The following is a 57,671-nucleotide window of genomic DNA, read 5'->3' as shown; positions in this document are numbered from 1 at the left end:
TCTCACGAAAACTTCGGCCACAAAAACTATCTGCCGACAAAAACCCGCAGCCTATCTTGCAGCATATAAAAACGTAAGCCCATTAAAAATTTCAGCATTTTACCGATAGCAGCATTTTACCCTCCATAACCGTATGGCTCTCTCTGCACCTAAACCTGTATACCTTCTGGCGTCCCATAAGATGGCACCCTACAAGATCAGTTTGCACCCATTCAAAAAGACACCCCCTCTCCCATGCTCTTTCCGCACACATGCAGTATTTCGCATAAGACACAAAAAGAATGCTCTTTTGAACAGATCAGCCATACAGCAATATAAAAAAAGACATCTTAAAATAGCTAAACAGCCATCAATCTTCCTTTTTTAAGTTATCATTCGCTTTTCTTTGCAATGAACGACTATATAAGATTTTTTGAACCTTTTCAAGAGTTTCTTAGCCAATCAGTTCGATACGTCTTCAATCGCATATTCACGCGCTTGTTTTAAATAAACATCTCTTAAGTGCACCCAAGCCTATTTCGCGCCGCGGCCCATGAATGGTATAATGATAAATCTTCCATGACATGTATAAAATCCATTGAGCACTTTCCATCTTTACGCTTAATAAAAGAAGCAAGCCAGCACCATCACATATTGTTCTAACCCCTTATGTTCTGATACCCTTGGCACTTGAGATGGTTCATAAAAGCGTGGCCTTTCTTGTACAATTTCTCTGCGCATGGGAGCTCCCTGCTTGTAACTGCAAAAGACATTGTTTTGATTAATTCACCACGAAACAAATTTGGAATGAAAAAAATTCCAGTATTCAGGGCTCTAATTCAAGTTGAGTAACGATAGATTATCATTATAAATCAAAATATTATCCAATGCATAATGCTTAATGCTCCCCCACATTGATATTTTCAGAATTTCCACAGTATCTTCCTATAGATTATTTCGCTCCATAAAACAGTTTGCTCTTAATATCGCGGCTTTACATGCGCTACTAGTATAAAAACAGAGAAACAATCATTTTATAATCAAGGTACAATTTTTGTTACGAACTTTCTCTCGTTTTTAACCTTTTAAATGCGGCTCTTCTCTTTCATAATCATCACATTTCAAATCTATTCCATGTTGAATAAATTAACATCACTTGCTTGCACATCACAAACAACGCCCTGATGTGTTGATAAAATACGCTGAAAGAAAAATGCCTCTTATGAACCTTAGCAAATGCCAAGAACTATAATAAATATTGGAAGCAAGCGTACGATGATTGTGACTTGCTCTTTCATAAGTATAAAGATGATAGCATTCTACAGATTTTTATATTATTCAAAGTTTATATTATTTCACGAGAGCTTTACTGTTATACTAGTCACATTTACCGTTATACCATTTACGAGTGTCATCGTAAAATGTCTGTCGTGTGCGTTGAGAGATGTTTCTTTAAAACAAGTACATAAATATGCAATACTAATATACAACATAAGTATATTTCGTTTGGAACGTTCTTTACTTTTGTGCAAAACATGCCCCATTAGAACAGCATTAACCAATCTTGCTATGAGATAAACGATCAAAAAACATTTTTGTCTTCCTCCGCTCACCTTAAAGAACCAAGATCTTAACTCCATCTGCTCTGTACGCAGTCCGAATTTTTGTCAAACGATCTTCTCTTGACTTCCACTCTTGTGATTCACTTAAACGAAAGGCTCAACAAATAAACCTACGAATATTCATCGCACACTAAAAAATACTTAAACATTCCAAGAAAACTTATATGCCTTATATTACCGTTATAAATGACAGTGCTTTATAGCATAACAGGAAAAAAAAGTTTCCAGCAACACAAAACTTACAAAAGCAATCAATAGTCCTTTTAAAGCTTTCTTTTTTAGGATTCACAATACTCCCACTCCTTAAGCTTTTATAAAAAAGGAACGATTTTAAGCTTGCCGAATATATTGTAGCAGCATATATTACAGATATGTAACATATTGTTATTCATAAAATCACCTCAAAAAGAACAGAAAGAGGTTTTTATGGCTGATCTCGTAAAAGCCGCTATGCTTTACTCAACCTTAATTATCACCATCAATGCTTTTGTTGTTATTTTAGTTCTCGTAATAGAAATATACTAAGCATACTCTCTTGGCTTATTGTAGTTTGCGCAAATAAGCATCTTAATTTCACATAAGATCAAAGAAAAATTTTAATTCTACAGATAAACCACACACCCAATTTCAAACATCACTTGCAACTATTTGAGTGTAAACTCTGCTTTTTGTATGCATTTTTAACCATCAGTGTCCGTCTTTTCACGCTATCTTGAATCTCAACTTCATTCCCACCTTAAAAAACGAAATTTTCTACCAGATCCGATCTGTAAATACTTTGTCTCCATTATTGAGTAAGCTCCTCTTGCTTCCCCCCTTCAGGGCATATCACAATTTTAAAGGATAATATTTCATGAAGCTTATAATAAATCTATTGAAAACCATCTTTACCCTTATGAGAAAATAAACCAGCAGCATCACACACTTTTCCAGCCCCAAATGTTGCAACAATCTTTAGCACTTGAGATCGTTCATAAGAGGCATTTTTACTTCTTTCTTCAACAGTTTTTATCCACACGGTTCTCCATGCTTGTAACGTGCAAGCAGATGGTTTTAATTGATTCAACCTAGAACAGATTTGGAATAAGAGAATCTTACTATATTCGAGATCCTTATTCAGTATAAAATAATTAAATTATTTTTATAAATAAAAGTGTTATTCAAAAAAATATTCATCACACACTCGAGAACAAAAAACACCTCATACGTAAATTTTTATATGAGCTCCACCGCTCAACATGATAATATTACGACACAATCAAGATAAAAAAATAACAAGGGAAACCCTTGCAAACTCAGAAAAGAGAGGGGAAAAATAAAAAGGTGTGGAAGGCGCTCAATTCCTCACAAATCCGGCAAAACCGTCCTAGCAAAACTGCATCACATCTTAACTAATGTTATAATATTCTCAAATCAAAAGCAATTTTTTAAAATAGTTTGAGAAAAACATTTGAGTATGAAACGATAATAATTACATTCAGAATGTTTTTCTCTTTATTAAAACAGAGAAAAGTAATTCCCAAACAAATGTTTCCTCCCAATTTTTCCGAAATTAGCCGCAACGCTTAAAGACGATCTTAGTGTGATGAAACATTTATTTGTGATAAAGGCAAAAAAACACCCCAAAGATAAATTTAATCTCATATTTTAAATACATGTAACCAAAACATTAAAAAATTAGCAGTAACACGTAACAACTCATTGGGAGGAAATACTATCTACAATTGAAAGCACTTTTGGGCTGAACAAATGACAGTATAACATCCGTTTACACAAAGAGTACAGATCGTAAACGACTAATTCTTGAAGCCATAAAAAGACTCTCTAAAAGTTAGAGAGAGCCTAAAAAACGCAATAGAATCAAGAACTAAATAATTCCTTACTTATTGAACTGTATGTTTTTAATGAATGCCAAACATAAGTTCCATATATGCTTGTCTGGCATGTTGGCAATTTTTAGATTTCTCCATAGAAGATTGATCCAGCTTTTCACATTTTTTTGCCCACTCTTCGAGTAATGTTTTATCTTTCTTAAATTCCGCTACGCTGTAAGTTTTTTCGCAACCAGCAACGACAAGTCCAGTACAAACCAGCAATGCTATAATAATGGCTTTATTCATGATTTAATTCCCTTCCTTTTTCTCTTCAGTGTTTTTCTCGTCATCATGTACAAAGCTCGAACCAGGCCAATCTCGGGCATGAACTTCACGATACGCTTTATCTGCGTTTTTACAATTTTGAGAATCTAAATCCCCTGATATCATGCATTTCATTGCCCATTGCTCGAGTAATTTTGGATCTTTCTTAAACTCTGCTACGCTATAAGTTTTTTCACAACCAGCAACGACAAGTCCAGTACAAAGCAGCAATGCTGTAATAATGGCTTTATTCATCAATAAAATTCCCCTTTTTTTCAAATTTACAAAGTTTAGGACATAATTTAGGGCCTTAAAAAAAGTTCTACATATGCTTGTCGAAGGTTTTTACAATTTTGAGAGGATTTGAGCGGTGAATCATCCTTCTCACATTTTTTTGCCCATTCCTCGTATAATTTTTCATTTGTTTTAAATTCTTCTACGCTGTAAGTTTTTTCACAACCAGCAACAACAAGTCCAGTACAAAGCAGCAATGCTATAATAATGGCTTTATTCATCAATAAATTCCCCTTTTTCAAATTTACAAAGTTTAGGACACAATTTAGCACCCGATTAAAATTGTACATTCGGTTCATTGTGCATTTTCAAAAATTTTAAAATCCACTTCTGTGCGCGATTTTTCCCAATCTATGATGATAATCGCGTACAAAGAAAAATACCGCTATCAATATATTTTTATGATTTAATTATTGTCCTGCTGTTTTTCAGTTTCATTCCCCTTTTTGCTACTTTCACGAAGTTCCTTTGCAAGATTTCTATAATGCTCTTGAAAAAGTTCCATATCGGCTTGCATGACATTTTGACAATTCTTGGTTGCAAAAGCAGAGGGGCCCATTTTATCGCATTTCTTTCCCCATTCTTGCATCAATTTTTTATCTTTCTTAAATTCTGCTACGCTATAAGTTTTTTCACAACCAGAAACGACAAGTCCCACGCAAAGCAGTAGCGCTGTTATAATGATCTTGTTCATGATTTAACCCCTCTCTTTGTTTTATATTTTATTAACAATATCTTTGGATTCACATCCCCTCCTATATTGTAACCTTGCGTCTAATTTTCCTTTGCAAATACGTACACTTCCAACGCAAACATGTTAAATCATGAAAACTGCCTTTCATTTATCAGACTTGTATTTGTAACATTATCTGCACGGCAGCTCTTTGTATTTGAAGTGTTAAAACTTCAGCAAAAATTCTGATATCTTGACATTCTCAAAAAGCTTTTTAATCATTTCTTTTCCTTCAAGAACCTCTTGGTAACGAGAAGCAGCACGATATCTTACCCAAAATTCGTCATGCCTATATCCATTGCAAATTCCCTGCAAACGAAAAAATACACCTTTTAATCAACAGATTGCGCTCTTATCATTTCTAAACCACCGGAAAAGAAAGAAAGCTTTAAGTCCCCCCCTGTACTTTTTAAAAGCCAATAGAAATGCTAAAAAAGCGATCTTATACATTCCAATTGAAGAAAAAAGCCTATTGCCTTGCGTACCATTACGACTGGCATTAACTATTTAAGACTATAAAATCATATAAATGTAAGAAATATTGTCTATAATATGCTCAATGACTTCTTTTGTTTATTAGGAAAACTTATAGCGCGTCAATATCAGTAAATTTTACTTATTTTTAGCCCCCCCTTTATAAACAATGAATATAATTTAATAAAACGGATTGCTGCATAACAGAAAAAAATAATCAACGCTACTCTTAATTACATTATTTACGCATGTATTAAGTACAATAAACAAAAAAATAACCTGATGTTTAAAATCATTATCAAGATAATTTTTATGGAAGAATAAACTTATCTACTCATCTAGCGGATAAGATCACAAGTAGTATGATGATTATCACATTTATAGGGAAAAGTTTGAAACGGAGAATTTTTCGCAAACTCATAGCTCTTTCATGCGATGATACAGAACCTTATGAAAAACAACTTGAATGAAGCAACCATCGTGAAAAAAGAAGAGCACTTTTATTATTAACTTCGTATAAAAACAATCGATATCATCTCTAGAAAAAGCACTCAAACCAACGAAATTATCGTATCATTTTTTACACTTTTCCGTATTTTTGTGAAAGCAATTCGCGGACCTCATCAGCTATTTTAGTTCCACGACTTGCACAACTGACCTTAATCAACCGATGCAAACTTTCTGGTATATCAATCGTGAGGCGCTTCATACCTCCACTCATGCTCCCTTTGTGGCTTCCTACCCATGCATCCGCTGTTAAAGGAATTGATTTATTCGTTGGTTTTGTGCCAATTTTAATTTTTTTATTCATCGCGCTAACTCCTTGATTTCGGCTGCAACCGCTTCAATCTCTGCTGCTGCTGGTCCTTGCTTATCAACTTCATAAACCGCCTTCCCCTGTGCTGCTGCTTCTGCAAAAATCACGCGCTGCGCAACGCTAGAAGAAAGAACATGCACAGGGTATATGCCAAGAGCTTCGTTCACATCACGCCCTATCGCTGTATTGACTATTTTACGATTAATAACAAAAGCAGATTTGAGATTTTCTTTATAAACACGTGCTTCGTCAATCAGCTTTACAATTCCATCCGCTGCCCAAATATCATAGGGACTAGGCAAAACAGGTATAAGCACCAAATCCGAAGCCATAAGAGCACTACGAGCAAGATCAGTTACACGCGGAGGACCATCGATAATAATATGATCATAACCATGACCAATCTGTGTAATCTCTTTGTGAACCGTTGCACGCGGTAAACCAATAACCGAAAACAAAGGTGCACCTTCACGCGCAGCAGCCCAATCCAATGCGCTTCCCTGTGGATCAACATCAATAAGCAATACCCGTGAACCGGTACGGGCAAAACTGGCCGCAAGATTAACACTCAACGTCGTTTTTCCGACACCTCCCTTTTGATTCAAAAGTCCAATAATCATTTATTACGCCTTTCAGCATTATCGTTTTTACGATTATACAGAAAGTAATAAAAGAAACAAGCATCCAATACGTGCAAAATAACCATTTCTCCTATTTTTAGGATAAATAACAATAGCCCGCAATTTTTTTATAATATTCTTTTAGCATGAGCAAAAACATTATGAAGATGATATTCTTGAAAAGAACAAAATAAATTTAAAAGAGGCATGCTCTTCTTCCCCCTCCCTAAAACGAAGATTCTTAAATCCATGTCGATCTGTAAACAATGCGCTGTAAATGATCCAGCTTCTTATTTTGCGCCGGCCTTTTGGGCTTCTCCCTTCATGCTATCCACTTAATACAACTCTACAAGCAAGCTCCACTCTGAATATACAACAAACTATAAGGAGAATTCATTGTTTTGCACGTTGAATGAGAGAGCCGAAATCAGGAAGATTCTCTCATTTCATGCCTCTTATATTAAATTAATCAAAATCATATCTCTTGTACGTACAAGCAGGGCTGGCGTGTGGGCAAGAACTGTACAAAAAAGGATTTAAAATGCTTCTTATGCAGAATCTCCAGTACCAAGAACTATTACAATATTGGGGGCTGGCAAATATAATAGGTGCCGACTTCCTTCTTCATAAGCGTAAAAAGGGTGGTGATCCATGAATTTTATACTCTTTGACGCTCGACAGAGTAAAATGGGCTTAAGAGAAATAAGGGTGCCTCTAGCAAGCACGTAAACAAGCAACACAATGAAATGTCTATGTTTAGTAAACACTATAGATTATCCACAAAGACCAAACATCCGTCTTTCATAAATCGCATAACGAACATGTTGCGGAGTGAGATATTTTGCATCTTATAGCTCATTTTTCCCAAATAGATTTTCTCGACAAAAAGAATATTTTTGTTAAGATGCCACTGAAAAACTTACCTTCATTATGTTCTTTCTATATACCAGACCAGAGGGTATCGTGAAGATCATGCAATTGGGAATAAACAAAAATGAATTTACAACAAATTGAACCTGATATTTTTATCAGCGCCCAACTTAGCATAGAAAATATCAAAACATTGGCACAAGCTGGTTTTAAAACAATTATCTGTAACCGCCCCGATCACGAAGAGCTCCATCAACCTGACTTTTCTAGCATTAAAACGATCGCAAATGAATATGGCATAAAAGCCTATCACATTCCCATTTCTCCTCCAACTATAGAAAAGTCAGCTGTTGAAGCCATGCAAACAATTTTAAAAACAGCCTCTCTGCCTCTTCTTGCCTATTGTCATCACGGATCACGCTCGCTGCATCTTTATCGCTTAGCGCGTCTTTAAACAGAGGGTTCGCACACTTCCTCCTCGCCTTAAAAGACGAAAATTCTTAAATACACATCGATTTGTAAAAAACAATCTGTCAATAATCTTTGTCTTGCGCCTTTCCCTTGGCTTGCCACTTCATAAAACTCTACAAGCAAGCTTTGCTCCTCAATATACAACAAGCATGCACACCCGACGCCATAAAAATGCGTGAAAATTCATATGATGATCAAAGAAAATTATTTTCACCTCACTTTTTATCACTGCTCCACCTTCTTTTTCTCTTCCTTTACCAATACGAGCTCATTCGTACGCCACAGACACCTAAAACGACAGTAAAACCACTAAGAAAGCCCCATATTCCGAATAAAAGGCGTGCAGAGTATTTTATAAAAAAAGCCGTAAGCCATAATCTATGATTAACTACAACATATTGATTTATAACAATTAATTATTTTGCACGTTGAATGATAAATCCTAATACCGTAAGATTCTCTCAAACCTATTTATAGTGAAGCAATCAAAAGCGTGTTTCTTGCATGTCACAAGCAGGAAGTATTCGTGTGAAATAAAACGAGTTAAGAACAAACTCTCATAAACGCTCTCAAATAGCCAAGACTGTACAAAACTGAAGGCTTGTCAATATAACGGATGGTGTCGGATTGCTCTTTTATTAGGCATAAAGATGATAGCGCTCAACGAAGCTTGCACGATACCATTCATGAGTGCCATCATGAAAATGAATATGGGAAGCGTTGAGAGATATTTCTTCAAAAGAAGCGCATAAATTAGCAAAACAAGGATATTCCAGCATTTTATTTTACCTGTGGGGCGTGATATCCTATTCAAAGAACAACAAAAGCCTGAAGCTGTTATTTTCATGATTTAAGAGATATTGCTCTGGACCCTTTTGAAAGTAGCAAAGCCGAATTTAAAAAAGACTGTCATCTGGACTGATTTTCCCCTTTATAACTTCATATTTTTTCCCAATAAGGCTGTAAACCGGTTTCAGAGATTACGCAAATGGATAATGCAATAGGGCTCTCCTCATCTAGCATACAAAAGCTGTAACAGTAGAGAGAGCATTAAAGCGCCTTAATCCTTATCTCAAACATACTGCTCGCGTTGAGGAACACTAAAGAAAAAGTTTTATAAGAAAAACAACACCATAAAGTCACGAATAGACCGAACATAGATTGGAAAGATGTTCTAACTTTTATCCAATATTTCTATCAAAAAACAACAAAACATTATTGGCTTTGTGTTTTCATATCCTTACAAGACTGTCTTTCCTTTTCATTATAGGCGTTACATTTGTGAAAGACAAAGGAAATATATGGATAGTTTTTAACTTGAAAATCTGAAAGATTGACGTGTTACGACAACAAAATTGTGCCTTTATCCATCAAAAGCATTAGAAATTTTGAAACAAATACACCTGCTTTCTCGCAATGATTTCTTTTATCTACAATCAATCGCAGTCTCCTTAATATGCATTCCCCATCACAATATACAAGAGAAACGAAACTTAAAGCATTTTCCAGCAGCTTCATTCTCGTTTACGTGATTGGTTAGCACGAAAACTGCTGCTGAGCACTAAATCTTCTTCACAAGACTCGACAAACAAAACTTTTGTAAAAATATTCATTACATAATACAAAATATCACATGCGTAAGGTTACACGAACCAACTCTCATCATAAACGATGATACGGCATAAATGACATAATAAGCCAAATTAGAAAAAAGAAACAATAAACTTTTAAAATAAAAAAAGTCATCAATTAAATTTTATCAAACTATAAGCTTAAAATCGCAAGAAGTTTTAAAAACAGCCTTTCTCCTTCTTCACGTCTATTATTGCTAAATAGGCTGGTTGCTTATTCTTTACTGCATCTTTTATGATGAGTTTTAACGTATCAGAAAGAAACAAGCAGTAAAGTTTTGAATGACAACAAAAACCATAAAGTTAACTTTGAAAAAAATGATGCCAAAATCAGATCTTCAGATATTCGATTCTCCCTCTCAACAACGGAAAAAACATATATTCCACGATGTTTTGGAATATATGTTTGTGATTATAATCACTTTAAGTGCTATTTTTACAGCTCTTCTCTCTTTTTCAGATCAGTTTAGGACATATTTTTAAAAGTAAGCAGCCTATCCAACGTTGATAATGGTTGTACTGTCTTTAAAATTTCTTTTGCTTTTTTTTCATCACGATGCATTTGCGCAATCAAAGGTTCAAGCCCATCAAATTTTTCTTGTCCTCGCAAAAACTGGAAAAAAGAAACGGTACAGCTTTCCCCATAAAGGTCGTCGTTAAAGTCAAACAAATAGGTTTCCAAAAGGGGAGCACCATCTTTAACAACCGTTGGACGACAACCAAAGCTTGCAACACCATCATACAAAACACCGTTCGCACGACGCAAACGTACCGCATAAACACCATGAGCCAAACGAACTTGGGGAGGTAACATTTGATTAGCGGTAGGAAATCCCAAAAGACGTCCAAGTTTTTCACCTTGAATAATATTGGAGCGTATCCGATAGTGATACCCTAATAAATGGGCTGCTTTGTCCACTTCCCCTTGTGAGAGAAGTTGCCGAATAAAACTAGAAGAAATGATCAAAGGTTGTGAATCTTGAGAACGAGAAACGCAAGAAACTTGCACAACCTCAAATCCATATTTCTCTCCCCTTTGGCAAAGAAGATGTACATTTCCGCTTTTCTGATGACCAAATTGAAAATTTTCGCCTGTCACCACAACTGAAACATCAAAAACTTCCTTTAAAAACGACTTGATAAATTCGTCCGCTGAAAGAGCGGCAAACTGTGCATCAAACGGCTGTTCAATCACGCAGTCAAAGCCAAGGGTTTTAAAAATTTCAGCTTTTTCAGCTGCCTCTGTCAAACGATAGACAGGAGCTGAATGTTGAAAAAAACTTCTTGGATGGGGTTCAAAGGTTAAAACAACTGCTGGTTTCTTTTTTATACGGGCGAAATCAAGCGCTTTTTGCAACACCACCTGATGTCCGCAATGAACACCATCAAAATTTCCAAGTGCCAACACTGCTCCCCGCCAAGCCGAGGGAAACATATGAATTCCCTGAAGACGCAAAAAATTAGTCATTACTGAAGTGCCCACATGATTGCTTGTGGTTTATAACCATGACGTTCAAGAAAAGAATGCAAAGCTTGCTTATCAACCACACCATTTTGCGTATAATCATAATGATGAATCCCCCCCATAATATAAAGGGCATCAAGACCAAAATGAGCCGCCCCCTTAATATCCGTTAAAAGACCATCACCAATAGCTAAAACTTGACTTTTTTCTACTGTTCCCCGTACTTTTTGAAGTTTTTCAAAGGCACATTCATAAATAGGCGCGTGAGGTTTTCCAGCAATGCGCACCTCCCCCCCTAATTGTTGATAAAGACGAGCCAATGCACCAGCGCACCAAAATTCTTTATTTCCATAATGGACAATCACATCTGGGTTCGCACAAATAAAAGGTAAATTCCGCGACCGCATGCGACGAAACATCTCCTCATAAGCAGAGGGTTCTTCGTCAAAATCTTCAAGAAAACCGCTACAGACGACAACAGAAGCCTCCCATTCTTCAACAAATTCACACTCTAACCCTTCAAACAGCACCAAATCATGCTGTGGACCAATGAAAAAAACTTTACGCGGAGCAGTCAGAATAAGATCGCGCGTTACATCCCCTGAAGTGATAATGGCATCATAATAGTCGCTATGAACATTCATACTTTGTAATTGAGCAGCAACATCTTCCCGTAGCCGAGGAGAATTGGTCAATAAAATGACAGTTTTTCCCATTTGTCGGATTTTATACAACGCCTTCAACGCTGGTTCAAATGCATGTACACCGTTATGCACAACACCCCACACATCACAAAAAACAGCATCATAATGCGCTATAATAGTCTCAATATGGGTAACTTCATTCATGGTGCACCTATCTCTATTTGTCATTTAAAGCTGTCTTTTACTTCAAAATTACTTACCGAAAGATAATACTTGTGTCATCTGCTTTCTCAAACCATATCCCAACTTTTTATCGTCTATAGAGATCATAAGAAATGATAAAATAACTAAGTTATTATTAAGTTGTGCAAAATTCTAAAATGCTTGATAGCAAAAGCTTATCATTCCCCAATGCTCATTTTTCTCATAAAAATTTTAATTCTAACAACAACGACGTTGGTAGAGTTTTTTATCTAAAATACTCAAATTCTTCACTGAGAAAATAAACGTATCCCCCTCTTAAAAACATGCATCATGAGAAAGCCCAATATATTTTCTCATTTCAAATCCGTTTATATTGAATCAATCAAAACTATTGACTTACACATTATAAACGGAGAGCGTACAGATAAAAACACGTGAAGAAAGAAAAAATAGCTCTTATGCTCCCTTTCAAAGGCAAAAACTGTCGTAATATTTTGAACTGGCCGAGAGTATATGCCGTCCGAGCATCTTTTTTTCAATATAGCTTTTATCCCATTCATAGAGGCTTTTACACTACACACTTTACGAAGCACCATTGTAAAATAGGCGCTAACATTGAGAAATATCTTCTTAAAAAAATGTGTGAATATACAACAATCAGATCTATAATGTTTTGAGTTTATTTTGCATGAGGGCTCTTTACTCATAAAAGCTTTCCCCTATCATCATGATATCTCAGACGCATCAAAACAAGCCATTTTGGTTATTGGTTAAGAGCAACACCGTAAGCGGTGCCTTGAGCTTAAAAACCAAGGTTTACCTTCGTAAAATGCATATCTGATGTCATGCGTTTAGTAAGCAAACCTTAAAAGTTTGAAAGGCAAACAACCTCTCATTTGGAAAAATCTTGTCCGTCTCAAGAAAAACTATTTTTATTGCCAATCTCCTAAAATTACTTTATGAGTCAGAAAGTGTCTTGGTCGCATACGCAACGACCAATAGGGATTAAAAGCCTGAAAACTCAAACATGAATTGACCTCGCTTTGCGGGTATCTCGGAATTCCGGGAGATTTTGCTATGTCCAAGTTCTTCTCAGCACTAAAAGCAAAATGCTGATTTGAGTTCAGTACTTTTAACTCCCGGAATACTCATGCGAGGGCGCTCGCAACCGGTGGGGGAAAAATGCAAGCTCCAAATCTTAATATTGATCTTTTTGTAGGCAAAAAGATTCGCTTTAGGCGAAACATGCTAAAAATGTCTCAAAAAACATTAGGGCATTATTTAGGTGTCACTTTCCAACAAATCCAGAAATATGAAAAAGGCTTAAATCGCGTGAGCGCAGGGCGTTTAAAGGAAATTTCCAATATTTTGAATGTTCCACTTGCCTTTTTTTTACACTGATATCATCAAAAAAGACAACACCCCGTACCATTATGATGAAATCGCCTCGAGCAAAGAGGAATATTTGCTTTTAAAAAGTTTTAGAGTCCTCACATCTGTCAAACAGAAAGCGATTTTAAACTTAATTTGTGATTAAAATTAAAACGCTTTAAAAGCATAGCTATAGGGTGCTACACGCCCTATTTTTGGCTTTCTCCCCACACCTTCAAAGGATGCCCCCCTCCTTAAACCGGTTGATGAATAATCCGCCTTCTCAAAAACAGCTCCTTCTCAGATTCCCATTTCATATGGTTCCTTTCACAAAATTATACAAGCAAGCCCTCCCTTGAATATTCATCACACTCTCTCATCAAAACACCCCATGTATAAAGTCTTATGTCTTATATCACCACAGCCGCAAACAATAGCGTTTTACAGCACAACAGAATAAGCATTTATCCGTATTTAAAGGAGCTACCTTTTCGCTATGGACGCTCTCTTTATTTTAGATGATGTGCATTAATATACCTGCTATAAAGACTTAGTATCTGTTATAAAGTTTTAAAGGCATATTTTTCCTCTAAAATCTCAATGCTACAGCAACTCTATCATAAGGCAACATGTTGATTTATAATGAGTATTCATTATTGTACATGTTAAATGAGAATCCAGAATATCGTAAGATTCTTTCATTTCAAATCTGTTCCATGTTGAATCAACCAAAACTATATCTCTTGCAGGTTACAAGTGGGAAGAGGCGTATGGATAAAAACTATTAAGTAAGAATTAAAAATGCCTCTAATGAACCGTCTCAAGTACCAAGAGCTGTAAGCGACACCCACGAGCTGGCAAACTATGTGATGGTGCAAGGCTTACTCCGTTATGAAGCGTAAAGATGGGGGGCTCAATGGCTTTACCGTTATACCCTTTACGAACAGCGTCGCAAAATAGGCTTGGATACCTTGAGAGATATTTCTATAAGACAATGTATCTAGTTCTCTCATGATCATAATCCTCAATCTGATAAAGTTGAAACAAACAATAGGATTGCGAATATGATTTAGGGAGCTCATCTGAAAGATGAAAAATGATAAAAAATTCCGCTATAACAATTGAAGAAGCGAGCATTCGTTGAGCCGTAACTTCTTTATTTTAGAATTTTTATATCACACTTTACTGTTGAGATGCATGACCACTGTCTGTAACATCAAGCTTTGGCGAGAAAAACATTTCAGTATCTGCTTGTAAGACATTTTGACAGTTTTTAGATTCCTTAACAGCTTGTCCTGAAAGAAAACACCTCGTTCCCCATTCTTCTTTTAATTTTGCATCTTTTTTAAAATCTTCTACGCTATAGTTTTTTTCACACCCCACGACGAATAATAGAGCCGTGCATAATAAAATAATTTTTTTTCATTTTATCCCTCTTTAAATATCTTATCTGTTAATATCATCCCCCAAATGAGGGTTGAATTTTCACACTGTATGAGAATACAGCCTCACTATCACTGACTTGCTTTCAAAGTGAACACTCTGAGTAAAATAACGCAAAGAAGAGCTCACAATAGCTATCATATGAGTTTGTCATAAAATACAATGAGAAGGGAAAGGGCCAAAACTGAACACAAATGACGAAATCAGAAGACGCATTAATGCTTTTGTTCAACTGATTTCAAATAGTTACATTGCAATAGGCATCGCCCCTAGCCCTATAGAAAGCCTATGAGCATTATAATACTTAAGTCTCACGATCATTGAACCACAAAGCCATAACAAAAAAGTATGAGCTCTTTTTACCTATTTGTATGTTGATTATTGTTCCCCCATCGAATGCTTAAATAGAAACGTTTTATGGTACATAGAAAACAATCAACAAGGCAAATCATTTTTACGAAGATTTCTTCGTGTAGAGTCTACTTGAAATCCATCCATCTTTTAGAAATCTGAATTTAGAAGCAGATAATTATGAAAGCTTTTCAAGGAATGCAACAGATTGATCACTTTTAAAGAAGTAAAAAACGTGATCCAATCCTGAAGATAAAATTCTGATGAAGAAAACTTTTGCTAGGAATTCTTTTAAGGCATTGTAAAATATTCTATCAGTTATATCAAACGTTATCCCATTTTGGGGGCTGTTCATTTTTCACTTTTTCAACTTCGCTCTAGAAATCCGTTTCTTGAGCGTTTTTTATCGTCTCACTTTCTCCTTCAAACACAAATACTCAAAAATGCTTTGCCACCAACAATGAAGTTTTCCTGCTTGTATAAAACACATAAGTAAAAATAGAAGAGCGATTTTGAGAGCAAACCTCCCTGAAAAAGCAAGTATCATCCATTTACTTCATAAACGAAAATAATCTCACGGTTTATTCAAATTTGCTCTATGGTTTGGTACAATTTTATTGATAAAGCTTTCTCTATAAAGATTTAAGTAAATATGTTCGTTAAAACCAATCACGGACTTGCAAAGGGGTTGTAAGATCCATTATCTCTCCGCCATTTTAAAGGTTCAGTGAAATCACTTGACCAAAGACCAATCTTGTTGCCACGTGCTTTTTCTTCCGCATGATGATACTGGGCTGGAATAGGATTTTTTCCCTCTTTTGAGAGTACCAACATACCTTCTGTAAGACCTGCCTCAGCTAAATCAACCCCTTGAACAAAACATTGCGCATAATAAACACCATTGTGCATCAAAGCCTGTTTACAGGATAAATCCTGCCCAAGTGTTTTGGTGACAAGCCAAGCCATTGTAACCACACCACAGGGCCATTCTTGATCATTTAATCTTGCTTTTTGACGGGGTGCACATGTGTCTACACCATAAAGATGAATATCACGGATGATATGTGATCGCCAAGATTGTGCAGAAGGCGTCAGTAATTTAAATGTAACCCCACTTGTAACAGAGGCCTTACCATGAAAAACAACAGCATTATTTGCAACATCGTTTAATGAAACACTCTTCTGCAAATCGAGATCTGATTCATTTTTTTCTAATTGCTGTTTGGTGATAGATTTACCCAACTTTTTTTCTTCTCGATAGAGATCGACAATATCTTGTATATCTTGCGTCTCAAATGTTTTAAGAATGCTGAAATCCATTTTATCTTTATATTGGCTTAATCCCCACACTATGGAACCCATAATGTAAACAATAACAATCAATTTAAATAGCATTTCTTAACACGCTCGCTCAAAAAATTCATTGTTTTTCTATCCTTTCACATTATTTATCAGCAATCCCCTTGTTTTTAAAGAAAAAATTCAAATATCTGTGTTGCATATTAACTACACTTTGTAAAGAATAATATTCCTTCTTGCATTGTTTTAATATTGTTGTTTTTACAAACGAGTACAACTTAAAATTGCCATTTTCATGTAGCACAATCTCAATTTGAAAAGACTTCTGTCTCTTTAAGAAGAAGAGCTTGAGAGTGAACAGATCCACGATCAAGGCTTTTAAAACAAACAAATGAGGAGAATTAAACTGTCATCAAATGACAACACTCTCCAGTTTGTTAGAGGCAATGGAATGTCGACATATGAACAAATATTATTTGTTAAAGAGAGGTAAAATGACAGATAATAGATTCCAAAACATCATTTTTATCGTGACCATGCTGCTTTTTACAGCATTGCTTGTATCAGATCCTTCTTATGCAGCTGCTGATGGAGGTGGTTTCGGGAAGCTCGATGGTGTTTTAGGCAACATTGTTGCGATGATGACGGGTCCAACGGCAAAGCTCATTGCTATTATATGTGTTGCTGCTGTGGGGATTGGTTGGATGTACGGCTTTATTGATTTACGCAAAGCAGCTTACTGTGTTCTGGGAATTGCTATTGTTTTTGGTGCCCCCGCTCTCGTCGGTAAATTAGCGAGCACAGCATAAATGAACGAAGATACTCTTTTCCTTGCCTGTACGCGCCCAGCCATGTTTGCTGGTGTTACAATGGAAGCGATGGCGCTCAATGTCATGGCGACATCCATTCTTTTCATTTTGACCAGTGATTTTACCATGTTTGGTCTTGGGATTGGGATGCACTTTATTTTGCGAGAAGTGACAAAGTATGATCACAACCAATTTCGCGTATTATTTGCATGGCTCAATACCCGAGGAAAACAAAAAAACCTCAACAGATGGGGAGGAGGTTCGACCTCCCCTTTACGCCTTATCCGCACTTATAAGGAACTAAGCTGAAGGAACGAAGCCGGTGAAACAGATGTCAATAATGAAACGGGAAACTTTGCCTGAAGAATATATTCCCTATATACGCTACATCAACCAACATGTCGTTGCTTTAAATTCACGTTGTTTAATGGTTGTGTTGGCTGTTGAGGGTATAAATTTTGACACTGCGGATATTGATCAATTAAATTCTTTACACAACCAATTAAACACCCTTTTAAAAAATATCGCAGACGAACGGCTTGCTTTATATTCTCACATCATCCGCCGCCGTGAAACGATATACCCAGAAGGTCATTTTCTTTCATCTTTTGCAACAACATTAGATGAAAAATATAAAAAGAAAATGGTTTCACAAGAACTGTATAGAAATGATTTGTTTATTTCACTGCTTTGGAATCCGGCAGCGGATAAAACAGAAAAGCTGGTTTCATTTTTTCAGCGCTTGAGCAAAGCGAAGAAAACACAATCTGAACCCGATGAGGAAGCTATTCGTAAACTCGAAGAGTTAAGTCAAGATCTTATGCAAGGTTTGGAAGAATATGAAGTCCGTCTGCTATCAATCTATGAACATGAAGGACTTTTATTTTCCGAACAAAGTGAATTTCTCCACCAGCTGGTAGGGGGAAGACGTGAGCGTATTCCTCTCACATTTGGAACTATTGCTTCAACAATTTACTCAGATCGTGTTATTTTTGGGAAAGAAATTATCGAAATTCGCCATGAAAGCAATGAACGCTTTGTGGGCATGTTTGGATGGAAAGAGTATCCTTCTAAAACACGCCCAGGTATGACTGATGGTCTGCTTACGGTGCCATTTGAATTCATTTTAACACAATCCTTTGTCTTTAAAAGTAAGGCAGCCGCCAGTGCGATTATGAGCCGCAAACAAAATCAAATGATCAATGCAGCTGATCGTGCTAGCTCACAAATCGATGCACTAGATGAAGCGCTAGATGATTTAGAATCAAACCGTTTTGTTTTGGGAGAACACCACATTTCTTTAGCTGTTTTTGCTGATCATCCCAAAATATTGTCTGAAAACTTATCAAAAGCACGTTCCCATTTAACCAATGGAGGAGCGGTGATTGCCAGAGAAGATTTAGGATTGGAAGCAGCATGGTGGGCACAGCTTCCTGGAAACTTTAGCTATCGGGCGCGTTCAGGCGCCATTACTAGCAGAAACTTTGCCGCTTTATCGCCTTTCCATTCTTTTCCCGTTGGCAAACTGAAAGATAATGTTTGGGGAGCTGCTGTCGCATTGCTAAAAACACAGGCTGGTTCACCTTACTATTTTAATTTTCATTATGGCGATCTTGGAAACACGTTTGTTTGTGGTCCATCGGGATCCGGTAAAACAGTGATTGTTAATTTTCTTCTTGCACAATTACAAAAACACAATCCAACAATGGTTTTTTTTGATAAAGATCAAGGAGCAGAGATTTTTGTACGGGCTGGAGGAGGGAAATACAAACCTTTAAAAAACGGGCAGCCCACGGGTATTGCTCCCTTAAAGGGCATGGAATACACCGAAAAAAATAAAATCTTTCTTCGTAATTGGATCTTAAAGCTGGTAAGCGCTGAAGGGCAAATCGTAACAGAAGAAGAGCGACAAGATATCGCCAAAGCTATTGATTCCTTAGAAAACTTACCCCCAACCCAGCGCTCTCTTGGTGCACTTCAACTGTTTTTTGACAACACATCCAAAGAAGGGATTGCCATACGGCTGCAACGCTGGATTAGAGGCAATGATTTAGGATGGGTTTTTGATAATGATCAAGATGATCTCAATTTAAATGCGCAATTCATTGGATATGACATGACCGATTTCTTAGACAATGAAGAAATTCGGCGTCCCTTAATGATGTATCTCTTTCACCGCATTCTTGATTTGATTGATGGGCGGCGCATCATTATTGTCGTTGATGAATTCTGGAAAGCTTTGGAAGATGATTCATTCAAAGCTTTTGCTCAAGATCGGCTAAAAACAATCCGTAAACAAAATGGCATGATGCTCTTTGCAACACAAAGCCCTAAAGACGCTTTGAACTCAACAATCGCGCACACAATTATTGAGCAGTGCCCCACTCAAATATTTTTTCCAAATCAAAAAGCAAATTATAATGATTATGTCGAAGCTTTCAAACTTACTGAGCGTGAATTTGAACTGATACAGTCAGAATTAAGCAGAGAATCCCGTCGTTTTCTCGTCAAACAGGGGCAAAGTTCCGTTGTTGCAGAACTTAACTTACGTGGAATGAATGATGAGATCGCCGTTTTAAGCGGCACAACAAAAAACATTGAACTCATGAATGAAATTATCAACGAATATGGAGCTGACCCTGACAAATGGCTGCCCATATTTTATCAAAGGAGAAAAAATCAATGAAAAAATATGGCTTAGTTACACTGTTATCTTTTTCTTTTATTTCTCATGCAATATCACAAACGACACCCGATGCGGAGGAATATTATAAACAAGCACTCGAGAACACACAAAAATTAAATACTGCAAAATCAGAAACAGCTGAAACCATTTATAAGACTGCAACAGATACTGCAAAAAAAATTAAAGAAATAAGTAATCAACTTGAAAATATTAAATCAAAACCAGACACAAAACCCGAAGAATTGCAAACCCTTCGACAAGAGATTCAAGTAAAGCTTTCTCTTCTTCAAGCAGATCTTCAAGTAAGTTCTTTAAAACTTCAGTCTCTCGATATGATTCAAGCAAGAGATACGAAAACAAAAGATGAATTACGTGAAGAAAAGGAACAACAAAAGCATAAACATCTTGAGGCACAATTAAAAGAAAAAGAAAAACAATTAAAAGAAAAACTTGAAAGTACGAATACAAATGTCAGACTTTAGTTTTTCTCCCTTTGAAAGCGTTTCTGGGTATATTTTAAAACCCTTAGATAATGTGATGGACACAACGGTGAGTGGGCTATCTTCTGCTATTTCAGCGCCCTTAAATCTCGCTGCAATCATTTTTATCTTTCTTTATGGCTATAATGTTATGACAGGTCGCGTTGCGCTTTCCATGCATAGTCTTCTCAATAATGTTGTTAAAATCGTTGTTGTTACAACAATGGCAACGAATGCGGATACATTTAATACTTACGTCAAGGATATTTTCTTCAAAGATTTATCCAACGCTATTGGGAATGCGCTTAACAGCAATCCTGCAAGCTCCAATGTTTTTGATTATATTTTGTTAAAGGCAAGTTCGCGCTATCAAGAAGTCTTATACAATGCTTGGTTTTTTGAAAAGATCATTGTGGGTCTTCTTGGTTCTATCATGCTTCTCGCGGTTATTCTTTTTTGTATAGGTGGTTTTATTGTGCAAATGTTTGCACAAGTTGCACTCGTCATGATTATAGGTCTTGGTCCTCTATTCATTAGTTTGTATTTGTTCAATGCAACGCGAAAATACTCCGATGCATGGATTACAACTTTGATCAATTTTACCATTTTACAAGTTCTCGTGATCATGCTTGGAACCATTATATGTCAAGTTATCCTCCAGGTTCTCAAAGTTTCATATGAATCAATCTATGTTCTTTTCCCCCCTGTCATCGTCATTTCGATCATAGGGGTTATTATCTTCCGTGCGCTTCCCGGTATTGCAACAGCGCTGGCCTCTGGCGGACCATACTTTAACACTGCTGTCTCTTCAGGAGGACAGGTTTTCACAATGCTTGCCAATAGTGCAAGAGCGAGTGGGAATGCAATAAAAAGTGCCACTTTACAAATCTCAGGAGCTGCCGGTAAAGGTGCGGCAGGTGCGGCGGCAAAAGCAGGAAGATCCGGAGGTGGACGTGGTCGATTTTAAGATAAAGCACCTCTTTAAAAGAATAAGCATTTTTGTTTTTGCCTTGCGTGCGCCCTTTGGCGCACGCACCATGATCTTTTTCCATGAAAGATCTAGCATCTTGGGTCTTACAACAAAACCAATCAAAATCTTGCATCATATAAATTTGTAAAAATGTTCAGAATAAAGGCTCTCATGCATTGTATTCCAAGATATTTGTGAGTTCAAAAAATGAAACGAAAAATAACTTTTGTTATGGTCCTAACAATCGCTCTTACTGGTTGTGCCTCTTTGAGTGGCCCTAAAAAACCACCACGCTGTAATGGCAAACATACACGTGCTTTAAATAAAGATAAGTGGAATTGGGACAATAAAAACGTTGTCCACTCAGAAAAGAGCGTAAAGCCTGTTACCACTCCCATCATTCTCAATACTTTGGAAAGTGAAAAGGTAACAGCCAATTTGGCACTCAATTCAGCTTTATTAAAGCCGGTTATTCATGAAGCACGATCTGATAAAAAAGTGGAGGTTATGCGTGAAAAGTGATGCCCTTGAAGAATATATAAAAGAAGCGCGCTCATTTGACATTGATCGCATGCATAGCATGCGCGTGCGGATGAAAATTTCCATGGCTTTAACAGTGCTTTTGGGATTGATGACGATTGCGCTGGCTTTAGCTGTCGCAGCTTTGACGCCTTTGAAAACAGTAGAGCCTTTTGTTATCCGCGTTGATAACTCAACAGGCATTATTGATACTGTAAGCGCCCTAAAAGAATCCCCTAACGACTATGATGAAGCGATAACGCGTTATTTTGCCAGCCAATATGTTCGTGCTCGTGAAGGTTTTCAAGCATCCGAAGCAGAAAACAATTTTCGCTTAGTTTCTCTTTTATCTTCTCCAAAAGAACAAAACCGTTTTGCAAAATGGTACGCGGGCAATAATCCAGAAAGTCCGCAAAATATTTATCATAACATGATTGCTACGGTCACAATCAAATCAATCTCTTTTATAAGCAAAGATCTTATCCAAGTTCGTTACTATAAAACGATCAGAGACTTTAATGAAAAAGAAAATATTTCCCATTGGATTTCAATCTTAAATTTTTCCTACGTGAACGCACACATTTCAACGTCTGATCGTCTTATCAACCCTCTTGGTTTTCAAGTATCGGAATATAGATCTGATCCAGAGGTGATAAAATGATCAGACTTTTACAAACAATCTCTTTAATTTTTACGATCACTTTCAGCTTTCACACAGTTCTCTCACTTGCAGAAACAGCGCCTGTCAGTGCACGTAAAGATAACCGCATCAGATTTGTCAATTATGACCCCTACAACGTCGTACAAATCATTGGCTCCATTCGCTCTTCGGTTCAACTAGAATTTGCCGTTGATGAAGAAGTAACCTATGTAGGAATTGGAAATTCGGTTGCTTGGCAAGTTGCTCCGGCTGGACACTTTGTTTTTCTCAAACCACGCGAAGTCCAACCTGTGACCAATTTACAAATTGTCACAAGCCGCCAAGATGGAACACAACGCTCTTATCAATTCGAGCTACAAGTCCGTGAAGGTGATGTTTCAGCCGGCAATGAGACGTATTTCTTGGTAAAGTTTCGTTACCCAGAAGATGAAGCATTACGTAAGAAATTAGCCGAAGCAGAAAAAGAAAAACAACGTGAAGAAAACTTTGTCAATGATATTTTAAATATCCATGAAGATTTTGGACCACGCAATTGGGCTTATGAAGCCCAAGGCTCTTCCCTTATTGAACCCGCTTCTGTCTATGATAATGGGAAAACAACAACCTTTATCTTTTTAGGCAACATTGAAATCCCTGCCATTTACATTGTATCGCCTGATGGGCAAGAAGCGCTTATTCCCAAATCGATTAAAGGCAACAAAGTTATTGTTCATGCAACAGGTGCACAATTCACGTTACGACGTGGGAATGAAGTATTGTGCATCTTTAATAAAAGGTTCGTACCAGAAGGAATTAATCCTGAAACAGGTACGACATCACCATCTGTACAACGTAAAATGAACCTAGGAAGCAGCCATGAATAACACCGTGGATGAAAAAAGCATTAATGATCGCGATACAATAAAAAATGCTCAAGGGAAAAGTCAACAGAACAATGTGGGGAAAGCTATTGCTCTTATTATTCTTTTCAGTGTCTGTCTTTATTTAGCCTATTCAACACTTGTTACAGACAAAAAACAACCAATTGAATCTTCAAAAGAAGGAAACGTTATAAAACAAACAGAGCTTTTTCGCCCTGCAAAGCCTACCCCTCCCCCCTTTGAACAGCCTCAACGAAATAACGCTCTATTACCAAAAGTCGAGCTACCAACACCAAACATCAATCAATTAAATTCTGATAACTCACTGCTGGAAGCAGCGCAACGTGCTCCTGTATTAGCTTATGCAAGTACACAACAAGGCAAAATAAATTCACAAACAAATAATGGTGTTTTGCCTCACCAACTTGAAAGCAAACCTGATGAAATAACACAACGTTTTAATCATCTTCTTAAACCCACAGTGCTTGAAGGTATTCGTGCTTCAACCCTTGGCAATCGAAACTACATCATCGCGATGGGAACGTCTATCCCTTGTATTTTAGAAACAGCCATCAACAGTGATCAACAAGGTTTTGCCAGTTGTATTGTTTCCAGAGATATCTTATCAGACAATGGTCGTGTTGTCCTTCTTGATAAAGGCACCCAAATTGTTGGTGAATATCGCGCCGGATTGAAAAAAGGCCAAACACGTCTCTTTGTACTATGGAATAGAGCAAAAACCCCCAATGGTATCATTATATCCTTAGCTTCACCGGCAACGGATGCTTTAGGGCGTTCTGGTATGGATGGAGATATTGATAACCATTGGCTTGAGAGGATTGGGTCTGCGCTTCTTGTATCACTAATAAAAGATGTAACACACTATGCCAATAAACGTTTATCAAAAAAACAGGAAAAAGAAGAAACTGAAACAGTCTCTTCAGGACAAAACATCGCAAACATTCTCGTAGAAAATTACGCCAATATTCCTCCAACATTATCCAAAAACCAAGGGGAAATGGTGAATATCTTTGTTGCCCGCGATTTAGATTTTTCCAGCGTTTATAAATTGAAAGTCATCGAAAACAAAAAACAGATTATCAATCGAGCTGTTTCAAGAAACTTTTACAAAAATTCGGCGGTAACTTTAGAATGAACTCAAACTTACATACCATGAGCGATGAAACCGTTGCGATTGTTCTCACAAAACTTGAACCCATCAGTACTTTTTTGAAAGATGATAGTCTCTTTGAAATTGTTATCAATCGTCCCTATCAAGTAATGACTGAAGGGTTTGATGGATGGAAAACAATAGAAGCTCCGGCTCTCTCTTTTAATGAGCTTATGGGGATTGCGAAAGTTGTCGCATCCTATTCCAAGCAAAACATATCGGACAAAAAACCAATATTATCTGCAACGCTACCAGGCAATGAGCGTATTCAAATTGTCATTCCGCCCGCTGTCGAAAAAGACACGATTAGTATGACAATTCGTAAACCGTCATCGCAGAGTTTTTCTCTCGAAGAGCTCGCAAATAAGGGCCTTTTCTCGCTATGTGAACGGGTATCTTTCACGCCCTTGCATGACTATCATTCTCGTTTTAACGAACTCAAAATCATCGAGCATAACTTAGCTCATGCCTACTGTAATAAAGACTTTGTCTCCTTTTTAAATCAAGCTGTAGAATGCCAAAAAAATATTTTAATTGCGGGAAAAACCGGTTCGGGTAAAACAACATTATCAAAAGCATTAATCGCAAAAATCCCTCAAGAAGAGCGTATTATCACCATCGAAGACACACAAGAATTGGTGATACCACACCCTAACCATGTCTCAATGTTCTATTCAAAAGATGGACAAGGCTTAGCCTCCGTTGGCCCCAAAGAGTTGCTTGAATCATCTTTACGGATGCGTCCTGATCGTATTCTTTTGCAAGAACTTCGAGATGGTACAGCCTTTTATTATATCCGCAATGTCAATTCAGGTCATCCAGGCTCCATTACAACGGTTCATGCCTCAACAGCCCTTGCAGCCTTTGAGCAGATGACCCTTTTGGTCAAAGAAAGTGAAGGCGGTGGTGATTTAGAGCGTGATGATATTCGAGGACTGTTGATTTCAATGATTGATATCATCATCCAATGCAAACGGATTGAAGGAAAATTTAAAGTCACAGAAATTTATTACGATCCCTTCAAACAACGAAACATCTTTGGAGGGGACTAAAGGAAGATCACACCGGCTGCCAAAGGCTCTTTTAAAGAAACGATTGCAAATAAAAGGAAAAATGCGTGAAAACCAAAGAAACAGAAAACAGAGAAAATCTTTTATCGATGACAGAAGAAGAATTGAAAAAACGCCGTGAAGCCGTTGAATCAGCCATCAGCACCCATGCAATAGAGGGAATAGCGCTTCATTCCAAAACGTTGAAAATTTTAGAAGAATACGCAAAGGGGAATATTTCACTCGAAGAATTTAATACTCTTATGGACAACACGACATTATAAGGAAGCTACAATGCCAAAAGCAAAATTAAAAAATAAATATGGAATAACAAACCTTGACGCTTTTACGGCAAGATGTGCGCATGATTCAGCAAAAGCGATGGTTAATCTGCGTGAAGCCCCCTTACCAGAAAAGTTTGATAGCTCCTATCTATGCCTTATTCATCAATGTCTATTTGAAAATACCTTTGAATGGGCTGGACAAACCCGCAATGTTCCCTTTACATTTGAAGATGGTACTACTGCCGTCGCTCCAGTAATGAAAAAAATAACAAATTTTGCAGTCGGTAGCGAATTACAAGAAGGTTTACAAAAATTAGATCAAACGCTTGCCGAAAAAAATAATTTGCAGGATTTATCATGCAAAGAATTTGCTTATGAAGCAGCCAAAATATTTGCCTCTCTCAACTATACACACCCCTTTAGAGAAGGCAACGGACGTACACAACGGATCTTTTTTGAAAATCTTGCCAAAGCCGCAGGGCATCAGCTTGATTTTTCACTGGTTACAAAAGAACGCATGTTGGTTGCTAGTGTTGCAGCAATACAAAATGACAATCTAGAACCAATGCAACATCTGTTTGACGATATCTCTAATCCCAATAAAATACCTCTTTTAAAGGAATTCATGAGCAACACGAAAGAACTTGGGCGTAGTGTGAATGATCGCCCTGTTATGGTCACAAAGGAAGGTGAAACCTACACGGGCACCTATAGAGGTGCTGGTCTTAACAGCTTTGCCTGCAATGTAAAAGGAGCTTACATTATCGGCAATAAAGAACATCTCACACCAGAACAACTCAAAACATTAAAACCCGGTGATAAATTTACCTTTACCGTTCCCGAAACAAAAGAGCTTGAAAGCATTCTTATTCCAGAAGAGAAATTAGCCCCTTTGACAAAAAATGAAACGGCCCAAATGGTTGCAGAAGATGCCTGTGTCCACGTAAGCCTAAAACAGGTCCAGAAACTGTCAAAAATTGTTTATGGTAATACAAAAACATTAGACAAACAGATGGTAGAAATCATCAAAAATCCAAGCTTAGGCCAACAGCTCGCCAACAAGATTGAAAGGGCACCGAGCTCTGTTTCTCGTCTTGCAGGTTTCAGTTTATGTGGACTACAAAATCAGGCACGTGCAAACGCTAAAAATCATATTGGTATGCTCTGTACTGCCGTTGCAAATTTCGCGTATGCTGTAAAATATGCTGAAAAGGAAATCACGCAAGAACATGCAACAGAACAAAGTCGCCTTGCAAAAACAATAGAAATGCCAAGTCAAAGCTTGCAAGATCTCCTCGCCTTGCCAAAAGAATTACAGCAAGAAGCTTTAGCAAAAAATTCTTTATGTCAAAAAGAGCTCAGCAACTTTGTAAAAAAGATCAACACCCGTCTTTCACCAAATGAACATAAAGCAGTTCAAAATAATGATTATGAAACACTGGCTCAAAGCATTGGTGTATCAGAAAATAAAGCCAAACAAATTACACAAATTATTAAGCAAACCAAAGAAGTACATCAGCAAGCACAAATATGCACAATGCGCCATTCCAAAGCATTCGCTATGGCCTGCTAAGAATGGATAAAACCTTCCTCCTTGATGAGAAAGGCTCATAAACGAAAACTGTTTGGCGTTATCTGCACCTTTGCAAAAAGAGATGAGAGTTAATATCACGTACCTGAAAAAGAGCATTTCGCAACATATTCTGATAGAATTGAGAGTAAAATACAATGAAATATACCAAAACACAAATGGTACTTATTTTAACACCAATCGCTTTAGGTGCTTTAACGATATTCCTTGTCCCTCATTTTTTACTGTTAATAACAAATGGACTAAAGAGCGATCAAATTTATTGGACTCTTCGTTCTGAGCCTTTATTAGTCTTAGCACTAACGGCTGCTGTTTCATTGTTGTATAGTCTGTCGCAAAAACTGCACTTACGTAAAATAATCACTTTTGTCTCCGTTATTTTTTTTGGAACAACCGCTCTTTACTATATTGGTGGTGAAATAAAACGTTTAAGTCCCTATGTTGGCCAACAAGGAATAACGTGGAGCTATGCGCTTCAATTCATGGACCCCATGGTTGTCTTTGGCATCATCATTGGTGGTTTTCTTTCCATCATTCAATTCATAACAACCTCTCCACCTAAAAATAAGGTCAAGCGTGCAAAAAAAGGTGTTTTTGGTGAGGCCTCTTGGATGAATTTAAGAGAGGCAGCAAAAATCTTTCCTGCCAATGGGCAAATTGTTGTGGGTGAAAGATACCGTGTTGATCAAGATAATGTGTGCAAAATTCCCTTTGCGCCTGGCAATAAAACAACATGGGGAAAGGGTGGAACAGCCCCTTTGCTAACCTTTAATCTTGATTTTGGTTCAACTCATATGATCTTTTTTGCTGGTTCTGGTGGCTATAAAACCACAAGTACAGTAGTTCCTACGTGTTTAACCTATCCAGGGTCTATTGTTTGTCTTGATCCTTCAACAGAAGTTGCCCCAATGGTCAAATTTGCGCGTCAAAAGATGGGGAATAGAAATGTCATTGTTCTCGATCCCAATTCATTTTTAACAAAAAATTTTAATGTCATCGATTGGCTTTTAGACGACAGCGTACCACGCACACAACGCGAAGCGAATATTGTAAGCTTTTCCAAGTTGCTCCTTACAGATAAAAAATCAGACAATTCTTCAGCAGAATATTTCTCGACACAAGCCCATAATTTATTAACAGCTCTTCTTGCTCACGTTGTATTTTCTGATGAATATGAAGACAGCGAGCGCAATTTAAAAACATTGCGTGGCATTCTCTCTCAATCAGAAACAGCTGTTGTTAATCAATTACGCATGATTCAAGAAACAACACCTTCTCCTTTTATTCGTGAAATGGTTGGTATTTTTACAGAAATGGCAGAACAAACCTTTTCAGGAGTCTATACAACCGCCTCAAAAGATACCCAATGGCTTTCTTTGTCCAATTACGCAGATCTTGTCTGCGGAGATGATTTTTTTTCCTCAGATATTGCAAATGGCAATACAGATGTTTTTCTCAATCTCCCCGCAAGCATTTTAAACAGTTATCCAGCTATTGGACGTGTAATTATTGGCGCCTTTCTCAATGCCATGGTTACAGCAGACGGTAACTATAAAAAGCGTGTTTTATTTGTCTTAGATGAAGTTGATCTTCTAGGCTATATGAATATTTTAGAAGAAGCACGCGATCGTGGACGTAAATACGGTACATCCTTAATGCTTTTTTATCAATCCTCTGGTCAGTTGGTCAATCACTTTGGAGAAGCCGGAGCACGCTCATGGTTTGAAAGCTGCTCTTTTGTCAGCTATGCTGCCATTAAAGACCTCCAAACAGCCAAAGACATTTCAGAACGCTGTGGCCAAATGACCGTTGAAGTCACCGGAACAAGCAAATCAAGAGGCTTATCCTTAGGAAAGAGTTCATACAACGTCAATTACCAACAAAGAGCCCTGATTTTACCCCATGAAGTTATTCAAGAAATGCGTCAAGATGAACAAATTATTCTTATGCAAGGACACCCCCCTTTGCGATGTGGTCGCGCCATTTATTTCAGAAGAAAAGAAATGTTAGCCGCAGCTGCAAAAAACCGCTTTGCCCCACAAAAGAAAAACTAACCTCCTATTATGAGATCTTGACTATGAAAAGAACAACCACAAAAACAACATAGATTTCTATTTTTTAAAAACCCGTTAACAAAAAGTTTTTGAACGCTTCCTCACACATATAAGGAAAACATGATAAAAAAATCCGTGTTTTTTCCTTTTTGTATTTTGTGTATCGTTTTACCAACGCCCATCATCTTTATAAAAATACCACCCCCTCAAATCACCTATAACTAAACCAACATCTCCACTTGGGAAAGTCTGCAAATACATTCCTACAAAGCTTTTTGTGTATAATTTATCCCCTACAAACAACCAAAAACATTTCACAACGCTAATCACCAATATCAAGACTTAAGAAAAACAAAAGATTGATCTTTGAGACAAGAACTCTCAAAACACCCATACTCAAGAACATCGATTTTTTCGCAAAAAACATTTAAGATATACACCAAAATGAATAAATCATTCTTATACAAGCTTTTCCCCCTTTACGATATCATAAAGTGTTCTATTTTAATGATAAAGCGCTGAAAAAGGCTTTTCTCCCAACCAAAGAAAGAGTTTTCTCTCTTATGGATCTTAGAGCAGCGCAATACAATAAGAGCAACAATACAAAATAAAAAACATTTTGTTGCAAAAATACACAAACAAGATGTTCGTATGGCAAGATATTCATATGGAGCAGTAAGAAAAACATAATGGAGAAAAATTCTTGATAACTGCTTTTACCCATAGATTCACCAATCTGAGTACTGTGTATAAAAAATACCAGCACCATCCGCTAACCAAGAGCGATCGCACCCGCCATATCCACGCCCCTCATCAAAGCGCTCTTGCAAACAACTTTGTTAAAGGAAAAAAACAACAATTTTAAGCAACATTTTTCTTTTTGACCTCTTCCTTACACCTCAAAGAACGAAGATTTTACCCAAAGTCAATTTGTAGAAAATTCATTTTCTAACTACGCATGGGATTCATATCAAGGCCCTCAATACCAGTATTTTACAGCACAAGGTAATAAACAAAGGAACCATCAGAAAAACTTTTCAAAAATAAATGAAAAAAGAAAATAGGCATGAAAACAATCATAACAGAACATTTTGCACCTCTTACACCAAAAACCTTTCAAAAGCATCACAAAACGATTGCTACAACTATCCATACACTGGAGGGAAAAGTGCTTTCTCTCATAACTACCAAAATCTCAAAAGAATACGCGAAGGGGAATTTTTCACATGCAGCGTTTAAGACGCTCATCAACCACCACCCTACCTACTTAGGAGAGATTATATGTTAGAGCAAAATTATCTATATAAAGGTACCCCAACACTCAAAAATAAATATGGCATAAAAGACCCCAAAAAACTGTATGAACGCTGTGCTCATGATACCGCCAGAGAAGCCGTCAATTTTCGCCACGAACCACTTCCACAAAAATTTGATGCTTCCTATCTAAAACTAATCCACTGGAGCCTCTTCCACAGAACTTTTGAATGGGCTGGAAAAACCCGCGATACATCCTTTACATTTGAAGACGGCACCACTGCCCATATGCCGGCGATGCGTCCCAAAGGTTATGAAGTTCCTTTTGCTATCGGACCGCAGATTCAAAAAGAACTAAAACAACTCGAAAAAACACTTAATGAGAAGAACAATTTAAAAGGTTTATCGCGCCAAGAATTTGCTGAAAATGCCGCAGAAGTTTTTATGGCGCTCGAGCACGCACATCCTTTCAGAAAAGGGAATGGGCGCGTCAATCGAATGTTTATGGAAAAACTTGGACAAGCCGCAGGACATACCATTGACTTTTCTTTCATCACAAAAGGACGCATGACAGCAGCTTGTATTGAAGCCGTGCAATATGGCAATCCCCAACCGATGAAAGATCTTTTTGAAGATATCACACATCCGCAAAAATCCCTTGTTTTAAAAGAATTCATCTCCCAAATGAGAAACGCGGGACTGGATGAAATTAACAATCGTGTTGTTGTTGCAACAAAAGAAGATGTAACCTACGAAGGCGTGTTTAGAGGTTTTTCAGCAGAAGGTTTTGTCATGGAAGTAGAGGGTGCTTTCGTAGTCGGCCACAAAGATGATCTCCCCCCAGAACTCGTCAAAACATTACAAAACGGTACTCGCCTCTGCTTTCAAAAAACCAACGTTCAAAATGTAAAAGAAATATTGATCCCAAAAGAAACATTAGAATCTCTCACCCATGAAGAGTTATTCACAAAGATTTCAAATGACGCTTATGTTGAAGCATGCCGAAAAGAAATCAAAAATTTATCAAAGACTGTTTATGGTAAAATCCACGCCTTAAATACAAAAATAGATATCTTAACGGCTGATCCAAGCTTAGGAAATCAATTTGCTGATGAAATTTTACAAAACCCTCAATCAATTTCTAAACTTGCAGGGAGAAAAATACTTGACATGAAAAGCCCAAATCGCAGACTGGCGGAACAAACTGCTCCACAACTCAGCCAAGCCCTTAAAAATTATGCCACAATAACACAACAAACAAAAGAAGAAATTTTAGAGCAACATCAAAGAGAACAAAATCGCCTGAGTCACGCTGTCGAAACACCTGGAAAAAATTTACAAAACCTTTTTGCCTTACCAAGAGAACAACAAAAGGAAGCTTTATTGCATTCTCCAACACTACGACAAGAACTCCATCACTTTTCGCGCCAACTACACAATCGTCTATCCTCAGAAGAGCGTAAAGCCATACAAGAAAAAGATCATACCAGACTAGCGTGCCTCCTTGGGACATCGGAAAGCAAAGCAAAAGAAATTGCGAATACTGTAAAGAACACCCAAGAAGCACAATGTCAAGCCCGCAGCTTGAAAGTTAGTCGCTCTTCATCGCTTGCTCTTACCGGCTAAAAACGCGTGAACTTTTGCCTTCCAACTAACTCTTAGCGCCAATCATTTTATCTCCATTACGCTCACCAATTGTTTTAAAATGGTACAAAAAATAGTCCTAAAAATGAATCCTTTAATTTGATGTAACTTATTGATAATATTTCATAAAAAAACTGTATAAAAGACATAAATGTCCACTATATATCAATATGAATAGCGCGAAATCTTTGGAGGTCATTTAATTTGATATCTTACCTTATCCTAAAGTTGTTATCAAAAAAGTGAGGAATGCGCCAAAGAGGTTTTCTAAAAATATTGAAAGGAAACAGCCATGAAAAAAAGTCACCCACAACCAGCCCCCCAGAACCCACAACCCCAGAGCCAAGACCCCCTCTACGCAAAAGTTAATAAACCACCCAAAGAACAGCGCAACCCACAACACTATACACTTCAACAACCACCAGAAACGGTCTTTGCTCCCAAAAAGCCACTTGACCAACAAAACCTAGGATCTCCTAATGTAGAAGACCTCTACGCAAAGGTTAATAAACCACCCAAAGAACAGCGCAACCAACAACAATACACACTTCAACAACCACCAGAAACGGTCTTTGCTCCCAAAAAGCCACTTGACCAACAAAACCTAGGATCTCCTAATGTAGAAGACCTCTACGCAAAGGTTAATAAACCACCCAAAGAACAGCGCAACCAACAACAATACACACTTCAACAACCAGCAGAAACGATCTATGCTCCCCAACAGCCACTAGGAAATCCCTATGACAGACTTGGTGGAAGACCAAGTGATGGGCGGCGCACCGACAGACTCGTAGACCCCTATAAAATAACGGACTTGGAAGCGCAAGGTTGGCAAACACCCTATGACACAATTGGTGGAGGAGCACAGGGTGGAGGACATCGCCAAGAACCGGAACATCTCTATGCAGAGCTTAACTTTGATGAACGTGGTGAGCCCTCTCCCCAAAGACCACTCGAATCTGTCTATACAACGGTTGGCATGGGGGCTGAAGGTAGGCAAGAGTCTGAACAACTAGAAAATCCTATCTACCAAGGCGTTGGAGGAGGAGCAACACCCCCTCCCAGAACCCAAAAAGATGTGGTTACAACAAAGCTTTTAAAAAACGTAGACTTTCAATATGGTGTAAGAGAAACGCAAGAGTGGTGCAGAGTTGTTTATGGTAACGAACATGCTTTGAATCAACAACTTGCTAAAATTCTTGACGATCCTCAAAATGCAGAGCAAATCTTATGGGGCCTTGCAGAAAATCCTGAAAGCGCTGGTAAGCTTGCGGGGAGCAAAATACTTGGTGTAAAATCTCCAAGCCGCAGAGAAGCTGAAGATGGTTTTTCTCCCCTTTGCTCAGCTCTTGAGAGGCATATACATACGGCAAAAAAGCTCCATAAACAGTTTACACGGGAGCATGAAAGAGAAAGAGGTCAAAGACAAGAAAGTCCAGAAAGAGAAGCAGAACACAGACACCACCACCACCATCATCATCGTCATGCAAGAGGACAAGAACAAAATAGTCCAGAGCACAGCCCACAAAGACAAAGACATGGAGAAAAAGGAATGGCTTTTGCCATGTAAGTGGACATAAACGTAAAAACAGATAGTTTTTGTTTTTCATTTAATCTTTTTTTCATAGAATCTCTTGGCGCAAATCATTTCATAGCGATTGCGCCAAGAGTTGTTTTAGAATGTTACAAAAAATAGTTCTAAAAGTGGATCCTGTAATTTATTGTAACTTATTGATAAAATTTCATAAAAAAACTGTATAAAAGACATAAATGTTCATTACATATCAATATTGAATAGCGCAGAATCTTTGGCGGTCATTCGGTTGGATATCTTCCTTTATATAAAAGTTATCAAAACTAAAAGTGGGGAATGCACCAAAGAGGTTTTCTAAAAATATTGAAAGGAAATATGTATGAAAAAACATCATCCACATCCTTCTGCAAATCCAGAAGCCCTCTATGCACAAGTTAAGAAACCAACCAGAGGAAACCAGCGCGGTCCAACCCCAGAAGAGGAAGTTACATACGCAACTGTTAGCAGTGTTTCTCCTTCAAGAGGGAGACATCCTGATCGGGGAAGAGAAAATCCTGAAACCGATTACACAGAGGTTGCTCCCCCAAAACGCGAAGAAGAAGTTACATACGCAACTGTTAGCAGTGTTACCCCTTCAAGAGGGAGACATCCTGATCGGGGAAGAGAAAATCCTGAAACCGACTATACAATGGTTGCTCCACAACAAAGAGGAAGACCTTCATCTTCCCTCACAGCTGATCAAATAAGTGTCATACTTTTAAAAAATCCACAAGTTCAAGCATATGCACAAGAGGTCGTGCATTGGGGTACAACTGTTTATAACAGTGACACGCTTTTCCAACAGCACTTGCAAGACATACTTAAAGATCCCACTAAAGGAAAAGAGCTTTCAAATCAACTTGCTGAAAATCCTGAATCTATGCATAGGCTTGCTGGACGCTCCACACTTGGCTTAAAAAATCAAGCACGCAAAGCAGCTGAAGACGGTTTTAAACTGCTCGTTGATGCCATTGATGGTTATACGAAAGCTGTAGAAAATGCAACGGAACAGCTATTGCACACCCCTCTAGCGGAACAAAGACGCCGTCAAGAAAATTCTCAGCAAGTTGAGAGACACCATCATCGTCATCATCATCACACAAGAGGACAAGAACACAATAGTCCAGAGCACAGCCCTCAACGACAAAGACATGGAGAAAAAGGATTTTCTTATGCCATGTAAGGAGGCATAGACGTAAAAACAGATAGTTTTTGTTTTTCATGTAATTTTTTTTCAGTGAGTTTCTTGGCGCAAATCGTTTCATCGCGATTGCGCCAAGAATTGTTTTAGAATGTTACAAAAGATAGTCCTAAAAATGGCGCCTGTAATTCACGACAACTATTGATAACTTATTGATAATATTTCACAAAAAAACTGTATAAAAGACACAAATGTCCATTAAGCTGATTGCAAATAGCGCAGATCTTTGGAAACTCATTCAGCTCGATATTTCTTTTGTCTCAAAGCGATCCAAGCATAAAAGGCAAGAATGCACCAAAGAGGTTTTCTAAAACAATTTTTGAAAGGAAACATGCATGAAAAAAAACCACCCTCATCCTTTTCCATCCTCTTCAATACAAGAACTTATAAAGCTCTATGAACAAGCAGCGGCAGAGGTCTCAGGCGCAGCCCCCCTTCCTAAAGAAACGCCTTCAAAAAGCAAAAGACTGTCATCCATACCGGAAGAAGATGAGGAAAGACAATCTCTTTTAAGCGAAGAAACTGGATATACATCAACAAATCCAACAGCTTCGTTAACAAGAGGCGGCTCGACCAAAAGGCAGCAAAAAACTGAAACGACACACGCAACAGTTACTTCACAAGTTACCCAAAGGACAACAAGAGTTCTCTCAGAGGAAGAAATCATTCAATTGCTTCCACACCATTCATTGGTTCGAACCTATCAAGAAGAAATCCAACGTTTATCCGCAAGTGCTTATGGCAACCCAAACATTTTGCAAGAAAAAATGCAAGAAATTCAAAGAAATCCAGCTGCAGGAGAAGAGCTCTCATGGCGCATGGCAGCCTATCCTGAAAGTATTGCTAAACTTCTAGGCACCAGCATGTTGGGCTTTAAAAATCGAGTGCGTAGACAAGCGGAAGAGAGTTATTCCACTCTCAGTATCACCATTGATTGTTATACAGAAGCTGTAAAACAGGCAAGAGAGAACCTCTTACAATCTCCAGAGCAAGAACTCAAAAACTATGAACGCTTTATGGGGAAGGAAGCCGTCGCTAAACTTCTACAAAAACCAGATCAACGTGAAAAAGCAACGCTTTCAGAAGTAGAAATTTCTACCCAAATTCACCAACATTCAAAAGTCAAAAGACACCATGCCCAAATCCAATATTGGTGCGGTGTTGTTTTTGGCAACAAAAACATTTTGCAATCACAAGTGGAAACACTTTTCCAAAACCCTGAAACAATAGAAGCACTCGCACAGCAACTTGTCGGAAATCCTCAATCTTTTCACAAGTACGCTGGTCGTAAATTTTGTGGCTTTAAAAATCAAGCACGCAGGCATGCTGAAGCTGGTCTTTCTCACCTCATTGACGCCACTGACAATTATGCAACGGCTGTAACACAAGTAAGAGAGAGCATTTCACAAACCGAGCAGATAAAACAAAAACACAATGAAGCATCTTCTGAGAGATCGCAAAACTTGCATCAACAACAAAGCGTCTCACAGTCTGCTCAACGCCCCGAGCCTTCAATAGTAACGCATGAAGAAGCAACAACCTCTACGCAACAAAGAGAAACAGATATTCGTCCTCGCAAAACTACCGCCCCAAAAGCGATGGCTTTTGCCAGCTAAACAGGACATAAGTTTTCACATTAAATCTAACATCTTGGCGCAACACAGAACAGGGGTGTTTGCGCCAAGAAAGAGAGAAAATTGATACAAAATTTATTTTTCCGTCCCTTAACCCAAACACTGGAGAAAACAATCTTTAGAAAATGATTATGATCTGAGCCAAGAAAGCCCCATCTTGTGAAACCATTCAGTTTGATATCTGCTCTCGTAAAGACCGAGTAAAAAAGCATAAAACAGAATAAAAACCAACGTACGTTTTTAAATAGTATTTAAAAACAATATTGGAAGAGTTTGAAAGGAACATGCATGAAAAAAAGAAATCCCTCCCCTTTTATCACCGAAATGATGGAAAAATTTCAACAACCGGCTGAACAATCCCCCACCAGAACCCCTCCTTCCCAAGTTTCTCAAAATTTGCCAAAACCAACTGTAGAAAAACGCCCAGAAAATTTATCCCCCCACCCAAAGGTTGCGCCACCGCCCCCCCCCCGCATGAGAGCAAACACTCAAACCAGCACAATGCCCTCCAGCGCTAAAATCCCCAGCACCAAAACCCAAGAGATACCTCCTCTACAAACAAAAGTAGCTCCGCCCAAACCCCCACGCACAAAAGAAAATCTACAACCCAGCTCACAAATCCAAGAACGCTCCTCTCCGCACACAAAAACGCCTCCACAAAGACCACCACGTGCAAAAGATAGAGAACAAAACAAAACAACAGCTCAAGAGAGAGAACTCCTCTATGCAACGCCTACTTCGCAAACACCCCCACGCATGAGGGAAAAAGCACAAACCGGCACAAAAATCCCCAGCTCACAAATCCAAGAAAACTCCTCTCCGCACACAAAAGCAGCTCCACAAAGACCACCACGTGCAAAAGATAGAGAACAAAACAAAACAACGGTTCAAGAGAGAGAACTCCTCTATGCAACGCCTACTTCGCAAACATCGCCACGCATGAGAGACAGAGTGCAAAACGGTACAAAAATCCAAAATCCTGAAACATACGACCCAAGTGTTAGACCCAAAACACCATCACATATGAAAGTCAGACAGCAAAGCAGTTCATCATCACAAGACAGTGGAACATATGCCGTCCCTCCTTCAAGAAAACCGCTCCGTATGGGAAACAGAAAACAAAGCGATACTATCGTCCCAAAACCTGCCTCTCCACACACAGCAATTGAACAACCAAAACCGTCTCACGGACAAAAATCATCTATTAATACAATGGAAAGAGAGCTGTTACTCGTAGCATATCAAGAAGAAATACGATTTTTGTGCGAAAAGGTTTATGGCAACAGGCTTATTTTAGAAGAAAGAATAGAAGCAATCAAAGAAAACCCCAATATGGGAGAACAGCTCTTATGGGATATTACAGAACAGCCTAAGTCTATTTCTAAGCTTGCTGGTAGAAAAGTTCTCGGCATAAAAAATAACGCGCGCAAACAAGCTGAAGAAACTCTTCCTACCCTATGTGCTGCTATTAACGGTTATATATATACTTCAAAATATACAAAAAGTGAAAATATTTCACAAGGTTCTCACACGGAACAACAACATCAGCGACAAGCACAAGAGAAAGATCCAATAAATCAACATTTACAAAATTCGCTCAATTCAGAAAAGAAAATAAAGCCTCTCTCAAATCAGGAAATTGCCCGCAGAGTTCAACAAGATCCATCGGTTCAATATGGTCAAAGAGAGATCCAATATTGGTGCCAAATTGTTTATGATGATCCATTTATTTTACAATATAGAATGGAAGATATGCACAAAATTCCAGAGATGGGAGAAGAGCTTGTATTTCAAATTGAAAAGGATTCTACATCTTTTGCTCCACTTGCTGGTAGAAAAACCCTTGGCATAAAAAACGGAGCACGCAAAGCCGCTGAAGAAAATATCCCTACCCTTTGTACCGCCATTAAGGACTATGCTGATACAATAAAACAGTTAAGAGAAACCATTGTGCAAAACCATCAGGCAGAACAACAAAAACGTTATCAACCACCTACCGATCTCGATAAAAAATTACAAAAGCAGCAAAGCTTATCGCAGCCCCTGAAGCTGCCTGAACGCTCAACAGCAAAGCGGCATAAAGAGGTTACAGAAACTTCTAGACAAGAAGACCAGCCGCAAGTTCGACCGCGCAGAGCCGAAACATCAAAAGCAATGGCTTTGTCGTGATAAATCTCACAATTGTTGGCTTTTTATCCAAAACTTTGGTGCAATTATCTTGCCAAGATTGCATCAAAGACGGTGTGTGAAATACAGAAAACTTTGAATAAGACACCCCATTATTTTACAGAATTCATTGATAAAATTTCACGATAATACTTCATAAAAATTACAAACTTTAACTTTGTTCCATGCGAATAAGGTCAATTTTTTCAATCATTCAAATAGGCATTCTTCTTTGAAGAAAACGCTATGAAAATAACATAAGGCAAAAAATGTAAACAAAGAAGATTTCAAAAAATAATGTTACCATTTGAAAGGAAATATGCATGAAAGAAAACACAGAACATTGTGCCTCCTCTACACAGGAAGAATTGCAAGAACAACACTCTGTAATTAATGCAGCCATTTCAAAGCAAATCAATGAAGAAGCGCAAAATTTTTTCTACCCCAATAGCAAAGTGCTTAAAAATAAATACCGCATCAAAGATAAAGAAATATTAAAAGAACGCTGTTCTAATGATGTAAAAAAAGAAATGATAAAACTGCATCAAGAACCTCTACCAGAGCAGTTTAATGCCTCTTATCTAAAATACCTTCATCAACGCCTCTTTTCCCGTGCATTTGAATGGGCCGGACACACACGCGAAGAGCCTTTTACATTTGAAGATGGCACTGTTGCTTCTATGCCCATTTTGAAAAGAAAAGAATTTACAAAATCTTTTGCGATTGGCAAAAAAATACAGGAGGGACTAGAAAAGTTAGATAAAACGCTTGCTGAAAAGAATAATTTACAAGGCTTAACGCGCGAAGAATTCGTTGAACAAGCCGCTGGAATAATGATATATTTGCACCACTTGCATCCTTTCAGAGAGGGCAATAGGCGCACAAAGAGACTGTTTGTTGAAAAACTCGCTCAAGCAGCAGGACATGAGCTAGACTTTTCTCTTGTGAGCAAAAAACGTAAAGACTTTGTCCGCGCCGCTGCCATGGAACATAGCAACCCAGAGCCTATGAAGCATCTGCTTGAGGATATCTCAAATCCAGAAAAATTGCTCATTTTACAAGAATTTACCAACTCTATGAGAAAGCTTGGATTGGATGAAAAAAATTATTATCTCACTGTCGTCGCAAAAGAAGGAGAAATCTATCATGGTACCTACAGAGGCAGTGGACCCAATGGCTTCATGCTTGATGCCAACGGGACTTTCATCTTAGGAAATAAAAAAGATCTCACCCCAGAGCAAATACAGACATTAAAAATCGGTGACGCCCTCTCCTTTACAGCGCCCAAAACTCAAAACCCAGAAAAAAACATTGCTTCCAGAAAAAAAAGAGCCGTTCTCACAAACGATGAAATAACTGAAAAGAGCAAAGACAACGCATCCATTCAAACAAAGAAAAAAGAAAAAGCCCATTTTTCACCATGGAGTGCCTCTCATGCTTTACATAACAGCATTGAAGTTATGCCCGAAAATTTGCAAGAACAAATGACCAAACCAATTGCTCAATCTGCTTCCTCTATGAGGCAAATGCAAAAAGATTTCCAAAAAAACATTTTACAGACCAGCAATACAGCGACAAATAATCCAATATCTGTCCAAATGACAAAGGAAAAACGCTCTGATCATCAAGAAAGAATGAAACAGCCCCCAAAAAAAGCAATGGCATACTGGGACACTGGTACAAAAAAAACGGACACCGTCCCTCTCACCTTACAGGAGAAATTATCCTCATCGCCTCAAACCGAAGAAAATAAGACAATGTACCGTAATTTCTTTTGCCCTAATAGTATCACCTTAAAAAATAAATATGGAATAAACGACTATAAAAAATTAAAAGTGCAATGTGCCCATGATACAACAAAAGCAATCATTCATCTACGCCAAGAAGCGCCACCGCAAAAACTAACTTCCACATATCTCCAATATATTCATCACACCCTATTTAAAAATACTTTTGAATGGGCCGGACAAACACGCGAAAAACCATTTACATTTGAAGATGGTACCGTTGCTTATATGCCAATGATGAAAAAAGCTGGGATTTCTTTTGCCTCAGCAAAACAGATACAAGAGGGACTAGAAAATTTAGATAAAATACTTGCTGAAACGAATAGTTTAAAAGGCTTAACCCGCGAAACATTTATTGAACATGTCACTGAAATGTTGATACAGCTCAACTATACGCATCCCTTCAGAGAAGGTAATGGACGCACACAACGAATGTTTTTTGAAAAACTTGGGCAAGTTGCTGGCCACACACTCGACTTTTCTCTTGTAACAGAAAAACGCATGAATCTTGCCAGCATTGCATCGCTAAAACATAACGATAAGGAAGAGATGAAGCATCTGCTTGAAGATATCTCAAATCCAGAAAAAATACTTATTTTAAAAGAATTCATGGACAATATGAAACATATCGGATTTGAGAGTCTTCATAATCATCTTATTATAACAGCAAAAGAAGGTCATACCTATAAAGGCTTCTACAGAGGCAGTGGACCCAATGGCTTCATGCTTGATGCCAACGGGATTTTCATCTTGGGAAATAAAAAAGATCTCACCCCAGAGCAAATACAGACATTAAAAATCGGTGACGCCCTCTCCTTTACAGCACCAAAAGTTCAAAACCAGCAAGAAGTGCTTATCCCCGCAGAAACAATAGCCCCCCTTACCAACAATGAAATTGCCACAAGGATAAAAAACAACGCATCCATTCAAGCAAGAAGAAAAGAAATCGAAACTTTGTGTCAAATCATTTATGGCAATCGTCATATTTTGCAGGAAAGAATTGAGATGATCCATGAAAATCATACTGAAGGAGAACAGCTCACCTATCAAATTACCACCTCTCCCCAATCTATTTCTAAGCTTTCTGGTAGCAATGTATTTGGCATAAAAAACAACGCGCGTGCCCATGCTGAAGCAAATATTTTGCCCCTCTGTAGAGCCATTGATCGTTATATCAATATTTTTAAACAAACAGAAAGAGACATTCTCCATACCCATCATGAAAAACAAAGGCGGTGTGAACAGTCGGTAAAAATTCCTGAGGCTTGGATGAAAAATCTCTTTTCCTTGTCAAAAGCACAACAGCAAGAAACTTTATCAAACTCTCCTGAATTAAGGGGGGAGATAAGGACTTATATCAAAAAAATCAATGAGCGCTTATCCTCAAGCGAGCATGAAGCTATAAAGGAAAATAATCCTGAAAAACTTGCGAAGAGTCTTGGTACATCAACCGTTAAAGCAAAAGAGATCATGGAAATAATCAAGCAGATAAAAGAGATAGAACAGCATATACAACCCATGTATTTTTATAACCATAAATTCGATGAGCGCTTAGCACCAAACCAGTATCAATCTATCCAACATCAATCTATAAAGAAAAATAATGAAAAAAAATGTTCCAACACTCTTGATAAAGAAGCAATTAAAGTGCAAAAAATGACAGAAAACGTCAATCAGAGTCCTAAAAGACAAGAAAATATTCAACCTCACAAAACAGAGCACACAAAAGCAATGGCAATGAATATCTAAAGGGTCCATAAACTTTAACTTTTTTACCCTCTCTGGTAAAAATGATAGCCTTTACCCCCCCTGCCTTCATCGGCAAATCAATCGACCTCAACGAGAATGGAAACCATGAGAGAGCAATTTTATCTTATTTTCTCAGATTTTATCCTCATCAACTGTGAAAAGAAACCTGAACAGGAAAAATAAAAGGATCAATCATTTTTGAAAATGATAATGAATCACTTTCATTACCTGTCGTGCTAAAAACAGACAAAATGCTGTTGAAAGATCACGTCTTCCTATCCTTTTGTTTATGTAATCTCTAAAACGAAAAGGCAGCCAAATTTGGAGAGAACATAAAGCCGTAAAAGTGAAAACCAATCACCAGCTTTACCATCACCTTTTAGCTCAACCTTACGACTTTTTAAAACATCTAAAGCGCTGTTTTTTAAATAATGGAAATTGCACATTGTTTCATGCTTTTATTTTATTTGCGTTCTTTAAATAGGGTCATGCCCCTCACGTAAAACAGTAAGGTATTGGGTTGCATTATTCACGACATCAAAACATAAAGAGAAATTATCATTATATATCCTTATATGTCCCTTCAAACTGTTATGATGTCGCTCCCATATTTCAGTTTGAAAAAGAAATTTTAATTATTTTATGGCAACAATAAAAATTTTAATGCAACAGTAAACAAGGAGCATAAAAAAGTCTTCAAGCACCATTGTTGACAGAGAGATAAACACCGTCGTAAAACGCTTTCCAAAAGTATCCTTAATTAGGATAGAGATCAGATTTTTACGATTTAAAACGGTTTATTTCTCCTGTCATCGCTTCTCTTTTACAACAAAGTTGATATATCTTTATGACATTGATTAAAAAAATTGCAACAGTTGCTTCCGGAACCCTTATGAGCCGTATTTTTGGCTTCGTACGCGAAATGCTTATGGCAGCAGCCCTAGGGACAGGTCCTGTTTCTGATGCCTTTAACGCTGCTTTTCGTTTTCCCAACACATTTCGTCGTTTTTTTGCTGAAGGTGCCTTTAACGCTGCTTTCATTCCTCTTTTTGCAAAAAAAATCACTGAAGAAGGTCACGAAACGGCATGCAAATTTGCAGAAGAAGTCTTTGGCGTTCTCTTTTCGCTGCTCTTACTGTTAACGATTGCGATGGAACTGAGTATGCCTTTTTTGGTACGAACCATTATTGCCCCAGGTTTTACCGAAGATGCAACAAAATTTAACGCTACCATTCACTTTACTGCGATCATGTTTCCCTATTTAACCTGTATGTCACTTGCTGCCATGATGGGGGGCATGCTTAATGCGCTGCGACGCTATTTTATTGCCGCCATTGCCCCACTCTTTTTAAACATTATTTTGATTGGTGTGCTTGCCTATGCTTGGATCTATAAACTTGACGCTTGGCATATTGGCTTAAATCTCTCTTGGGGTGTATTGGCAGCAGGGCTTCTTCAACTCACCTTAATTGCCCTTGCTTTGCGTCAAAGTGGAATGAAAATTTCCTTCCGCCAGCCCCATTTAAGTCCTAATGTTCGCAAGCTATTAACTTTAGCATTCCCAGCAGCCATTACGGGTGGCATCACACAAATCAATTTGCTCATTAATACCAACATTGCTTCTAGCCAATCGGGTGCTGTCTCTTCTTTGATGTACGCTGATCGTCTTTACCAATTGCCTTTAGGCGTAATCGCCATTGCCGTTGCAACCGTTCTTTTACCAGAATTAACACGCGCTTTGCGGAGCAAAAAGCATAAAGAAACCCACCATTTACAAAATCGCTCTATTGAATTAACATTGTTGTTAACACTTCCAGCATCCATTGCTTTTTTGCTGCTCTCCACTCCCATTGTCAGTTTGCTCTTTGAGCGAGGACAATTTACCAGTCAATCAACACACCATGTTGCACAATTACTAGAACTTTATGGATTAGGACTTCCAGCTTTTGTTCTTATTAAGGTCTTTATTCCTAATTTTTTTGCCCATGAAGATACCAAAACACCGATGATTTTTACAGGTATTTGCGTTTTCATCAATATCAGTCTCGCCTTAACATTATTTCCTATTCTATCTGCACGAGGCATTGTTATTGCTGAAATTACCTCTGGATGGGCCAACACACTGTTGCTGTGGAGTGTCCTTATCAAACGCGGTTATTGGAAATACGACTTCCAACTGATAAAGCGAATATTATGTCTCATGATGGCAACTCTTTTGAGTGCACTAGCCCTCTATTACGGATTGAATGTGTTTGGTTTTTTGTCTTTTCCTTTATCCTCACAAGCATCATTTTTCTTGCGCGCGATCACCTTAGCTGGGATCATGATTGGCATATTTTTGATCTATTTTAGTGCCTATTTTTTATTCAACACCCGTTCCTTTTTTCACACGCTTAAAAATTTGAAAAAACGCTCATAATATCTATACTTTGTCAAAAAAATAAAATGAATAACCTTAATTGAAGAAAGAGCACTCCTATGGATACCTTCACACCACTTGTCTTTTCCGGCGTACAACCGAGTGGTCATTTACATCTTGGCAATTATCTTGGAGCCATTCAGCGTTGGGTTGAACTGCAAAACTCTCATCACTGCCTCTATTGTGTTGTGGATATGCATGCGCTCACAGTCAACCCAGATCCCCTTACTTTACGCGAATCCACCAAAACAGTGACAGCAGCCTTTTTAGCCTCCGGTATTGATCCTCAAAAACACATTATTTTTAACCAATCACGTGTTTTTCAACATGCTGAACTCGCCTGGATTTTTAATTGTGTTGCCCGTATTGGCTGGCTTCAACGCATGACACAATTTAAAGATAAAGCAGGAAAAGATCGCGAAAAAGCATCCCTAGGGCTTTTTGCCTATCCCACTTTGATGGCCGCTGATATTTTAGTCTATCGTGCAACGCATGTTCCAGTAGGCGAAGATCAAAAACAGCATGTTGAACTCACACGCGATATTGCACAAAAATTTAACAACGACTATGCACAGCGTATTGCCGAATTAAATTTTGGTATCTCTATGCAAACAGATGAAGAAAAAAGACAAGGCTTTTTTCCCCTCCCAGAGGCGCTTATTGGAACAACAGCCACACGCGTTATGTCTTTGCGCGATGGAACGAAAAAAATGTCAAAATCAGATCCTTCAGATTTTTCACGCATTAATTTGACCGATGATGCTGATCTTATCGCAAAAAAAATACGCAAAGCCAAAACGGATTCGGCTCCTCTTCCCGATACCCTCACCGCTTTAAAAGAACGACCAGAAGTGGACAACCTGCTTGGTATTTATGCTGCCTTTGCCAAAGTTAGCAAAGAAAAGATTCTTTTAGAATTTTCTGGTCAACAATTTTCGCATTTTAAAACAGCTCTAGCCGACCTTGTTGTCCATAAGCTTGCCCCTATAACAGAAGAATTACGTCGACTTCATCAAGAAAGTGATTATATCGACTCTGTTTTGCATGATGGCGCTAAACGTGCTAGTATGCTCGCAGAAGAAAATATGAAAAAAATTCGTGAAATTATTGGATTTTTGCACGATACATAAAAATAATAAAACTAAAAACTGTAGAGAGCAAAAAAATCGTTTGTACAAAATAGAGAAAGTGCATGATTTCCAAACCCAAAAATCCGAAAAAAGAACCAAAGAAAAAAAACTTAGTCATTATCGATGAAACACCAGAGTGTCGGCGTGCCGTTGCGTTTGCCGCACAACATGCCCAAAACACCAGTAGAACATTGGTATTACTTTGTGTCGTTGATAGTGTAGAATTTCAACATTTTCTGGGTGTAAACAACGTTATGCGCACAGAATCAAAGCAAAGTGCTCATAAAATATTAGGAGACATTGCCAGTGAAGTCCGCACCACCCATGCGCTTGAAACAGAAATAGTGGTGCGTGAAGGAAAAAAAATTGATGAGATTTCCAAACTGATCGACGAAGATAAAAGGATTGCACTAATTGTTTTAGCAGCCAGTGGACATACAGAAGGACCAGGACCCCTTGTTCAATTAATCGGGAATAAAGGAACAGCTTTTTCAATCCCTGTCATTGTTATTCCTAGCAATCTTGCCGATGAAGATATTAGATCTATTGCCTAAAAAATATAATATTCTACAATGTAAGATCTTCCCAATCCTTCATTATAAAAGGAGAATCTATGTTTATTCAAACTGAAACCACCCCAAACCCTGCAACTCTTAAATTCTTGCCAGGACGCGTGGTTCTTTCTGAGGGCGTATTAGAATTTCGTGACCCTGAAGAAGCAGCTAAAAACTCACCTTTGGCGGCTAAACTGTTTAATATTCCCAATATCAATGGTGTTTTTTTAGGCTATGATTTTATCACCGTAAGCAAAAAAGAAGGGGAATGGCAACATCTCAAGCCCGTCATTTTAGGCACAATCATGGAACATTTTCTATCCAATGAGCCAGTGATCACCACCAACGCTACAACACAAGCACAAACCCATGACCTTAACGAAGAATTTTATGACGAAAAAGATGCTGATATTGTCTTAACCATTAAAGATCTGCTTGAAACACGTATCCGCCCAGCGGTTGCCAATGATGGTGGAGACATTACTTTTCGCGGATTTGAAAATGGTATTGTTTATCTCAATATGCGGGGATCCTGCGCTGGATGTCCCTCTTCAACGGCAACTCTCAAACATGGTATTGAAAACCTTTTACGTCATTTTATCCCTGAAGTTTTAGGCGTTGAAGCCATGCCACAATAAATATTGACTTCAATAGATAAAATAACCACACCGATTGCCCCTCTTCAACAGTGCTCAAACATGGAATGTAAAGATCTTACGTCATTTTATTCCTGAAATTTTAGAAGTAAGCTATGCAGCCATAAAGATAGAGTACTGTTAAAAAAATCTGTCCAATAATGATACCTTCACTCACCTTTCACCTCCACATATGCCTTAAAAAGATTTCAAAGCCCCCTTTAAGAAGCATAAGTTATTTCAACAAACCAATCGTACACAGAAGTACAATGCATGGGTGTGCACTTTAAATTTATTTTGTTTTATAATCTTGTCATGCAATTTTAACGAGGAAAACACGACCTCGTTACAAAAAAAGAAAACTCAAAAAAGAAAACATTGTAAGATAGAGTGCTCATTTGCTCTATCTTTCTCAGTGCTTCCAACGACAAATCACGCAAAATACTCCTTGTAGCAAGCCGGCACCATCATCATATCTGCCAGCCCCTAATGATGCGACAGCTCTTTCATTAAGACGATTCATAAGAGTCATTTTAATCCTTTCTTTCCTCATTTTTACCCACACACCAGCCCCGCTTGTGGTGTGCAAGCAAGTGATTTTAATTGATTCAACATGAAACAGATTTGAAATGAGAGAATCCCACGTTATTCGGGGTTCTAATTCAATATGAATAACGCTAATTTACTATTATAAATCAATATGTTGTTTCAGCCACTCGACAAAGATCACATTTTGCAACTTGCAATGAGAATTCTGACATTCTTCTTATTTCAATTCTGTTTTTATTGCATCAATCAAAATCGTCCGCTTACACAGCACAAACTGGATAATAACAAAAACTATTTTTAATAGCTCTTATGTACACTTTTATAAGAGACTGTTGCAGTACTAAGAGCTGGAAAATGCATGGCAATAAGACCTTATCAAGATCATAGCGTCCTTTTTCCATTCTTAAAATCAAGAATTCCCCCCCTATCATTTTCAATCTCATTTCCATAAACATGACGCAAAAATATAACTACCTGTAAAAAATAAATACATTGAAGCCAGATCTATTATGGTTGTTTGAAAAATTATCTGATACAAAAAATGAGAATATTTTTTCAATTCAGCAGGAATAAGTTTGTCTACTTTACGGTATTGTTCTTCTCATAAAGCGCATACTTTTATTGTTGCTTGTGAGTCAACATCCAGTCCCCCATACCGCATATTAAAAGAAAAAGACAGAGTCGCTATTTCTCTGCGATACATGGCTTTGCAATAAAGGAAAACATATTGCTTCTATCTGATTGGTGTAATCTATGAAACAAGAAAAGAAGCCACTGGAGGAAAATATGCCCAATTAGAGAAGAATGTAAAAATAGAAAACCAACGAAATCCAAAAACAATTGCAAGAGGACAAATGCTTAAACTTTTTTCACAAACTCCGACTTTAAACTCATCTGACCAATCCCTGGAATTTTGCAATCAATATTATGATCTCCATCCACCAAGCGAATATTCTTTACCTTAGTACCACCTTTTAAAACAGATGAAGCGCCTTTTACTTTCAGATCTTTTATCACCATAACGGTATCTCCGTTTGTTAAAATCTGACCATTGGCATCATAAACAGTATTGACAAGAACCGTATCATCGTTTTTTTGCGGCCATTCATGTGCGCATTCAGGACACACAAAATTTTCACCATCTTCATAAGTATAAAGACAATCACAACGAGGACATTTGGGATATTGGGTCATAAATTCCCCTTATTAAAAGAAAAATCATTCATTATGACTGGTCATAAAGCAAGAAGTGCTTATTGTCCATTATTTTAGAAAAACATTTCCCTTTGTTTCAATCCTCATCTGCCAACTGTGTTCATGAATGCTATCATCACACACCATACATGAGTTTATAAAAATGATTGATCATTATATAACTTAAATGAGCCCCCGCATATCATAAAATTTACTCACTTCATTCTCTCTAATAAATTAATCAAAATCATTTTCTTACACATCAGCAATACAATTAACGAATGAATAAAAAACAATTAGAAAAGGAACATCTCTGAATAAAAACGCTTCCAAAGAGCTAAAAACTGAGAAACAAGAAAATGATAGCCTCAACTTGACCTTTTATTTAAGTAAAGCATTCATAATGTTAGAGAACAAACTAATTTATGATCATAGTTAATGGTTTTGTATATTGAATGAGAGCCGATAAATAAGCTGAGATTCTCTCAACCCCTTTTACATTGAAACAACCAAAGCCTTTTGTTTGCATGTTACAAGTAGGAAAATCCGTGTAAAACGATTATCCAAAATACTAAACACTCTCAAATATAAGAGCCAACATTGAAAGCGGGCAAAGTGAATGATGGTGCCGTCTTACTCTCTCATAAGCGTAAAAATGATGCTGCTCAATGGATGGCCGGTTATCCCTTTCAAAGCAACACGCATAAGATGCGTTTTTAGCGTCTTGAGAGAGAAGCTTCTTTAAAACAAACATATGAAATGTGCAACAATGATCGTATTTTGTTTTGTATGAGAAACATTCCCCTATTAAACAAAAATTTCTATCAAGCCATTGAGCAAACCCATTGGACATAAATGCTCCGATTATGCTCGATTATAATTTCCTACAGCATTTAGTTTTAAGAATCCGGCAGTTTTAGGAATCCGATTGATATGTAAGAGAGGAAAAAACAATTCTCGCCTAAAAATAGAGTTAAGCTCTGGCTTATGGCACATAAAATCACGCCCCTAAAATCACATCCATGTGATCAATCATCATACCTTTACAAAAAAACATTCCAATGATCTTAGGTGATAATATCAGGACGATCTCGCCCCAATGCTTGTTGTATGTTTAACAGTTTTAGTGCCACCTGTTGCAAAGGTTGGAGAACTTCTTGCGGATTAAAATTGTGTTTGCGCGGATCACTTTCATACTGTTCCAAATAAAGTCGTAAAGTAGCACCTAGCGTCCCTGTTCCCGACAAACGAACCACCAACCGTGCTCCATTCTCGAAAAAAATACGTATACCTTGCCGCGTGCTAACGCTCTGATCAACAGGATCATGATATGTAAAATCATCTGCTTTTTTGACGAAAAATCCAGCAATTTCAGTTCCTGCATGTGGTAAGTGCGCACGCAAATACTCTAGTAATGCCAAAGCTTTATCTGCTTCGACTTCTTCATAATCATGCCGTAACGTGTAAAAACGCCCATAGGTGGACCAATGCTGTTGAACAATCTGTGCGACAGTTTTTTCTGTTACCGCTAAAAGATTTAACCAAAATAGGACAGCCCATAAACCATCTTTTTCGCGGATGTGATGAGAGCCCGTTCCAAAGCTTTCTTCACCACAAAAGGTTACTTTCCCCGCATCCAAAAGGGTTCCAAAAAACTTCCATCCCGTTGGCGTTTCAAAAAAGTTTAATCCGTGTTTTTCCGCAACTAAATCAGCAGCACGCCCCGTTGGCATAGAACGCGCTATCCCTACAACACCTTTTCGATATCCTTTAATAAGGTGTGCATGTTCAGCCATAATAGCCAAAGAATCCGAAGGCGAGACAAATTGCCCACGACCAATAATGAGGTTACGATCTCCATCACCATCAGAGGCTGCGCCAAGATCTGGTCCTTGCTCTGACATCAATAAATCATAAAGAGCCTTGGCATAAACTAAATTGGGATCTGGATGACCGCCTCCAAAATCTGGCAAAGGAATACCATTAACCACTGTCCCTTCAGAAAATCCTAAGCATTTTTCAAAAATTTCATGAGCATAAGGCCCTGTTACCGCATGCATGGCATCAAACCGTAAAGTAAGACCTCGAGCAACGGCCTTAGCAATACAGTCAAAATCAAAAAGCTCCTGCATCAAAGAAACATAATCAGCGACAGGATCGATAATATCAATCCGCATGGCTCCCATAAAGACCGTACCTTGCCTATCTAAATCAATATCTGGTGCTTCAAGAATTTTATAAAAGGAAAGACGTTGCGATGTTGCAAAAATAGCATCACATAAAGAATTAGGAGCCGGTCCACCATTGGAAACATTGTATTTGATACCACAATCTCCCTCTGGACCACCAGGATTATGGCTTGCAGAAAGAATAAGTCCACCATGGGCATGAGTTTTACGAATAAGATGCGAAACAGCAGGTGTAGAAAGAATACCGCCCCTTCCCATTTTAATACAAGAAACACCATGCGCCGCCGCCATCTTCAACACAATCTGAAGAAGAGTACGATTAAAAGTGCGCCCATCTCCCCCAAGAATCAACATTTTTCCTTCAAGAGGCCCAATGTTATCAAAAAGAGACTGTATAAAGTTTTCTACATAATGGGGTTGTTGAAAAACAGACACTTTTTTGCGCAAACCAGACGTTCCCGGTTTTTGCCCCTCAAAAGCCGTGGTCAAAACTGTCTTTATGGTCATATCAATACCTTTATATTCTTTCCTATAATTTTAAGGTGAAGAGTATCCAAAGTCGACCATTAATTCTACTTGACGGAAGTGTGAAATATTTGCACACTCGTTAGAAGTAAGAATTTTTAAAGAAGCCCTTTTGTTTAAAACGCTTTTTGCCATATGTTTTTAAATACGAAGGCTGTTTTAAAACAAAATTTTCGTAAAAGAATACAGGAGCATCATGATGATGAAAAAAACAGTTCCCAATGTAACATTCCACACACGCGTACGCGATGAATCAATGGCTGGAGACAATCCTTATCGGTGGCAAGAAGTTAACAGCGATGCTTACTTTAAAGGAAAGCGTGTTATTCTTTTTTCTCTTCCTGGAGCTTTTACCCCTACTTGCTCAACCTTTCAGCTGCCTGATTTTGAAAAACTCTATGATGAATTTAAACAAGCGGGTATTGATGAAATTTATTGCCTTTCCGTCAATGATGCTTTTGTCATGAATGCTTGGGGAAAAGCACAAAATATCAAAAACGTGAAATTAATTCCCGATGGCTCTGGTGAATTCACACGCAAAATGGGTATGCTGGTTGCAAAAGACAATGTTGGTTTCGGCATGCGATCATGGCGCTATGCAGCTGTTATTAATGATGGTGTGGTTGAACAATGGTTCGAAGAAGCAGGTTTTTCAGATAATTGTGCAACAGATCCTTATGAAGTTTCTTCACCACAACATGTTTTAGAAGCCTTGAAAAGCTAATTCCCCCAATCGTCTATTTAAACAAAATTTTACGACACAAATTTCCTGAGGAGGAAGATTTGTGTCGTTTACTTTTTACAACATCTATTCGTGAAAGCAGACACGATAAGTTGATTGTGCGCCTTCTGTGAAAAAATATTACAGCAATAATTTTTTCAATAAATATTTCATGCTTTAACGGCTTTGAAAAAACTTGAAAAATTGCTGATGAAAAATCTGGACCCGTTGTGGAGCTAAAAAATCAAAGAGTTAAAAGCTGTTGCACGCTATCAAAAAATGGGGTTGCAATTGCCAAATGCGCAAATTCATGCAAAACTCTCTCAGAAACATCAAGGACTAACGTATTGATGAAATATGCAAGATCAATGCTAAATTTCTCATACTGAGAAAAACTTTGTATCGAACAATGCTTTGATTTATAAAGATAATTTATAATTTTGCATATTGAATGAGAGGAGCCGAATATCATAAAATTGTTTTATTTTATCCCTTCTTATATTGAATCCCTTAAAACTATTTTCTTGCTCATTAGCAAGTGGGATTGGCATATGAATAAACGATTAAAAAGAGTAAAAATACCTCTCGTAAACGCGCCAAAATACAAGAGCTATGAACATCATTACTGCAAAGTTTACAAAAGTATCAAGAAAGAAAATACAGATCAAACATTTGTTTGAAGAGGTGCACAGTTCAAATTAACTTATGTCTCATAAAAAGAAGAAAATATGGCATAAAAACCGCTCTGCATAAAGAACCATTCATGGAGAATATTAAATCAAAACAGATCCCGCAAACATTCCAATTCACATACCATAAACAGACTCATTGCTGTTCTCATAGCTATTTATTCTAAGCTTTTATTTTTCTCTAAGAGAAAAACGGTTAAAGGAGTTGTTTATTCGGGTATTCTACCGTAAAGTGTGCTTCTATCTCTTCCTCTTCATCGAACTCAAAATCTTCATCACATTCAGGAAGACCAAAAATATCTGGATTGATGAAATAACAATCTTTTTTTGTCCCCTTCGCTACAATTTTATTCTTTTCTAATTCTTTGATACCTTCTTTAAAACTTTCAAAATTAAGATATTCTGGTTCTTGAATTGAAAGATCACAAGTCAAAAATTCCTCAAGAATATCATGATCCAATGTTATCTGATCAAACCATAAATCCACATCATCCCCCTCATCTAACATTTTCCCTACTTGCCACAACATCACAAAAAATGCTTTCATACCACTAAATGATAGCCCAAAAATCATACGCCGACATGACGAGGCGCCTGAAAAGGTAATTTGCGGAAGATCTTCAAATCCGAAATTTGAAGGAGGAAGTTTAAATGACTTTCCAATATTCTCAGGTCTTTCAAGAATAAAGGGATTTCGTTCATAGAGCAGAGTAAAATCATATTGGACCATTTTCATTTCTCCATTAAAGAGTTGATTTTATGAAATAATACATATTATCAGTAAGTTACCATTATGGCAGCTGACAATTCATCCAAACATGCTCCTGTAAAAAATTGTTCGATTTAAGTCATTCCATTGTTTTTTGAAGCTTAAAAAGTCTTTTAGGATAAAACGCTCTAGTTCTCCCTCCTTTTGCAATAAGACTAGATTTTGTAATGTCCAAGAAGAGAACATCAAAGGATTTGATGCTCATAGATGAGAATTCAAAGATGAAGCCAATATGAACTTGTCAATATTTTTATAAACTTTTGCAGAAGCGTTACGTAAAACCCTTTAATTTTCTCAGAGTTTTTTCTTCGTTAAAATTTTTTTGCTCATCTTAACGCATTATCATTGCATCCTCAGAAGGGCACATTTTATAGCAAATAGCGCTTATTTACCTCTTTAAAAATCTCTCTTTTATTCCGCACGCACTCCAAAAACTCGATTTTGAACGCGTGCGTCAGCACGTGTAAACGAGCAAAGTACAAATTTAAAAAATTGAGTTTCAAATTTCCAAAATATTTCGAACAATCACTTGTATAAAGACTTTTACCATTATCATTTTTGGGCTGCTAAAATATCCTGTACCGTTTTGACCAATTGATCTTCATCAACCGTCACTTGTGCTGGTCGACTTTCACGCCATGTTTGATTATCCTTAATTTCATGAGATAACCGCGCCCCTTCAATCAAATCTTTGATCTGTATTTTTCCACTCTCACGTTCTTGTGAGCCTTGGATAACCACACAAGGCGCTTGGCGTCGATCTGCATATTTCATCTGCGCTTTTATCCCCGATGCCCCCAAATAGAGCTCAGCACGAATTCCGGCACCACGCAACTGCATCACCATTTTTTGATAACCAGCAACCGCCTCTGGCTCTTTATCCATCATCAGCACAACAACCGGCCCTGTTGACTCTTTCATAGGCAACTTTCCAAGATTTTGCAAAGCAGCGATCAAGCGTGAGACCCCGATTGAAAAACCTGTTGCTGGAATGTTTTCACCACGAAAGCGTGCCACCAATCCATCATAGCGCCCACCACCACCAACGGAGCCAAAAACAACTTTCTGCCCATCATCATTGAAAACATCAAAAAGCAACGTAGCCTCAAAAACAGGACCTGTATAATAATCCAGTCCACGCACCACCGATGGATCAATCTTGATACGATTCTGAATGCCATTTGCGACAAAAATTGCTTGCATTTCCTCAAGCTCACGAATTCCCTCACGCCCTTGAACATGATCACCAACCACTTCTTTAAGAACCTCAAGCGTTTCTTCTGCTGTTTCAGCTCCAGCAGCAGTTAAGGTAAGAATACACTCAATCTCTTTATCCTTAAGCTCCGCCCCTTTTGTAAAGTCACCACTTTCATCCAAACGCCCTTTTCCCAAAAGCAAACGCACCCCTTCAGAACCAAATTTATCCAGTTTATCAATTGCTCTTAAGACAGTTAAGCGCTTTTCAGCCTGCTCATTTCCCCCCAAACCAATTTTCTCTAAAACGCAATCGAGAATTTTTCTGTTGTTCAGACGAATGGCATATTCATGATGCTGAAACCCTAGTTTTTCCAAACTATCGGCTGCCATCATGCAAATTTCGGCATCAGCTGCAACCGTTGGTGTTCCAACAATATCCGCATCAAACTGCATAAATTGCCGAAACCGCCCTGGACCTGGTTTTTCATTGCGAAAAACAAAGCCAAGACGATAACTGCGATAAGGCTTTGGCAAAACTTCAAAATTCTCGGCAAAATAACGAGCAAGAGGCGCGGTAAGATCATAGCGCAAAGACATCCATTGCTCATCATCATCTTGTAGCGAAAAAACGCCCGCATTTGGACGATCTGAATCCGGTAAAAACTTACCCAGCACATCTGTATATTCAAAAATTGGAGTTTCTAGTGCTTCAAAACCGTAAAGTTCATAAACTTCACGAATTTGCGCAATCATTGTTTCAGTTGCATACAACTGTGCACTTGTACGATCCACAAAACCACGGGGTAAACGGGCTTTGGTTTTTTCTTGTTTTGATGACATGTTTTTCTCTAACAACAATATATATATTCACCGATAACGTGTGTCTATCTTATAGAAACAAACGCTGCAATAACTTTATCAACTGGAAACTGGTAACAATATGCATAAGCTTTTGCTTTTGAAAGATGTAAACCTTTACCCTTAAGGCAATCTACTGAAAATATTTGTACTTTCAATAGGAACATAGCCTCCCGCTCAACATGAAATGCCCGCTTAACATTCAATGAAAAGACATCCGCGCTTTTTGAACGAAACCACAAAGCAACTGTTGATTCTGGATAAATCGGAAACATCCCCCTCAAAAGCCCTCCCTCTCAAAATTCTTCAGATTTATTACAGATGCAAAAATCCTCAAGACATCAGTGTGCTTTGCGCTTGTTCTGCAAAATGATTGATAACATTTTTTAAATCAACAATATTTCGTCCAACATCTGTAATAGAGCGTGATACAGAGGGAATAACATTCTGCCAAAGTCTTTGTGGAAATTGATTTGCTAATTGTGTCATTGTTCCACCTTGGGCGCCAATACCCGGAACGAGAAACAGACTATTATTTAACTGCTCGATTGTGTCTTTTGATCCAGATCCTAATGTCGCTCCTATAACCGCACCTATGGGACCAATATTATGATGGAGAACCGGAGACTGAGAATTATAATCACAAATACACTGTGCTAGATGAAGAGAGAGTGTCTGATCACCAATAAGCGCATTTCGTATTTGTTTTCCCTCTGGATTAGAGGATTGAACAACCACAAAAACTCCTGCTCCTGTTTCTTCTGCAACCTTTATCAGAGGAATAAGAGCATCAAAACCCAAAAAAGGATTAACTGTGATGGCATCAGCTTTGAACGCACTGCTTGGACCCAGCCAAGCTTTACCATAGGCTTCAGCAGTAGAGCCAATATCTCCCCTCTTTACATCCGCCAGAACCAATATGCCTTGTTCGTGTGCATTTTCAATCAGTTCTTTGAGAGCTTGAAGACCTTCCACACCATATAATTCAAAAAATGCGACTTGCGGCTTTATCATCCCCACTTTACCCACAACCGCTGTTAAGAGGATATCACAAAAATCTTTTAGACCTTTATAATCAAAGCTTAGTTTCCACGATTGCAAAACTTTATGGCTCGGATCAAAGCCAATACAAAGAGGTCCATAGATTTCACGATTTTTAAAAAAAGTTGAACGAAACATTTTATATCCTAACAAGGTCTCTCTTTAAACTTTTTGATACAATCAAAAAGAAAACCATTTGTCAAAAGAATACAATAGCGAAAACACAAAGAAAGAGCTCTCTATACAAAATGTGCTTTTATTTATGAAACATAAATATATTCCCATTCGTAACGCTTATCATATGTTTATCGACCAAGACATTGTCATGAGATAAAAATTCAAATTTATGAAAGAATATAAACAAAAAAGCATCCATATTATTATGACCCCATAAAGCCCTATAGGCGTACCTTGTCGTTTTCACACCCTTTTTTATGATCAACAAAAACTCTCTATGAACGCGTTTTAAACAAAAGTTTCAAAAGAAAATGCCCCACCATGATGATCTCGATCTTAACTTTAGATCTTTCCTATTCCTTTTTAGCGGCTCTTTATCCCTTTTGGAACATAATTTGCAAAAAGGCATTGTATCTCCAGCATATTCAAGGAGATAAAACATGGAAACTCGCATTCC

At 37.8% G+C, this 57,671-nt stretch carries 45 protein-coding genes and 2 pseudogenes; 27 read left to right on the top strand and 20 right to left on the bottom strand.

Annotation, left to right across the window (positions count from 1 at the left end; translation table 11 throughout):
* Positions 1-2,472: 2,472 nt before the first annotated feature.
* The 7 genes from ACFIJZ_RS06415 to parA form a co-directional block, all read right to left on the bottom strand.
* Complete coding sequence (locus ACFIJZ_RS06415) at positions 2,473-2,619, bottom strand: hypothetical protein (protein ID WP_273790973.1); 147 nt, start codon at positions 2,617-2,619, stop codon at positions 2,473-2,475.
* 883 nt (positions 2,620-3,502) lie between these two features.
* On the bottom strand, positions 3,503-3,721 hold the full coding sequence (locus ACFIJZ_RS06410) for an EexN family lipoprotein (protein WP_273790972.1): 219 nt from the start codon (positions 3,719-3,721) through the stop codon (positions 3,503-3,505).
* Between the two features lie 3 nt (positions 3,722-3,724).
* On the bottom strand, positions 3,725-3,994 hold the full coding sequence (locus ACFIJZ_RS06405; protein ID WP_375631341.1) for an EexN family lipoprotein: 270 nt from the start codon (positions 3,992-3,994) through the stop codon (positions 3,725-3,727).
* 47 nt (positions 3,995-4,041) lie between these two features.
* Positions 4,042-4,254 (bottom strand): EexN family lipoprotein, encoded by a 213-nt coding sequence (locus ACFIJZ_RS06400; RefSeq protein ID WP_375631340.1) that lies wholly within the window; start codon positions 4,252-4,254, stop codon positions 4,042-4,044.
* A gap of 185 nt (positions 4,255-4,439) precedes the next feature.
* On the bottom strand, positions 4,440-4,727 hold the full coding sequence (locus ACFIJZ_RS06395) for an EexN family lipoprotein (RefSeq protein WP_273790970.1): 288 nt from the start codon (positions 4,725-4,727) through the stop codon (positions 4,440-4,442).
* A gap of 1,093 nt (positions 4,728-5,820) precedes the next feature.
* A complete protein-coding gene (locus tag ACFIJZ_RS06390; protein ID WP_273790969.1) occupies positions 5,821-6,051 on the bottom strand; it encodes a plasmid partition protein ParG in 231 nt (76 codons plus the stop codon).
* Complete coding sequence (gene parA, locus ACFIJZ_RS06385) at positions 6,048-6,677, bottom strand: ParA family partition ATPase (RefSeq protein ID WP_375631339.1); 630 nt, start codon at positions 6,675-6,677, stop codon at positions 6,048-6,050. Before parA ends, ACFIJZ_RS06390 begins: the two co-directional genes overlap by 4 nt.
* 994 nt (positions 6,678-7,671) lie before the next feature.
* On the opposite strand from parA, the gene ACFIJZ_RS06380 reads away from it, so the two are divergent.
* Positions 7,672-8,001: a TIGR01244 family sulfur transferase gene (locus ACFIJZ_RS06380; protein WP_375631338.1), complete on the top strand. Its 330-nt coding sequence runs from the start codon at positions 7,672-7,674 to the stop codon at positions 7,999-8,001.
* Between the two features lie 655 nt (positions 8,002-8,656).
* Here ACFIJZ_RS06380 and ACFIJZ_RS06375 read toward each other — a convergent pair.
* The 3 genes from ACFIJZ_RS06375 to ACFIJZ_RS06365 all read right to left on the bottom strand — a co-directional run bounded on the left by ACFIJZ_RS06375 (position 8,657) and on the right by ACFIJZ_RS06365 (position 11,962).
* Positions 8,657-8,797 carry a hypothetical protein gene (locus ACFIJZ_RS06375; protein WP_375631337.1) on the bottom strand — a complete coding sequence of 47 codons (141 nt, stop codon included), beginning with the start codon at positions 8,795-8,797 and terminating at the stop codon, positions 8,657-8,659.
* Between the two features lie 1,318 nt (positions 8,798-10,115).
* Complete coding sequence (locus tag ACFIJZ_RS06370) at positions 10,116-11,117, bottom strand: bifunctional riboflavin kinase/FAD synthetase (protein WP_273790966.1); 1,002 nt, start codon at positions 11,115-11,117, stop codon at positions 10,116-10,118.
* Positions 11,117-11,962 carry a TIGR01459 family HAD-type hydrolase gene (locus ACFIJZ_RS06365; protein ID WP_273790965.1) on the bottom strand — a complete coding sequence of 282 codons (846 nt, stop codon included), beginning with the start codon at positions 11,960-11,962 and terminating at the stop codon, positions 11,117-11,119. Before ACFIJZ_RS06365 ends, ACFIJZ_RS06370 begins: the two co-directional genes overlap by 1 nt.
* A 1,182-nt stretch (positions 11,963-13,144) precedes the next feature.
* On the opposite strand from ACFIJZ_RS06365, the pseudogene ACFIJZ_RS06360 reads away from it, so the two are divergent.
* Positions 13,145-13,499, top strand: a pseudogene (locus tag ACFIJZ_RS06360) (helix-turn-helix domain-containing protein).
* A 1,016-nt stretch (positions 13,500-14,515) separates the two neighbouring features.
* On the opposite strand, the gene ACFIJZ_RS06355 reads toward ACFIJZ_RS06360, so the two are convergent.
* The gene (locus ACFIJZ_RS06355) at positions 14,516-14,746 is read right to left on the bottom strand and encodes an EexN family lipoprotein (RefSeq protein WP_375631349.1); all 231 of its coding nucleotides are present in this window, start codon (positions 14,744-14,746) and stop codon (positions 14,516-14,518) included.
* Between the two features lie 1,050 nt (positions 14,747-15,796).
* Positions 15,797-16,522, bottom strand: a complete 726-nt coding sequence (locus ACFIJZ_RS06350) for a hypothetical protein (protein WP_273790963.1) — start codon at positions 16,520-16,522, stop codon at positions 15,797-15,799.
* Between the two features lie 398 nt (positions 16,523-16,920).
* Between ACFIJZ_RS06350 and ACFIJZ_RS06345 the strand changes: the two genes are divergently transcribed.
* From ACFIJZ_RS06345 to ACFIJZ_RS06250, 20 genes are all read left to right on the top strand, one after another.
* Entirely contained in the window at positions 16,921-17,235 is a 315-nt protein-coding gene (locus tag ACFIJZ_RS06345) for a TrbC/VirB2 family protein (protein WP_375631336.1), read from the top strand.
* Positions 17,236-17,544 carry a type IV secretion system protein VirB3 gene (locus ACFIJZ_RS06340; RefSeq protein WP_212112790.1) on the top strand — a complete coding sequence of 103 codons (309 nt, stop codon included), beginning with the start codon at positions 17,236-17,238 and terminating at the stop codon, positions 17,542-17,544.
* A gap of 22 nt (positions 17,545-17,566) precedes the next feature.
* Complete coding sequence (locus ACFIJZ_RS06335; protein WP_273790961.1) at positions 17,567-19,921, top strand: VirB4 family type IV secretion/conjugal transfer ATPase; 2,355 nt, start codon at positions 17,567-17,569, stop codon at positions 19,919-19,921.
* Complete coding sequence (locus tag ACFIJZ_RS06330; protein WP_375631335.1) at positions 19,918-20,403, top strand: type IV secretion system protein VirB5; 486 nt, start codon at positions 19,918-19,920, stop codon at positions 20,401-20,403. The genes ACFIJZ_RS06335 and ACFIJZ_RS06330 overlap by 4 nt, the downstream gene beginning before the upstream one ends.
* A complete protein-coding gene (locus ACFIJZ_RS06325; RefSeq protein ID WP_273790982.1) occupies positions 20,390-21,367 on the top strand; it encodes a type IV secretion system protein in 978 nt (325 codons plus the stop codon). The genes ACFIJZ_RS06330 and ACFIJZ_RS06325 overlap by 14 nt, the downstream gene beginning before the upstream one ends.
* A gap of 210 nt (positions 21,368-21,577) precedes the next feature.
* Entirely contained in the window at positions 21,578-21,892 is a 315-nt protein-coding gene (locus tag ACFIJZ_RS06320; protein ID WP_273790959.1) for a type IV secretion system protein VirB7, read from the top strand.
* Positions 21,846-22,550 (top strand): virB8 family protein, encoded by a 705-nt coding sequence (locus tag ACFIJZ_RS06315; RefSeq protein WP_273790958.1) that lies wholly within the window; start codon positions 21,846-21,848, stop codon positions 22,548-22,550. The genes ACFIJZ_RS06320 and ACFIJZ_RS06315 overlap by 47 nt, the downstream gene beginning before the upstream one ends.
* Positions 22,547-23,413 (top strand): P-type conjugative transfer protein VirB9, encoded by an 867-nt coding sequence (gene virB9, locus ACFIJZ_RS06310; RefSeq protein ID WP_273790957.1) that lies wholly within the window; start codon positions 22,547-22,549, stop codon positions 23,411-23,413. Before ACFIJZ_RS06315 ends, virB9 begins: the two co-directional genes overlap by 4 nt.
* Positions 23,406-24,566 (top strand): type IV secretion system protein VirB10, encoded by a 1,161-nt coding sequence (gene virB10, locus ACFIJZ_RS06305; RefSeq protein ID WP_375631334.1) that lies wholly within the window; start codon positions 23,406-23,408, stop codon positions 24,564-24,566. Before virB9 ends, virB10 begins: the two co-directional genes overlap by 8 nt.
* Positions 24,563-25,633: a P-type DNA transfer ATPase VirB11 gene (virB11, locus tag ACFIJZ_RS06300; RefSeq protein WP_375631333.1), complete on the top strand. Its 1,071-nt coding sequence runs from the start codon at positions 24,563-24,565 to the stop codon at positions 25,631-25,633. The genes virB10 and virB11 overlap by 4 nt, the downstream gene beginning before the upstream one ends.
* 107 nt (positions 25,634-25,740) lie before the next feature.
* On the top strand, positions 25,741-25,914 hold the full coding sequence (locus ACFIJZ_RS06295; RefSeq protein WP_375631348.1) for an antitoxin VbhA family protein: 174 nt from the start codon (positions 25,741-25,743) through the stop codon (positions 25,912-25,914).
* 10 nt (positions 25,915-25,924) lie between these two features.
* The gene (locus ACFIJZ_RS06290) at positions 25,925-27,487 is read left to right on the top strand and encodes a BID domain-containing T4SS effector (RefSeq protein WP_375631332.1); all 1,563 of its coding nucleotides are present in this window, start codon (positions 25,925-25,927) and stop codon (positions 27,485-27,487) included.
* 155 nt (positions 27,488-27,642) lie between these two features.
* Positions 27,643-29,559 carry a Ti-type conjugative transfer system protein TraG gene (gene traG / locus ACFIJZ_RS06285; protein ID WP_375631331.1) on the top strand — a complete coding sequence of 639 codons (1,917 nt, stop codon included), beginning with the start codon at positions 27,643-27,645 and terminating at the stop codon, positions 29,557-29,559.
* A gap of 1,066 nt (positions 29,560-30,625) precedes the next feature.
* Positions 30,626-30,847 (top strand): hypothetical protein, encoded by a 222-nt coding sequence (locus ACFIJZ_RS06280; RefSeq protein ID WP_375631330.1) that lies wholly within the window; start codon positions 30,626-30,628, stop codon positions 30,845-30,847.
* On the top strand, positions 30,841-32,439 hold the full coding sequence (locus ACFIJZ_RS06275; RefSeq protein ID WP_375631329.1) for a BID domain-containing T4SS effector: 1,599 nt from the start codon (positions 30,841-30,843) through the stop codon (positions 32,437-32,439). Before ACFIJZ_RS06280 ends, ACFIJZ_RS06275 begins: the two co-directional genes overlap by 7 nt.
* Positions 32,440-32,749: 310 nt before the next feature.
* Complete coding sequence (locus ACFIJZ_RS06270) at positions 32,750-34,027, top strand: BID domain-containing T4SS effector (protein ID WP_375631328.1); 1,278 nt, start codon at positions 32,750-32,752, stop codon at positions 34,025-34,027.
* A 343-nt stretch (positions 34,028-34,370) separates the two neighbouring features.
* Positions 34,371-35,213: a BID domain-containing T4SS effector gene (locus ACFIJZ_RS06265; protein WP_375631327.1), complete on the top strand. Its 843-nt coding sequence runs from the start codon at positions 34,371-34,373 to the stop codon at positions 35,211-35,213.
* Between the two features lie 353 nt (positions 35,214-35,566).
* A complete protein-coding gene (locus ACFIJZ_RS06260; RefSeq protein WP_375631326.1) occupies positions 35,567-36,847 on the top strand; it encodes a BID domain-containing T4SS effector in 1,281 nt (426 codons plus the stop codon).
* A 306-nt stretch (positions 36,848-37,153) separates the two neighbouring features.
* Positions 37,154-39,034 (top strand): BID domain-containing T4SS effector, encoded by a 1,881-nt coding sequence (locus tag ACFIJZ_RS06255; RefSeq protein WP_375631325.1) that lies wholly within the window; start codon positions 37,154-37,156, stop codon positions 39,032-39,034.
* 320 nt (positions 39,035-39,354) lie between these two features.
* Positions 39,355-42,567, top strand: a complete 3,213-nt coding sequence (locus ACFIJZ_RS06250; RefSeq protein WP_375631324.1) for a BID domain-containing T4SS effector — start codon at positions 39,355-39,357, stop codon at positions 42,565-42,567.
* Between the two features lie 287 nt (positions 42,568-42,854).
* Here ACFIJZ_RS06250 and ACFIJZ_RS06245 read toward each other — a convergent pair whose 3' ends face one another.
* Positions 42,855-43,013 (bottom strand): hypothetical protein, encoded by a 159-nt coding sequence (locus ACFIJZ_RS06245; RefSeq protein ID WP_375631323.1) that lies wholly within the window; start codon positions 43,011-43,013, stop codon positions 42,855-42,857.
* A gap of 401 nt (positions 43,014-43,414) precedes the next feature.
* Between ACFIJZ_RS06245 and murJ the strand changes: the two genes are divergently transcribed.
* The 4 genes from murJ to ACFIJZ_RS06225 all read left to right on the top strand — a co-directional run bounded on the left by murJ (position 43,415) and on the right by ACFIJZ_RS06225 (position 47,308).
* Positions 43,415-44,986 carry a murein biosynthesis integral membrane protein MurJ gene (gene murJ / locus ACFIJZ_RS06240; RefSeq protein ID WP_273790944.1) on the top strand — a complete coding sequence of 524 codons (1,572 nt, stop codon included), beginning with the start codon at positions 43,415-43,417 and terminating at the stop codon, positions 44,984-44,986.
* 59 nt (positions 44,987-45,045) lie between these two features.
* Positions 45,046-46,116, top strand: coding sequence for a tryptophan--tRNA ligase (gene trpS / locus ACFIJZ_RS06235; RefSeq protein ID WP_375631322.1), 1,071 nt, complete (start codon positions 45,046-45,048; stop codon positions 46,114-46,116).
* A gap of 62 nt (positions 46,117-46,178) precedes the next feature.
* A complete protein-coding gene (locus tag ACFIJZ_RS06230; RefSeq protein WP_273790942.1) occupies positions 46,179-46,670 on the top strand; it encodes a universal stress protein in 492 nt (163 codons plus the stop codon).
* Between the two features lie 59 nt (positions 46,671-46,729).
* A complete protein-coding gene (locus ACFIJZ_RS06225; protein ID WP_375631321.1) occupies positions 46,730-47,308 on the top strand; it encodes a NifU family protein in 579 nt (192 codons plus the stop codon).
* Between the two features lie 448 nt (positions 47,309-47,756).
* Here ACFIJZ_RS06225 and ACFIJZ_RS06220 read toward each other — a convergent pair.
* From ACFIJZ_RS06220 to ACFIJZ_RS06210, 3 genes and pseudogenes are all read right to left on the bottom strand, one after another.
* A pseudogene (locus tag ACFIJZ_RS06220) lies at positions 47,757-47,837 on the bottom strand (DUF4102 domain-containing protein); the annotation flags it as partial.
* A gap of 875 nt (positions 47,838-48,712) precedes the next feature.
* Entirely contained in the window at positions 48,713-49,048 is a 336-nt protein-coding gene (locus tag ACFIJZ_RS06215) for a zinc ribbon domain-containing protein YjdM (RefSeq protein WP_375618296.1), read from the bottom strand.
* A gap of 1,067 nt (positions 49,049-50,115) precedes the next feature.
* The gene (locus tag ACFIJZ_RS06210) at positions 50,116-51,744 is read right to left on the bottom strand and encodes an alpha-D-glucose phosphate-specific phosphoglucomutase (protein ID WP_375631320.1); all 1,629 of its coding nucleotides are present in this window, start codon (positions 51,742-51,744) and stop codon (positions 50,116-50,118) included.
* A 217-nt stretch (positions 51,745-51,961) separates the two neighbouring features.
* Here ACFIJZ_RS06210 and ACFIJZ_RS06205 point away from each other — a divergent pair, with 217 nt between their 5' ends.
* Positions 51,962-52,486 carry a peroxiredoxin gene (locus ACFIJZ_RS06205; protein ID WP_375631347.1) on the top strand — a complete coding sequence of 175 codons (525 nt, stop codon included), beginning with the start codon at positions 51,962-51,964 and terminating at the stop codon, positions 52,484-52,486.
* A gap of 882 nt (positions 52,487-53,368) precedes the next feature.
* Here the strand turns inward: ACFIJZ_RS06205 and ACFIJZ_RS06200 are convergent.
* The 4 genes from ACFIJZ_RS06200 to pyrF all read right to left on the bottom strand — a co-directional run bounded on the left by ACFIJZ_RS06200 (position 53,369) and on the right by pyrF (position 57,175).
* Complete coding sequence (locus ACFIJZ_RS06200) at positions 53,369-53,902, bottom strand: replication protein (RefSeq protein ID WP_375613583.1); 534 nt, start codon at positions 53,900-53,902, stop codon at positions 53,369-53,371.
* Between the two features lie 591 nt (positions 53,903-54,493).
* Positions 54,494-55,978 carry a histidine--tRNA ligase gene (gene hisS, locus ACFIJZ_RS06195; RefSeq protein WP_375631319.1) on the bottom strand — a complete coding sequence of 495 codons (1,485 nt, stop codon included), beginning with the start codon at positions 55,976-55,978 and terminating at the stop codon, positions 54,494-54,496.
* 44 nt (positions 55,979-56,022) lie between these two features.
* Positions 56,023-56,280 (bottom strand): hypothetical protein, encoded by a 258-nt coding sequence (locus ACFIJZ_RS06190; protein ID WP_375631318.1) that lies wholly within the window; start codon positions 56,278-56,280, stop codon positions 56,023-56,025.
* Positions 56,281-56,329: 49 nt separating this feature from the next.
* Positions 56,330-57,175: an orotidine-5'-phosphate decarboxylase gene (gene pyrF / locus ACFIJZ_RS06185; RefSeq protein WP_375631317.1), complete on the bottom strand. Its 846-nt coding sequence runs from the start codon at positions 57,173-57,175 to the stop codon at positions 56,330-56,332.
* Positions 57,176-57,671 lie beyond the last annotated feature (496 nt).

Origin of the sequence: Bartonella sp. CL70QHWL (assembly GCF_042194855.1) — a bacterium.
Lineage (GTDB): Bacteria > Pseudomonadota > Alphaproteobacteria > Rhizobiales > Rhizobiaceae > Bartonella.
The sequence above is the reverse complement of the archived record's forward strand: the minus strand, read 5'-3'. Positions and strand labels throughout refer to the sequence as shown.

What these genes read in the sequence shown, in the direction of transcription:
- ACFIJZ_RS06410 (WP_273790972.1), bottom strand. Translation starts at nt 3,721, where the DNA reads ATGAATAAAGCCATTATTATAGCATTGCTGGTTTGTACTGGACTTGTC.
- ACFIJZ_RS06405 (WP_375631341.1), bottom strand. Translation starts at nt 3,994, where the DNA reads ATGAATAAAGCCATTATTACAGCATTGCTGCTTTGTACTGGACTTGTC.
- ACFIJZ_RS06400 (WP_375631340.1), bottom strand. Translation starts at nt 4,254, where the DNA reads ATGAATAAAGCCATTATTATAGCATTGCTGCTTTGTACTGGACTTGTT.
- ACFIJZ_RS06395 (WP_273790970.1), bottom strand. Translation starts at nt 4,727, where the DNA reads ATGAACAAGATCATTATAACAGCGCTACTGCTTTGCGTGGGACTTGTC.
- ACFIJZ_RS06390 (WP_273790969.1), bottom strand. Translation starts at nt 6,051, where the DNA reads ATGAATAAAAAAATTAAAATTGGCACAAAACCAACGAATAAATCAATT.
- parA (WP_375631339.1), bottom strand. Translation starts at nt 6,677, where the DNA reads ATGATTATTGGACTTTTGAATCAAAAGGGAGGTGTCGGAAAAACGACG.
- ACFIJZ_RS06380 (WP_375631338.1), top strand. Translation starts at nt 7,672, where the DNA reads ATGAATTTACAACAAATTGAACCTGATATTTTTATCAGCGCCCAACTT.
- ACFIJZ_RS06375 (WP_375631337.1), bottom strand. Translation starts at nt 8,797, where the DNA reads ATGCTGGAATATCCTTGTTTTGCTAATTTATGCGCTTCTTTTGAAGAA.
- ACFIJZ_RS06370 (WP_273790966.1), bottom strand. Translation starts at nt 11,117, where the DNA reads ATGACTAATTTTTTGCGTCTTCAGGGAATTCATATGTTTCCCTCGGCT.
- ACFIJZ_RS06365 (WP_273790965.1), bottom strand. Translation starts at nt 11,962, where the DNA reads ATGAATGAAGTTACCCATATTGAGACTATTATAGCGCATTATGATGCT.
- ACFIJZ_RS06350 (WP_273790963.1), bottom strand. Translation starts at nt 16,522, where the DNA reads ATGCTATTTAAATTGATTGTTATTGTTTACATTATGGGTTCCATAGTG.
- ACFIJZ_RS06345 (WP_375631336.1), top strand. Translation starts at nt 16,921, where the DNA reads ATGACAGATAATAGATTCCAAAACATCATTTTTATCGTGACCATGCTG.
- ACFIJZ_RS06340 (WP_212112790.1), top strand. Translation starts at nt 17,236, where the DNA reads ATGAACGAAGATACTCTTTTCCTTGCCTGTACGCGCCCAGCCATGTTT.
- ACFIJZ_RS06335 (WP_273790961.1), top strand. Translation starts at nt 17,567, where the DNA reads ATGTCAATAATGAAACGGGAAACTTTGCCTGAAGAATATATTCCCTAT.
- ACFIJZ_RS06330 (WP_375631335.1), top strand. Translation starts at nt 19,918, where the DNA reads ATGAAAAAATATGGCTTAGTTACACTGTTATCTTTTTCTTTTATTTCT.
- ACFIJZ_RS06325 (WP_273790982.1), top strand. Translation starts at nt 20,390, where the DNA reads ATGTCAGACTTTAGTTTTTCTCCCTTTGAAAGCGTTTCTGGGTATATT.
- ACFIJZ_RS06320 (WP_273790959.1), top strand. Translation starts at nt 21,578, where the DNA reads ATGAAACGAAAAATAACTTTTGTTATGGTCCTAACAATCGCTCTTACT.
- ACFIJZ_RS06315 (WP_273790958.1), top strand. Translation starts at nt 21,846, where the DNA reads ATGAAGCACGATCTGATAAAAAAGTGGAGGTTATGCGTGAAAAGTGAT.
- virB9 (WP_273790957.1), top strand. Translation starts at nt 22,547, where the DNA reads ATGATCAGACTTTTACAAACAATCTCTTTAATTTTTACGATCACTTTC.
- virB10 (WP_375631334.1), top strand. Translation starts at nt 23,406, where the DNA reads ATGAATAACACCGTGGATGAAAAAAGCATTAATGATCGCGATACAATA.
- virB11 (WP_375631333.1), top strand. Translation starts at nt 24,563, where the DNA reads ATGAACTCAAACTTACATACCATGAGCGATGAAACCGTTGCGATTGTT.
- ACFIJZ_RS06295 (WP_375631348.1), top strand. Translation starts at nt 25,741, where the DNA reads ATGACAGAAGAAGAATTGAAAAAACGCCGTGAAGCCGTTGAATCAGCC.
- ACFIJZ_RS06290 (WP_375631332.1), top strand. Translation starts at nt 25,925, where the DNA reads ATGCCAAAAGCAAAATTAAAAAATAAATATGGAATAACAAACCTTGAC.
- traG (WP_375631331.1), top strand. Translation starts at nt 27,643, where the DNA reads ATGAAATATACCAAAACACAAATGGTACTTATTTTAACACCAATCGCT.
- ACFIJZ_RS06280 (WP_375631330.1), top strand. Translation starts at nt 30,626, where the DNA reads ATGAAAACAATCATAACAGAACATTTTGCACCTCTTACACCAAAAACC.
- ACFIJZ_RS06275 (WP_375631329.1), top strand. Translation starts at nt 30,841, where the DNA reads ATGTTAGAGCAAAATTATCTATATAAAGGTACCCCAACACTCAAAAAT.
- ACFIJZ_RS06270 (WP_375631328.1), top strand. Translation starts at nt 32,750, where the DNA reads ATGAAAAAAAGTCACCCACAACCAGCCCCCCAGAACCCACAACCCCAG.
- ACFIJZ_RS06265 (WP_375631327.1), top strand. Translation starts at nt 34,371, where the DNA reads ATGAAAAAACATCATCCACATCCTTCTGCAAATCCAGAAGCCCTCTAT.
- ACFIJZ_RS06260 (WP_375631326.1), top strand. Translation starts at nt 35,567, where the DNA reads ATGAAAAAAAACCACCCTCATCCTTTTCCATCCTCTTCAATACAAGAA.
- ACFIJZ_RS06255 (WP_375631325.1), top strand. Translation starts at nt 37,154, where the DNA reads ATGAAAAAAAGAAATCCCTCCCCTTTTATCACCGAAATGATGGAAAAA.
- ACFIJZ_RS06250 (WP_375631324.1), top strand. Translation starts at nt 39,355, where the DNA reads ATGAAAGAAAACACAGAACATTGTGCCTCCTCTACACAGGAAGAATTG.
- ACFIJZ_RS06245 (WP_375631323.1), bottom strand. Translation starts at nt 43,013, where the DNA reads ATGTGCAATTTCCATTATTTAAAAAACAGCGCTTTAGATGTTTTAAAA.
- murJ (WP_273790944.1), top strand. Translation starts at nt 43,415, where the DNA reads ATGACATTGATTAAAAAAATTGCAACAGTTGCTTCCGGAACCCTTATG.
- trpS (WP_375631322.1), top strand. Translation starts at nt 45,046, where the DNA reads ATGGATACCTTCACACCACTTGTCTTTTCCGGCGTACAACCGAGTGGT.
- ACFIJZ_RS06230 (WP_273790942.1), top strand. Translation starts at nt 46,179, where the DNA reads ATGATTTCCAAACCCAAAAATCCGAAAAAAGAACCAAAGAAAAAAAAC.
- ACFIJZ_RS06225 (WP_375631321.1), top strand. Translation starts at nt 46,730, where the DNA reads ATGTTTATTCAAACTGAAACCACCCCAAACCCTGCAACTCTTAAATTC.
- ACFIJZ_RS06215 (WP_375618296.1), bottom strand. Translation starts at nt 49,048, where the DNA reads ATGACCCAATATCCCAAATGTCCTCGTTGTGATTGTCTTTATACTTAT.
- ACFIJZ_RS06210 (WP_375631320.1), bottom strand. Translation starts at nt 51,744, where the DNA reads ATGACCATAAAGACAGTTTTGACCACGGCTTTTGAGGGGCAAAAACCG.
- ACFIJZ_RS06205 (WP_375631347.1), top strand. Translation starts at nt 51,962, where the DNA reads ATGATGAAAAAAACAGTTCCCAATGTAACATTCCACACACGCGTACGC.
- ACFIJZ_RS06200 (WP_375613583.1), bottom strand. Translation starts at nt 53,902, where the DNA reads ATGGTCCAATATGATTTTACTCTGCTCTATGAACGAAATCCCTTTATT.
- hisS (WP_375631319.1), bottom strand. Translation starts at nt 55,978, where the DNA reads ATGTCATCAAAACAAGAAAAAACCAAAGCCCGTTTACCCCGTGGTTTT.
- pyrF (WP_375631317.1), bottom strand. Translation starts at nt 57,175, where the DNA reads ATGTTTCGTTCAACTTTTTTTAAAAATCGTGAAATCTATGGACCTCTT.